Source organism: Amycolatopsis sp. 3B14, from assembly GCF_050958625.1.
Classification (GTDB): Bacteria; Actinomycetota; Actinomycetes; order Mycobacteriales; family Pseudonocardiaceae; genus Amycolatopsis_E; species Amycolatopsis_E thermoflava.
This window is the reverse complement of record NZ_JBHZEN010000002.1, coordinates 1-56,005: the sequence shown is the minus strand read 5'-3', so window position 1 is coordinate 56,005 and position 56,005 is coordinate 1. Positions and strand designations below refer to the sequence as shown.

Genomic DNA, 56,005 nt, shown 5'->3' with positions numbered 1-56,005 from the left:
TCAACACCGATCCGGCGGTCCGGCTCAACGCCACCCTCGCCCCGCGCCTGCCCAAACGGGGCCGCGCCGGGTTCTTCTGCCAGTCCGGCGCCCTGGGCACCGCGATCCTCGCCGACGCCGAAGCGCGCGGCCTCGGCCTGTCGACGTTCGTGTCCGCGGGCAACCGCGCCGACGTCTCCGGCAACGACCTGCTGCAGTACTGGGAGACCGACACCAGCACCGACCTCGTCCTGCTCTACCTCGAATCGTTCGGCAACCCGCGCAAGTTCGCCCGCCTCGCCCGGCGGCTCGGGCGCAGCAAGCCGATCGTCGCGGTCAAGTCCGGGCGGCACGCCGTCCGCCCGCAGCTGGCCGCGACCTCCGCCGAGGTCGACGAGTCGAGCGTGCAGGCGCTGTTCGAGCAGGCCGGTGTGGTGCGGGTGGAGACGCTGGCCCAGCTGTTCGACACCGCGCTCGTGTTCGCCCACCAGCCGTTGCCCGCGGGGCCGCGGATCGGGATCGTCGGCAACTCCAGCGCGATCGGCCTGCTCGCCGCCGACACGGCCCGCGCGCAGGGGCTGCGGCTCGCGTTCGACCCGGTGGACGTCGGGCCGCAGGCGGGTCCGGAGGACTTCGCCGCGGCGGTCCGGGAGGCGCTGAACAACCCGGAGACCGACGCGCTGGTCGCGGTGTTCGTGCCGCCGCTGTCGATCCCGGGCAGCACGTACGCGCGGGCGCTGCGCGAGGCGGCGCAGGAGCTGGACCAGGGCAAACCGATCGTGTCGACGTTCCTCGCCGCCGAGGGCGTGCCGGACGAACTGGCCGTGCCGGGACCGGACGGCGCCCCCGGGCGCGGGTCGATCCCGTCCTATCCCAGCCCGGAACGCGCCGTGAACGCGCTGGCGAAGGTCGTGCGGTACGCGGCGTGGCGGCAGCGGCCGCAGGGCACGCTCATCCGCCCCGACGGGCTGCACGTCGAGCAGGCCGAGCAGGTCGTGCGGGAGATCCTGGCCGGCGGCGACAAGAACGTGGTGCTCGAGGACGCCGACATCGTGCGGCTGCTCGGGTGCTACGGCATCGACGTGGTGCCGTTCCGGGTGGTGTCGAGCGCCGAGGCCGCGGTCCAGGCCGCGGAGGAGCTCGGCTACCCGGTCACGGTGAAGGCCGTGGACGAACGCCTGCGCGGACGGCCGGACCTCGCGGGCGTGCGGCTGGACCTGGCGTCGCCGGACGCGGTCCGGCGCGGGTACGAGGACCTGAGCGAGGTGTCCGGCGAGCGCGACGTCTACGTGCAGAAGATGGCGCCGAAGGGCATCTCGTGCCTGATCGGCCTGCAGGACGACCCGTCGTTCGGCAGTCTGGTGTCGTTCGGGTTGTCGGGGCTGGTGAGCACGCTGCTGGGGGACCGGGCGTACCGGGCGGTGCCGCTGACCGATGTGGACGCCGCGACGCTCATCCGCGAGCCGAAGAGCGCCCCCCTGCTGACCGGCTACCGCGGCGACGAGCCCGCGGACCTGGCGGCGCTGCAGGACATGGTGCTGCGGGTGGCGGCGCTGGCGGAGGACCACCCCGAGGTGCGGGCGCTGACGCTGGACCCGGTGATGGCCTCGCCGGAGGGCGCGTTCGTGGCCAACGCGCGCATCGTGCTCGGCCCGCCGCCGGCCCGGCCGGACACCGGGCCCCGGCGGCTGCGCCCGATCAACGCGACGTTCTGACGGAAGCGGTGACAGGCGTAGTGCGGCTTGAGATTTTCTCAGTGCCGTCGTGTCAAGGTGAGGCCGAGGACATCGGAAACAAGGATGAGTGTGCGCTCTTCACCTATCGACGTGCGGCACGAAGGCGTTGCCACGACGGATGACAGCCGCGACCAGCGGGCCCGCAAACTCGCGATCTGGCTTGCCGGGTGGGCGTTCGTCTACGGCTGCTACCGCGCCTACTACGCCTTCGGCGGCACGTTCGGCATGATCGGTGAGCCGGTTTCGAAGCCGGTTTTCCAGGCGATCAACGCTGCCGGAGCCGCCATCATCATGGCCGCGGCGGTTCTTCCGCTGATCCTCGCCAGGCCGGCCCTGCGGCGGGCGTTGCCGTTCTTCGGCTGGGCCGGCGCGGTCGGGTGCTGCATGCACGCCGTGGTCAACTGGACGTTGCGGGTGCTCAGCGTCACGGGCGTACACCCCACCGAGTTGCCGGGCAGTGTCTGGGTTTCCTATGACCGGAACGTCGCCGATCTGCAGGACCTGTTCCTGAACGAACCGTGGTTCTTCGTGGAAGGTCTGCTGTGGGGTGCGCTGGCTCTGGTGTTCGTGCGTGCGTCCCGGCGCCGCCTCTGGCTGACGACCGCTGTCGCGGCGATGGTGTTGACGTCCGCGCTGGGGATCTTGACGGGCGTCGGACTCCTGGACTCCTTCATCGTCCTCTGAGGGCACGCGTCCAGGCCGGATCGCAACACTCCGTCCCCTCCGCCGCCAGCTGCCGTTTCACGATCTTGTACGTGGATGTCCTCGGGAGTTCGTTGACGAGGCGCACGAACCGTGGCAGCTGCTTCGGCCCGAGGTCGGGTTGCGCGGCGAGGAACTCCCCGAACTCCTCGGGCGACAGCGGCCCCGACAGCACCAGCGCGGCCATCACCTGGTCGCCCACCGCCGGATCCGGCACCGCGTACACCGCCGCCTCCGCGATCGCCGGGTGCCGCAGCAGGATCCGCTCGATGGGCGCGGTGCCGAGGTTCTCGCCGTCGACCCGCAGCCAGTCCCCGAGCCGCCCGGCGAAGAAGCAGAACCCGTTCTCGTCCACGTACGCCAGGTCCCCGGTGTGGTACCGGCCGTCGCGGAGTCGCTCGGCGTCCGCCTCCGGGTTGTTGTAGTAGCCCGCGAACGCCCCCGCACCGGCGGTGTTCACCAGCTCCCCGACCACCCCGGGCGGGCACTCCGAGCCGGTCTCCGGGTCCAGCACCGCGACCCCCTCCGGCAGCGGGCCCAGCGACCCCGGCGGCGTGTCCGGCGTCCGCGCGAACCCGATCCCGCCCTCGGTCGAGCCGAACGCGTCCACCACGTGGCAGCCGAACCGGCGGCCGAACTCGGCCAGGTCCGCCTCCGCGCCCTCGTTGCCGTAGACGATCCGCAGCGGGTTGTCCGCGTCGTCCGGCAACTCGGGCGTCGCCAGCACGTAGGACAGCGGCTTGCCCACGTAGTTCGCGTAGGTGGCGCCGAACCGACGCACGTCGGGCAGGAAACCGGACGCCGAGAACCGCCGCCGCATCGCCAGGGCAGCGCCCGCGGCGAGCCCGACCGACCACCCGGCCATGATCGCGTTGGAGTGGAACATCGGCATGGACAGGTACACGCAGTCCGAACCGGACAGTCCGAACCGGGAGGCGAGCATCTGCCCGGGGAAGGCGATCTTCTCGTGCGTGCACCGCACCGCCTTCGGGTCGCCGCTGGTGCCGGAGGTGAAGATGAGCATCAGCAGGTCCGAAGGCGTTGCGCGCACCGGGGACAGCGGAGCGCCCGCGCACGAATCCAGCAACGCGGCCCACTCCGGCCCGTCCAGGTCCAGCACCGGCACGTCCACCCCGTCCAGCAGCGCCGCGTGCCGCCCCTCGGTGAGCACCAGCTGGCAGTCGGCGAGCCGGATGTCCCGCTCCAGCGCCGCGCCCCGGCGCGTCGGGTTCAGGCCGACCAGCACCGATCCCGCGAACGCGCACCCGCCGAGCAGGAACGAGAACGACGGCACGTTGTCCGCCAGCACACCCACGTGCTTCACCGGCCCGGTCAGCAGCGAACGCAACACCGCCGCGTGGTCGGCGCACTGCTGCACGTGTTCCCGCCACGTCCACGCCGAGTCCTCGAACCGCAGGCCGGGGCCGTCGTCCGCGGCGCGCGCCAGCAGCATCTCGGTGACCGTCATGACGTCGCGAGCAGCTCGCCCAGCACCCGCAGCTGCGCCGTCGCCCCGCCGAGGGCGAACTCCAGCCGCTTGGCCGCCACGAAGTACCGGTGCAACTCGTGGTCGGTGTCGATGCCGACCCCGCCGTGGATATGGACCGCGGTGTGCGCGACGCGGTGCCCGGCCTCGGCGGCCCAGTACTTCGCCGTCGCGACCTCCGGCGCTGCGGGCAGCCCCTCCGACAGGCGCCACGCGGCTTGCCACAGCGTCAGCCGCACGGCTTCGACGTCGATGTAGGCGTCCGCCAGTCGCTGCCGCACCGCCTGGAAGGCACCGATCGCGTGCCCGAACTGCTCGCGCTGGCGCGCGTACTCCGCCGTGCGGTGCAACGCGCTCTCCAGCACGCCGAGCTGCTGCGCACACAACCCGACAGTCGCGTGTTCGAGCAGGGACACCGCTGGCAACCGCGAAGCCGCGACGCCGTTCAGCTCGACCAGTCCGGCGTCGGCGTGGTCGACCACGCTCTGCGCCCGCACCCCGTCCGCCGCGACGACGAACACCGCCGTCCCCTCGGACGTGTGCGCGGGCACGACCAGCGCGTCGGCGAACGCGGCGAACGGCACCGCCGTCTGCGCCCCGGACACCCGCCAGCCCCCGCCGTCCGGTTCCGCCGTGAAGCCGCACGGCGCGCCCGCGTCCGGCAGGGCCAGCGCCAGCACCGCCTGACCACGCACCGCCGGCACGACCCACTCCTCGATCAGCTGCCCGTCCCCGGCCTCGGCGATCGCGGACGCGGCCACCACGGTCGGCAGGTACGGCACCTCGGCGACGGTCCGGCCGATCTCGGTCAGCACCGCGCACTGCCCGAGCAGCCCGAGGCCGCCGCCCCCGACCGCGGTGGGCAGCGCCGCGTCGATCACCCCGGCCCCCGCCAGCTCCTGCCACACCGCGCGGTCGAACCCGCCCTCGCCGTGCGGGCTCGCCGAAGCGCGCTCGGACAGGATGCGGCCGGCGAGCGCGGCCAGTTCGGTGACGTCCGCACTCAACGCGAAGTCCACGGGTTCCTCCTCAGCGGGTCACGGGCAGGGACAGGGCGGTCGCCGCGATCAGGTCGCGCTGGATCTCGTTCGTGCCGCCGCCGAAGGTCAGGATCAGCGCCGAGCGGTGCGCCCGTTCCAGCCGTCCGCGCAGCACAGCGCCAGGGGAGCCGGCGCGCACCACCGCGCCCGGCCCGACGACCTCCATCAGCAGCCGGTACGCCTCGATCGCCAGCTCGGTGCCGAACACCTTCGTCGCCGAGGCCTCCGCCGCGCCCAGCTCGTCCGAGCCCGCGGCCCAGGCGATCCGCCAGTTGCGCAGCTTGAGGTACTCGGCGTGGGCGTGCACGCGGGCCAGGTGCATCCGGACCCACTCGGCGTCGATGACCCGGCTGCCGTCCGGCTGCTTGGTCTCCTGCGCCCACCTCCGCACCTCGTCCAGCGCGGAGATGATCGGCGCGGCCGAGGTCAGCGCCACGCGCTCGTGGTTGAGCTGGTTGGTGATGAGCGGCCAGCCCGCGTTCTCGTCGGCGATCCGGGCGGACACCGGCACGCGCACGTCGTCGTAGTAGGTCGCGCTCGTGCCCGGTCCGGCGACGGTGCGCACCTTCGTCCAGGAGAAGCCGGGCGCGTCGGTCGGCACGACCAGGATGCTCAGCCCCTTGTGCCGTTTCGCGTCCGGGTCGGTGCGCGCGGCTAGCCACACGTAGTCGGCGTACTCGATCAGGCTCGTCCACATCTTCTGGCCGTTGACGATGTAGGAGTCGCCGTCCCGGACCGCGCGGGTGCGCAGGGACGCGAGGTCGGTGCCCGCCTCCGGCTCCGAGTAGCCGATCGAGAAGTGCAGCTCGCCGCCGGCGATGCGCGGCAGGTAGAACGCCTTCTGCTCCGGCGTGCCGAACCGCATGATCGTGGGCCCGATCGTGTTGACCGTCAGGAACGGCACCGGCACCCCGGCCACGGCCGCCTCGTCGGTGAAGACGAGCTGGTCGAGCATGGGCCTGGCCTGCCCGCCCCACTCCTCCGGCCACCCGATCGCGAGCCACCCGTCCCGGCCCAGCTCGCGCACGATCTCCTTGTAGGCCTTGCCATCCCCGTACTCGCCGCCGTCCCCGGCCAGCGCCTCGCGCCGTTCCGGGGTCATCAGCCTGGCGAAATAGTCGCGCAGTTCGTCGCGCAGCCGGTCCTGCTCGGGCGTGTAGCTGATCCGCATGCGTCACCTCCGGCCCGCCCGGTCGTTGCTGGAAGCAGACCGGTCCGTGGCGCTAGTCTAGAACACGTTCTATTTCTATCAGCTCCGCCGCCGAGGAGGAAAGCCATGGAGGTCGCCGTCGACCGGTCGCTGTGCGAGGCGAACGAGGTGTGCATCGGGTTCGCGCCCGCCGCCTTCGAGCTGGATGACGACGAGGAGTTGCGCATCGTTCACCCGTCGGTGCCCGAATCAGAAGTAGAACGTGTTTCGCAAGCGATCGCGGCTTGCCCCAAGAATGCGCTGTTCACCGTCGAGTAAACGGCAGAAACTGGGGCTTGTCCGGGACGAGAACAGATTCTAGTCTGACCGTCGTGGAAGGTATGCGGGAACCGCGGGTGGCCATCGTGACCGGCGCCGGGGCGGGACTGGGCCGGGCGGAGGCACTGGCGCTGGCCCGTTCGGGCGCCTCGGTCGTCCTCAACGACGTCACGGAGGCCGCGAAAACCGTCGTCGAGGAGATCGAAGCCGAGGGCGGGCGGGCGCTGCTCGTCACCGGGGACGTGGGCGAGCGCGCCACCGCCGACGCCCTCGTCGAAGCCGCGCTCGACCACTTCGGCGGGCTGCACGTCGTCGTCAACAACGCCGGGGTGCTGCGCGACCGGATGCTGTTCTCGATGTCCGACGAGGAGTGGGACACCGTGATCCGGGTGCACCTGCGCGGGCATTTCCTGTTGTCCCGCAACGCCACCGCGCACTGGCGCGCCCAATCCAAGGCCACCGGCGCGCCGGTGTTCGCGCGGATCGTCAACACCGCGTCCGAGGCGTTCCTCGTCGGATCCGCCGGTCAGCCCAACTACGCGGCCGCCAAGGCCGGCATCGTGGGCCTCACCGTCGCCACCGCCCGGGGCGCCGCGCGGTACGGCGTGCGGGCCAACGCCATCTGCCCGCGTGCGCGCACCGCCATGACCGCCGCGGTCTTCGGCGACGCGCCGGACGGCGGCGTCGATCCCTTGTCGGTGGACCACGTCGCCCCGTTCGTCGCGTTCCTCGCCTCGGAGCGGGCGGACCGCATCAACGGTCAGGTGTTCGTGGTGCACGGCGGCATGGTCGCGCTGCTGAAACCGCCCGCCGTCGAGCAGCGGTTCGACACCGCCGGTCCGCTGTGGACGGCCGACGAGCTGGCGGCCACCGTGGGCGCCCACTTCGACGACCGAGATCCCGACACCATGTTCGCCGCCACCGAGATCCTGGAGCTCCCATGACACTCACCGTGCAGCCGCACCGCGAATCCGTCGGCCTCAAAACCGGTCAGCTCTACCTCGACGGCCAGTGGGGCCCCGGCACCGGCGGCGACTCGTGGACCCACCGCCACCCGGCGACCGGCGAGGAGATCGGCGAGTTCGCCATCGCCACCGAGGCCGACGTCGACGCCGCGGTCGCGTCGGCGCGCGTGGCCTTCGAGTCGGGCGCCTGGTCGAACTCCCGCGCGAGCACGCGTGTCGCGGTTCTGCACCGGTACGCGGACCTGCTGCGCGAGCACGCCGAGGAGCTGCGGTCGTTGCAGGCGCTGGACAACTCGGTGCCGTTGTCGTTCAGCAGCACGATCTACGCGACCTCGGTCGGCGCCGCGGCGGACGTGTTCGACCACCACGCGGGCTGGGTCGACAAGCTCGGCGGCGAGACCCTGACGCCGTACCAGGGCGGCGACCACCTGGCGATGACCTTCCGCGAGCCGATCGGCGTGGTCGCGGCGATCCTGCCGTGGAACGCGCCGTTCCTGCTGTTCGCGCAGAAGGTCGCCCCGGCACTCGCGGCCGGGTGCACCATCGTGCTCAAACCTTCGGAATACTGCACGTTCACCGTGCTGCGCATGGTCGAGCTGCTGGTCGAGGCCGGGCTGCCGGCCGGCACGCTCAACGTCGTCACCGGCCCCGGCGACCCGGTCGGCGAAGCCCTGATCACGCACCCCGGGGTCGACAAGGTCAGCTTCACCGGCAGCCGCGCGGTCGGCAAGCACATCGTCGAGGCCTCCGCGGGCACGCTCAAGCGGGTCTCGCTCGAACTCGGCGGCAAGAGCCCGGCGCTGGTGTTCGCCGACGCGCCCAACGTCGCCCTGGCCGCCGCGACCGTCGTCGGCGCGGTCACGATGGGCCTGTCCGGCCAGGCGTGCGTCGCCAACACCCGGGCACTGGTGCACCAGGACGTCTACGACGAGTTCCTCGGCGCCGCGCAGGGCATGGCGCAGGCGATGACCTACGGCGACCCGTTCGACCCGGGGGTCATGGCCAGCCCGCTCATCAACGCCAAGCAGCTGGAACGGGTGCTCGGCTACATCGAGAAGGGCAAGGCCGAGGGCGCCCGGCTGGTCACCGGCGGCGAGCGGCTCGGCGGCGACCTGGCGAACGGCAACTTCGTCGGCCCGACCATCTTCGCCGACGTGGACAACCACGCGACGATCGCGCAGGAGGAGATCTTCGGCCCGGTGCTCGCGGTCGTCCCGTTCACCGACGAGGACGAAGCCGTGCGCCTGGCCAACGACACCGAGTACGGGCTCGGCGCGGGCCTGTTCACCGCCGACGTCCAGCGCGCGTTCCGCGTGTCCCGCAAGCTGCGCGCGGGCACGATCGGCATCAACGGTTTCCAGATCGAGCCGCACCTGCCCTTCGGCGGGTTCAAGCAGTCCGGGCTGGGACGCGAGGGCGGCAAGTCCTCGATCGAGGCCTACACCGAGCTCAAGTCGGTGTACCTGCCGCTGACCGACGAGATGATGTGATGGGACGCCTCGACGGGAAGACCGCGCTGATCACGGGCGCGGCCAGGGGACAGGGCGCGGCCGCGGCCCGGCGGTTCACGCAGGAGGGCGCGAAGGTGATGGTCGCCGACGTCGCCGACGACGACGGCAAGGCCCTCGCCGACGAGATCGGCGCGGTCTACCAGCACCTCGACGTCTCGCGCGAGGACGACTGGGCCGCCGCGGTGCAGCGCGCCGAGGACGAGTTCGGCGGCCTCACCGTGCTGGTGAACAACGCCGGAATCCTGCACTTCTCGGAGCTTGCGCACACGTCACTGGCCGATTACGAACGCGTCATCGGAATCAACCAGATCGGGGCGTTTCTCGGCATGCGCTCGGTCGTTGAACCGATGACGCGGGCCGGTGGCGGCTCGATCATCAACGTGTCCTCTGTGGAGGGTCTGGCCGGCATGCCGTTCCTCGTCGCCTACACCGCGAGCAAGTTCGCGATCCGGGGGATGACGAAGGTGGCCGCGCTGGAGCTGGGGCGCAAGGGGATCCGGGTCAATTCGGTCCATCCCGGCATGATCGACACGAAGATGGTGGCCGACGCCGCCGGCGGGGCGGAGATCGACATGGCCTGGGTCGGCAAGAAGGTCGCGCTGGGACGCGTCGGCAAGCCCGAGGAGATCGCGCAGCTCGCGGTGTTCCTGGCCAGTGACGAGAGTTCCTACTGCACGGGCGGGGAATTCGTCGCCGACGGCGGGGCGACGGCGACCCACGCACTGAACCTGCAGGGGTGATCGACTTCACGGGAATACGAAGTAAACACCGCTAACGCAAAGCGGTTTCCCGCAAGGGAGTAAGACTCAGAGCAACGAGGCTGGGGTCGCGGAGGTGTGATGGGGTCACGCACGGGAACGCTCACGATACCGGGCACCGCCGCGCTCACCCAGGTCGGCCGCCTGTCCACACTGGCCTGGGAAGTGCTGCGGGCGATCCCGCGCAGGCCCTTCCAGTTCCGCGAGTGGATCCTGCAGTGCTGGTTCTTCGCGAGCGTCACGATCCTGCCCACCGCGCTCGTCGCCGTCCCGTTCGGCGCGGTGATCGCGCTGCAGCTCGGTTCGCTGACCCAGCAGATCGGCGCGCAGTCGTTCACCGGCGCGGCCAGCGCACTGGCCATCGTGCAGCAGGCCGCCCCGCTGATCACCGCCCTCCTCGTCGCGGGCGCCGGCGGAAGCGCCGTCTGTGCCGATATCGGCGCGCGCAAGATCCGCGAAGAAATCGATGCGATGGAGGTGCTCGGGGTCAACCCGATCCAGCGCCTCATCGTGCCGCGCGTGCTCGCCGCGATGGTCGTGTCCGTGCTGCTCAACGGCCTGGTCAGCGTGGTCGGCGTGCTCGGCGGGTACTTCTTCAACGTCGTCATGCAGGGCGGCACCCCGGGCGCGTACCTGGCCAGCTTCAACGCGCTGGCGCAGCTGCCGGACCTCTACGTCAGCGAGATCAAGGCCGTGCTGTACGGGTTCGTCGCCGGGGTGGTGGCCGCCTACCGTGGGCTCAACCCGGCGGGCGGGCCGAAGGGCGTCGGCGACGCGGTGAACCAGGCCGTGGTCATCACGTTCCTGCTGCTGTTCCTCATCAACGTCGTGCTGACCGCCATCTACCTGCGGATCATTCCGCCGAAAGCGCTGTGATGACCGCCGAAACGCTGGAGAGACAGCCCGGGGTGTCCGACCGGACACTCGAGATGATCGCGCGCCCTGGCGCGGTGCTGGAGGGACTGGGCAGCCAGCTCTCCTTCTACGTCCGCGCGCTCGCCTGGGCGCCGCGCACGCTTCGCCGCTACAGCAGGGAAACGCTGCGGCTGCTGACCGAGGTCTGCTTCGGCACCGGCGGTCTCGCGGTGATCGGCGGGACACTCGGCGTGATGATCGGCATGACCCTGTTCACCGGTCTCATCGTCGGCCTGCAGGGTTACGCCGCGCTCAACCAGCTGGGCACCGCCGCGCTGACCGGGTTCATCTCGGCCTACTTCAACACCCGCGAGGTCGCACCGCTGGCCGCCGGGCTCGCGTTGTCGGCGACCGTCGGCTGCGGGTTCACCGCCCAGCTCGGCGCGATGCGCATCTCGGAGGAGATCGACGCGCTCGAGGTGATGGCGGTGCCCAGCCTGCCGTACCTGGTCACCACGCGCGTGCTGGCCGGGCTGGGCGCGGTGATCCCGCTGTACGCGGTCGGGCTGCTGTCGTCCTACCTGGCCTCGCGCCAGGTCACGGTGTGGCTCTACGGCCAGTCCGCGGGCACCTACGACCACTATTTCGGGCTGTTCCTGCCGCCCGAGGACGTGCTGTGGTCGTTCGGCAAGGTGATCGTGTTCAGCGTGCTGGTGATCCTGTCGCACTGCTACTACGGCTACACCGCCAGCGGCGGGCCCGCCGGCGTCGGCGTCGCGGTGGGGCGCGCGGTGCGGACGTCGATCGTGCTGATCTCGGTGCTGGACTTCTTCCTCAGCCTCGCGGTCTGGGGCGCGACCACGACGGTGAGGATCGCCGGATGAGACGGGCGGTTCTGCTGCGGCGGCTCTGGCACCAGGTGCTCGGCCTGGTGTTCCTCGTCGTGTGCGGGCTGTTCTTCGCCACCACGGTCGCCGCCTACAACAAGGAGTTCACCCCGGTCGCGATGGTGCGGCTGGAGACCGACCACGTCGGCAACCAGCTGCGCAAGGGCTCCGACGTCAAGATCCGCGGTGTCGTCGTCGGCGAGGTGCGCTCGATCCAGGCGATGGGCGACCACGCCGCGCTGGAACTCGCGCTGGACCCGGACCGGCTGAGCCTGATCCCGGACAACGTCTCCGCGCGGCTGCTGCCCAAAACCCTGTTCGGCGAACGCTACGTGGCCCTGCAGATCCCGCCCGATCCGTCGGAAAGGCACATCGCGGCCGGCGACGTCATCCCGCAGGACCGCAGCAGCTCGGCGATCGAGCTGGAGCAGGTGCTGAACAACGTGATGCCGCTGCTGCAGGCCGTCCAGCCGCAGAAGCTCGCCAGCACGCTCAACGCGGTCTCCACCGCGCTCGACGGCCGCGGCGAGCAGCTCGGCGCCACGCTGGTGAACTTGTCCGAGTACCTGGCCGGGCTGAACCCGTCGCTGCCGGACATCAAGGCCGACATCACCGGGCTGGCCAACGTCGCGGACACCTACGACCGGGCCGCGCCGGACTTCCTGCAGGCGCTGGCCGACCTGACCACCACCACGAAGACCCTGGTGGACAAGCAGCAGGCGCTCACCCAGGTCTGGGGGTCGGTCACGAACGCGAGTGACAACCTGGACAGCTTCCTGCGCGTCAACCAGGCCAACCTGATCAACCTCACGGTCACCTCGCAGTCCACTTTGGAGGTTCTCGCGAAGTACGCGCCGGAGTACCCGTGCCTGCTGCAGCAGCTGGCCGAAGCCGTGCCGCGCGCGTACGAGGCCTTCGGCGCGGGCACCGACAAGATGAACCACGTGACGATCCGGTTCGTCGCCGACCGCACCAAGTACGAGCCGGGCAAGGACGAACCGGAGTACCTCGACAAGCGCGGGCCGCGTTGCTACCCGATGGTGCTGCCGCCCGGGCGCTGGCCGCAGTACCCGCCGGGCGGGCCGATCCAGGACGGCTCGACCCACCCGCCCGCCGGGCCGGGCGCGAGCGTTCCGCTGCCCAGCAACGGGATCATCGACGGCGGGTCGTCCACCACCGGATCGGTCGCGAACTCGCCCGCCGAGCAGGACCTGGTCGCGGCGCTGCTGTCGCCGGCCGCGCCGCAGGACGTGCCGGGGTGGGGAACCCTGCTCGCCGGGCCGCTCTACCGCGGGGCGGAGGTGGAGGTCCAGTGAACCGGTTCGTCCCGTCGCTGATCAAGATCCTGATCTTCGCCGCCGTCACGGTGCTGCTGACCGGGATCCTCGGCTCCACCATCGCCAACACCAACTTCGGCGTCACGTCCACCTACACCGCGCGCTTCACCGACGCCTCCGGCCTGCACGAGGGCGACGACGTGCGGATCGTCGGCGTGAAGGTCGGGCAGGTGGACGAGATCACCGTCGAGCAGGACGGCGACACCAGCTACGCCGACGTGCACTTCACCGTCCAGTCGGCCTACCGCCTGCCCGGTTCGGTCACCGCGACCGTCAAGTACCGCAACCTCGTCGGGCAGCGGTACCTGTCGCTGGGCACCAACGTGCCCGGGGACGACCAGCTGGCGGCGGGCGGCATGATCCCGCCGGAACGCACGCAGCCGGCGCTGAACCTCACCGTGCTGTTCAACGGGTTCAAGCCGCTGTTCGCGGCCCTGGACCCACAACAGGTCAACCAGCTCTCCTACGAGATCATCCAGGTCTTCCAGGGCGAGGGCGGCACGATCGAGAGCCTGCTCTCGCACACCGCGTCGCTCACCCAGACCATCGCCGACCGCGACGAGGTGATCGGCCAGGTGATCGGCAACCTCAACACCGTGTTGACCACGGTGAACGACCGCGGCCCGCAGCTGTCGAACCTGATCGAGGCGACCCAGCAGCTGGTGTCCGGGCTGGCCGCGCAGCGCGGCCCGATCGGCGACGCGGTGTCTGCGCTGGGCGAGCTGACCGACGCCACCGCCGGGCTGCTCGCCGACGCGCGAGCGCCGGTCCAGCAGGACATCGCCGCGCTCGGGACGCTGTCCGGCACGCTCGCCGACTCCGGGCAGCTGATCGACGAACTGTTGCAGAAGCTGCCCGGCAACCTGGAGAAGTTCACCCGGACCCTGAGCTACGGCGGCTGGTACAACTACTACCTCTGCGGTCTGACCGGGACCATCGGCGTGACGTCGCTGAACATCACCCTGCCGCTGCTCCCGCTGCCTGCGACCGAGCTCCCGGAGAGGTGCAAGACGTCATGAAGGCGCTCAAGGACCGCAACCAGGCCGCCGTCGGCGCGGTGACGCTCGTGCTCGTCGTGCTGGTGACGCTGGTGTCCTACTTCTCCGACGAGCTGCCGCTGCTCGGCACCGGGACCACCTACCAGGCCTACTTCGCCGAGTCCGCGGGCCTCGCGGCGGACAACGAGGTGCAGGTGGCCGGCGTGAAGGTCGGCCAGGTCACCGACGTGTCGCTGGCAGGCCGGAAGGTGCTCGTCAAGTTCAAGGTGGAGAACACCCGCGTCGGCGACGAGTCGACGGCGTCCATCGAGATCAAGACGCTGCTGGGGGAGAAGTACCTCGCGCTCAAACCCAAGGGCGGCGGCGCGCAGGACCCGGACCGGCCGATCCCGGTCGAGCGCACCACCACCCCATTCCAGCTGCAGGACGCCTTCCAGCAGCTGAGCACGACGGTCGGGCAGATCGACACGAACCAGCTCGCGCAGAGCTTCGACGCGGTCGCCGACGCGCTCAAGGACACCCCGCAACCGTTGCGGGACACGCTGTCCGGCCTGTCCGCGTTGTCGCGCACGGTGTCCTCCCGTGACCAGGAGCTGGCGAACCTGCTGGCGAACACCAGCCAGGTGTCGCGGACGCTCGCCGACCGCAACGCCCAGCTCACCGCGATCATCAACGACGGCAACCTGCTGCTCGGCGAGCTGCAACGGCGCCGGGACGCGATCAAGGCGCTGCTCACCGGCACGCAGCAGCTCGCGGCCCAGCTCTCCGGACTGGTCGCCGACAACCGCGCGCAGCTGCGGCCGACGCTGGAGCGGCTCGGCGAGGTCACCACCATCCTGCAGAACAACCAGGACAACCTGAACCGCAGCCTCGAGCTGCTCGCGCCGTTCACCCGCGTCGGCGCGAACGCGACCGGCAACGGCCGCTGGTTCGAGGGCTACATCTGCGGGCTGCTGCCGCCGGTGATCAAGGCGGGCGGGCTGTCCATCAACCCCGAGGGCTGCACGCCGCCGATCTCCGCGCCGGACCAGGGATTGGGGGGCGGATGACGCTCGACAGCCGTGCCTCGCGCGGCGTGTACCGCTGGATCGCGACCGGGTGCGTGCTCGCGCTGCTGGTGACGGCCGGCTTGTACCTGGTGTTGCGGGACAGCGGCGGCACCCGGATCTCCGCGTTGTTCGACCGGACCGTCGGCCTCTACGCCGGCTCGTCCGTGCGCGTCCTCGGCGTGCCGGTCGGCGAGATCACCGGCGTCACCCCGGAGGGCGCCGTGGTGCGCGTGGACATGCGGGTCGACGACGACGTGCAGATCCCCGCCGACGCCGGCGCCGTCGTGGTCGCCCCGAGCCTCGTCAGCGACCGGTACGTGCAGCTCACCCCGGCCTACGACAGCGGGCCGGTGATGGCGTCCGGCACGCTCATCCCGCAGGACCGCACCGCGACCCCGATGGAACTGGACGACCTCTACGGCACGCTCGACAAGCTGTCGACCAGCCTCGGGCCCAACGGCGCCAACGCGAACGGCGCGTTGTCCGACCTGCTGGACACCGCCGCGGCCAACCTCGACGGCAACGGGCTGAACCTCAACAGCACCGTCACCGAGCTGGCGAACCTGTCGCGCACGCTGGACAACTCGAAGGAAGACCTGTTCGGCACCGTGCGGAACCTGCAGTCGTTCACCACCGCGCTGGCGGACAGCGACGCGCAGCTCAACGAGTTCTACCAGCGGCTCGGGAACGTGACGGGCTTCCTCGCCGAGGACTCCGACGACGTCAGCGCCGCGCTGGCCGCGCTCGGCTCCTCGCTCGGTGACGTGCAGAGCTTCGTCGCGGAGAACAAGGACCTGCTGACGTCCAACGTGGACCGGTTGGCGAGCATCACCCAGGTGCTCGTCGACCAGCGGGCCGCGCTCGCCGAGGTGCTCGACGTCGGCCCGACCGGCATGACCAACTTCATCAACTCCTACGACGCGGCGTCGGGCAGCATCGCGATCCGCTACAACGCCAACGAGTTCACCAACCCGCTGGTCACCACGCTGTGCCGGCTGATCAAGGCGTCCACGCCGGTCGGCCTGCCGACGACGGTCAGCGACGTGTGCGAGGCGATCGCCCCGGTGGTCGAGGGCATCGCGAAGGTCCCGTCGATCCCGCAGCTGCTCGCCGACATCAACAGCGGCAAGCTCCCGCCGCTGCCGTTGCTGCCGCTGGTCGACATCCCGGAGGCCGGATCATGAGGCGGCTGACCGGGGTGCTGTGCGGGGTGCTGCTGCTACTGGCGGGCTGCGGCACGGCCGGGTTCTCCGGGCTCTACAACACGCCGCTGCCGGGCGGGGCGGACCTCGGCGACCACCCGTACCGCATCACCGCGCAGTTCGCCGACGTGCTCGACCTGGTGCCGCAGGCTTCGGTGAAGGTCAACGACGTGCCGATCGGCCGGGTCGACAGCGTCGAACTGGCGCCGGACACCAGGTCCGCGATCGTGCACATGAGCCTCAACGGCGACCTGAAGATGCCGGAGAACTCGTTCGCCCAGCTGCGCCAGTCGAGCCTGCTGGGGGAGAAGTTCGTGCAGCTCGCCGAGCCTGCCGGGGAACCGGCCGCGGCGCCGCTGCGCGAGGGCTCGGTGATCCCGCTGGCGCGCACCAACCGCAACCCCGAGGTCGAGGAGGTGCTGGGCGCGCTGTCGCTGCTGCTCAACGGCGGCGGGGTGAACCAGCTGGCCGACATCACCCGCGAGCTGAACCACGCGCTCACCGGGAACGAGGCGGAGATCCGCGCGCTGCTGGCGCGGGTGGACCGGATCGCGACCGAACTGGACGGGCAGAAGGCGGAGATCATCCGGGCCATCGACGGGCTCAACCGGTTGTCCGGCACGCTCGTCGCGCAGACCGCGAACCTTACGACGGCGCTGGAAGACCTCGCGCCCGGGATGGCCGTGGTGACCCAGCAGCGAGACCAGCTGGTCGGGATGCTGCAGTCGCTCGACCGGTTGTCCGGCGTGGCCGTGGACACGATCGACGCGAGCCGGGAGTCGCTGCTGGCGGACCTGCGGGCGCTCGCGCCCACACTGTCCCAACTGGCCGAAGCGGGTACCAACCTGCCGGAGGCGCTGAAGATCCTGCCGACCTACCCGCTGCCCGACGTCGCAGGCGACGTGGTGAAGGGCGACTACGCGAACGTGACCGCGCGGCTCGACCTGAACCTGGACGCGATCTTCCAGAACATCGCCAACTCCGGGAAGTTCCCGTCGTTCCAGTTGCCGAGCGACAACGAGACCAGCACGCAGGCCGCGGCGCCGCCCCTGCCGATCCCGCAGCCCACGGCGCCGCAGGCGCAGACCCAGCCGCAGCCGGTGACCGGTCTGCTGCCCGGGCTGAGCGACCTGCTCGGCAACCTGCTGGGAGGGACGCCGTGATCACCCGCAAGCACCGGATCCAGCTGATCGCGTTCCTGCTGATCGCGCTCACGTCGGTCGGGTACGCGGGCGGCCGGTACGCCGGGCTGGACCGGCTGTTCGGCACCAGCGGCTACCTGGTCACGGCGAACCTGACCGAGTCGGGCGGGATCTTCGAGGGCGCCGAGGTGACCTACCGGGGCGTCGCGGTCGGCCGGGTGTCCAAGCTGCACCTGACCGACGAGGGAGTCGCGGTCGACCTGGACATCACCTCCGACGAGCAGATCCCGGCCGACACCGAAGCCGTGGTCGCGACCCGGTCGGCGGTCGGGGAGCAGTACGTCGACCTGCGGCCCAAGCACCAGGACGGGCCCTACCTCGCGAACGGGTCGGTGATCACCAGCGACCGCACGGCGATCCCGCTCTCGCCGGACACCGTGCTGGCCAACCTGGACCGTCTGGTGTCCAGTGTGGACACCCAGTCGCTGAAGACCGTGGTGGACGAGACCTACGACGCGTTCGCGGGCAGCGGCCACGACCTGCAGCAGCTGCTCGACACCGCGAACTCGTTCACCACGGCGGCGACGGAGAACCTGCCGCAGACCACACGGCTGCTGGCCGACGGCCGGGTCGTGCTGGACACCCAGCAGCGGCAGGCCGACACGATCACCTCGATGGCCACCGGCCTGCGCACGATCGCCGAGCAGCTCAAGGGCGCCGACCCGGACCTGCGGAAGGTCATCGACACCACGCCCGGCCTGGCGCGGGACCTGGACACGATCCTCGCGACGTCCGGCACCGACCTCGGCGTGCTGATCGCGAACCTGCTCACCACCGCGCAGATCACCTCGGTGCGCACCGACGCGATCGAGGAGCTGCTGGTCGCCTACCCGGTGATCTCGGCGTTCACCCGGTCCGTCTGGTCCAACGGCGAAGGCCACCTCGGGCTGGTGCTGAACTTCTTCGACCCGCACTCGTGCACCAAGGGCTACGAGACGACGCAGCAGCGCCCGGCGAACGACACCCGCGAACTGCCCGCCAACCGGCAGGCCTACTGCGCCGAGCCGCCGGGCAGCGCGACCGGGGTGCGTGGCGCGCAGAACGCGCCGTACGCGGGCAAGCCGGTCAACCCGGCGAAACCGTCCGACCCCGCGCCGTCTCCGACGCAGTCCACGTCGGCCCGGATGCCCGGCGTGCTGGGGCTGGTGAGCGGGACGGCGAGCTCGCTGGGGCAGCTGCTGGGACTGCCGGGATGACCCGGGTGCTGGGCGCGCTGGCCGCAGTGGCGGTGCTGGCCGCGGCGTGGTTCGGGTGGAGCTGGTGGAGCGCGGCGCACGACGACGGGCTGGTCCGCGCCAGGGACCGGGACGCGGTGAGCACCGCCGCGGGTGACGCGCTGGTCGCGTTGAACACGATCGACTACCGCGAGGCCGGTGCCGCGCTGGACCGGTGGATCGCGGTGACGAGCGGCCAGCTGGGCTCGTCGCTGAGCGGGGACCGGCAGGGGCAGGTGGACCGGGCCACCGCGGCGAAGCTCGTCGCGACGGCGTCGCTGCGGCAGATCGCCGTGACGGAGGTGGACGGGGACACGGCGCGGGTGATCGCGGTGCTGGACGTGTCGATCGCGTCCGATGGTGGTGAGCCGAAGCCGGGCCGCAGCCACCTGACCGCGGACGTGGCGCGGGCGGACGGGACCTGGAAGATCACGTCCGTGCAGGGGGCCTCGTGACTTCCCGCGTGGCGACGTGGGTTTCGGTGCTCACGGCGGTGATCGTGCTGGCGGGCGGGTTCGCCGGGTGGGCCGCGGTGCAGGCCGGGCAGTGGCGCACGTCGAACGCCGCGCTGGCCGACCCGGCGGCGACGGCAGAGGCGTCAGAGCAGATCAGCGCGGCCCTGAAGGCGGTGTTCTCCTACGACTACGGCAACCTGGCGCGCACCGAGCGGGCGGCCGCGTCGGTCCTGGTGGACGACGCGGTGACCCAGTACCGCGACACCTTCGCCGCGGCGCAGGAGCAGGCGGTGTCGCAGAAACTGATCCGCACGACGACGGTGGCCTCGCTCGGGTTGCAGGACCTCCACGGCGACACCGCGCGGGCACTGGCGTTCCTGGAGCAGCAGACCCTGAACACGACGACCGGACAGCAGACGTCGTCGTCGGCGGCGGTGTCGGTGGTGGCGCGCAAGGTGGACGGCGCCTGGAAGCTCGCGGCGCTCACGCCACTGTGATCACAGGCGCAGCAGCGCGTACTGCGTCGTCCGGCCCGGTTGTGTGTAGGTGCGAACCAGGTCGGCAAGCTGGTGCACCAGCAGCAGCCCGCGCCCGCCCAGCGCGCCCGGCGGCTGGGGGCGCCGCCCGGCCAGCGGGTCCGCCAGGAAACCGTCGTCGTGCACCGCACAGCACAGGTGACCGTCCGCGGGCCACAGCTCGACCCGGCACGAGCCGCCCGCGTGCCGCAGGCTGTTGGTCGCCAGCTCGGTGACGATCAGCTCCAGATCGGGCACCCGGGCCTCGCTCAGCCCGAACACCCGCGCCTGCGCCGCCGCCCAATGGCGGGCCTCGCGGACGCCCCAGTCGCCGGTCACCGCGAATTCCACCGGGGCCGCGGCCGGCACCGGCTGGTTGTAGCGCGCCACCACGTCGTCCGGCGCGTACTCCACGCTCGCGTACCGCCGCGACGCCTCCCACACCTCCGGGTGCGTCTCACGGGCGTCGGCGACCACGGACGGCTCCAGCGCCGCCGTGTCGTAGGGGCACACGATCGTCACGTCCCGGCCGTCGAACGCGTGGTTGATCAGCGCCTCGTGCTGCGCGCACGCCGGGTACTCGGTGGCCGAGCGGCCTGCCCAGATCGGCTCGCCGATGATGCGTACGTGCCGGTCCGGGTGCGCGTCGGCGAACCTGCGCAGCACCGTCGGGATGATCCGGCCCGGGTTGCGGCCCGCCTCGGTCATGTCCAGCCACAGCACATCGTCCGAGCCGACCGCGGGCCGCAGCACGGACAGCCGGTCGCCGGGCACGGCGACCGCGACCGGTTCCCGCCGCGCCAGGCCGTCCGTGACGAAGGGCACGAGGGCGTCCAGGTACTCGTCGTCGGAGCCGTAGAACAGCGCGGGGTGCACGAACGCGGTCACGCGGCCCCCTCCACCCGCACCGTCGACAGCCCCAGCACTTCGACCAGGCGGGACACGGCCGGCGAGGGATCACGCAACACCAGTGTCGCACCACGGTTCGCCGCGTGCTCCGCCAGCCGCGTCAGGCTGCGGTGGTCGGCGAACCGCAGACCGCTGACGTCGAGCACCAGGTTGCCGTCCACCGTCGGGGGATCCGCCCGCCGCAGCGCCTCGACGAGCAGCTCCTCGGTCGACAGGTCGAGCTCCCCGGCGAGCGCGGCCGACGCCGACGCCGAGCCGAACAGCCGGAACCCGGGGTCGGCGTTCGTCGCCGGATGCATGGACGCCACCCTCGCCACCACCTCGTCACCCACTCGGCCGCGGTCGTATCCGCACATCGCGGAGAACGGCCGCGCGGCCGCGTACCGGTCCACCGCGTGCTCGTAGCGCGCGAGCGCGTCGAGCTGCCCCGGCGTGGTCACGAGCGGCGTCCAGTCCGCCGCGACCCGCAGCCCGGTGTAGCCCGCCGCCAGCGCGGCCTCGGTCGCCAGTGCGTAGTTGCGTGCCTGCGCGTCCGGATCGACCACGGCGCCCGCCGGGCACGCCTCGTCGAGCGAGACCGTCCGCGCCGCGCCGGTGCGAAACGCGTCGTCCAGCCCGTCGAGCGCCGGGTCGCCGGGCGCGACGTACCAGACCTGCCTGCCGCGGGCGAGCCCGTCGCGCAGGAACTCCCGCGCGCGGGCCCGGAAATCCGCCGTGGACTCGAAGGCCCAGCACCGGTGATCGTGAAGCACCGACACAGCGTAGTGGTCTCGTTACTTTTCGTACAGCCCTTCGATGAAGGTCGCGTAGTTCTTCGTCACCACGTTGCGCTTGAGCTTCAGGCTCGGCGTGATCTCGCCGCCCGCCTCGGTGAAGTCGTTGCCCAGGATGACGAACTTCTTGATCGACTCGGCGTGCGAGACCTGCTTGTTCGCCTCGTCGACCGCGCCCTGCACGGCCGCGACGAGGTCCGGGTCCTGCGCCAGGTCGGCGACCGTGGCGTCGGCCGGCTTGCCGTTCTGCGCCTTCCAGGCCGGGAAGAACTCCTCGTCGATCGTGACCAGCGCGGCGATGAACGGGCGCTGGTCGCCGACCACCATGGCCTGGGAGATCAGCGGGTGGGCGCGCATGGTGTCCTCGAGCCCGGACGGGGCGACGTTCTTGCCGCCCGCCGTCACGATGATCTCCTTCTTGCGCCCGGTGATCTTCAGGAAGCCGTCCGAGTCGAGCTCGCCGAGGTCGCCGGTGTGGAACCAGCCGTCCTCCAGCGCCTCCTTGGTGGCGGTCTCGTTGTTGAAGTACGCGCCGAACACGACGTCGCCCTTGAGCAGGACCTCGCCGTCGTCGGCGATGCGCACGGAGGTGCCCGCCACCGGGCGGCCCACGGTGCCGACGCGGAACGCGTCCTGGGTGTTCACGTTCGCCGCTGCCGAGGTCTCGGTCAGGCCGTAGCCCTCGAACACCGGCACGCCGATGCCGCGGAAGAAGTGCGCCAGCCGGGCGCCCAGCGGCGCGCCACCGGAGACCGCGGCGATGCAGCGGCCGCCGAGCGCGGCCCGCAGCTTGCCGTAGACCAGCTTGTCGAACAGCAGGTGCTGCGCCTTCAGGCCCAGCCCGGCGCCGCCGGTGTCCTGCGCCTCGCTGTAGGACACGGCGACCTGCTCGGCCCGGTCGAAGATCTTGCCCTTGCCCTCGGAGTGCGCCTTCTGCTTCGCGCCGTTGTAGACCTTCTCGAACACGCGCGGCACGGCCACCACGAACGTCGGCCGGAAGGTGCCCAGGTCGGCGACCAGGTTCTTGACGTCCGGGGTGTGGCCGAGCGTCACGCGCGCGGTGACGGCGGTGACGGCGATCGCGCGGGCCAGCACGTGCGCCAGCGGCAGGAAGCACAGCAGCGAGTTGCCCTGCTCCATCAGCTGCGGGAAGGCGTTGATGTCGGCGCGGATCTCGGCCAGCAGGTTGCGGTGGGTCAGCTCGACGCCCTTGGGGCGGCCGGTGGTGCCCGAGGTGTAGACGATGGTGGCCAGGTCGCCGGCCTGAACGATGCGGCGCCGCTCGTGCACGGTGTCGTCGGCCACGTCGGCGCCCAGCGTGGTCAGCTCGTCCACCGCGGGGCGGGCCGCCTCGATCTGCCAGGTGTACTGCAGGGCGGGCAGCCGGTCGCGGACCTCGTCGACGGCGGCCAGGTGCTCGCTCGTCTCCACGAAGACGCCCTTGGCGCCGGAGTCGGACAGGATCCAGGCGACCTGCTCGGGCGAGGACGTGTCGTAGATCGGCACGGTGACGGCACCCGCGGCCCAGATGGCGAAGTCGATCAGCGTCCACTCGTACCGTGTCTTGGACATCAGGCCGACCCGGTCGCCCCGCTCGATCCCGGCCTCGACCAGGCCCTTCGCGACGCCGATGACCTGCGCGGCGAACTCGCGGGCCGTGACGTCCAGCCACGAGCCGTCCACCTGGCGCCGGAAGCTGATCGCGTCGGGGAACCGCTCGGCGTTCGCCCACACGATGTCGGCGAGGTTCTCGTCATCGGCAACCGGCTGCACTGCCGGGGCGCTGTACTCGCGCACGGTGGACCTCCGTGGTTCAAGGGTGTTACTCGCCAGTCACAACTTAGCGTCGGTGACACCTTACGACCAAGGGGTCGGACCGCCGGTAACACGGGCATGACATTCTGCTGGGCGTGAGCACGCTCAACGGTGCGCCGCCCAGCATCGACATCGTCGACGAGACCTTCATCGCGGTGCCGCCCGGCACCGTGGCGGCGGTGTTCGCCGACCCGGCCGCGTGGCGGCGGTACTGGCCCGACCTGGTGCTCGAGGTCTACACCGACCGCGGCGAGGAGGGCCTGCGCTGGACCGTCCGTGGCGCGCTGGTCGGCACGATGGAGGTCTGGCTCGAGCGCACGCTGGACGGCACGCTGCTGCATTACTTCCTGCGCGCGAGCCCGGCCGGGGAAATGAGCCCCCGGCAGCTGCGCCGCGAGTTCGACCGGCGGGCGCGCGCGGCCAAGGCCGTGGCGCTGGGCCTGAAGGAGGTCCTGGAGGACGGGCGCGAGCCCGGGATTCCCCCGAGGACTTCTTAGCATCGCTAAACTGGGGAATCATGCGCGTTCATGTCGTCTCGGACGTCCACGGGAACACGGAAGCCCTGGCCAGGGCCGGTGACGGGGCGGACGCGCTGATCGTCCTCGGGGACCTGCTCGACTTCGTCGACTACCACCAGCACGACCAGGGCATCCTCGGCACGCTGTTCGGTCCGGAGAAGGTCGCCACCTTCGCCCGGCTCCGCCGCGAGGGCACCCGCGAGGAGTCGATCGCCTTCTCGAAGTCCCTGTGGTCGAGCCTGGACGACCCGGCCGCCGCCGTCGAGGAGGCCGTGCGCGAGCAGTACGCGGCGATGTTCGCGGCGATGACCGCGCCGACCTACGCGATCGCGGGCAACGTCGACTCGCCGGACCTGTGGCCCGAGTTCGCCGGGGACGACGTGCGGTTGGTCGAGGGTGAGGTCGTCGAGATCGGCGGCCTGCGGTTCGGCTTCGCGGGCGGCGTGGTGCTGCCGGCGGGGGCCACGATCCGCCGGTCCAACCCGGTGTGGCGGCCCTACCTGCGCACGCAGGAGGAGTTCGACGAGGCGGTGGGCAAGCTCACCGACATCGACGTGCTGTGCACCCACCAGCCGCCCGCGCTGCCGGAGCTGACCTACGACGTGGTCGCCCGGCGGCACGAGCTGGGCTCGTCGGCCCTGCGCGGCCTGGTCTACGCGGAGCAGCCGCGGTGGTCGCTGTTCGGCCACGTGCACCAGCCGCTGTCGGCCCGGCTGCGGGTGGGCCGCACCGAGTGCCGCAACGTCGGCCACTTCAAGGTCACCGGGCGCCCGTACGTCCTGCGGTGGTGACGCGGGCCAGGCGGTAACCTCTCCGCCATGGCCGACCAGTCCACGCAGTCCATCGAGGTCGACGCGCCGCCGGAGAAGGTCATGGCGGTGATCGCGGACTTCGCGTCGTACCCGGAATGGGCCAAGCAGGTCCGGGAGACCGAGGTGCTCGCGACCGACGACGCGGGCCGTCCCAAGCAGGTCAAGCTGACCCTGGACGCCGGCCCGATCAAGGACGTCTACACACTGGAGTACGACTGGGCCGCCGACGGCCGGTCGGTCAGCTGGCACCTGGTGCGCGGGCAGATGCAGAAGGCGCAGGACGGCCGCTACGAGCTGGAGGCGGTCGGGAACCGCACGCGGGTCACCTACACGCTGTCGGTCGAGCTGGTGCTGCCGATGATCGGGCTGCTGCGCCGCAAGGCGGAGAAGATGGTCATGGACACCGCGCTCAAGGAGCTCAAGCGCCGCGTGGAGGACCTCGCCTGAGGGCGGGACGGCCCATGACCCGGCTGCTGCTGTTCACCGGCAAGGGAGGCGTCGGCAAGACGACGCTCGCCGCGGCGACGGCGGCGGGCCTGGCCGCCCGCGGGTACAAGACGCTGGTCGTGTCCACCGATCCGGCGCACTCGCTGGCGGACGCGTTCGGCAAGCGGCTCGGCCGCGAACCGTCCGACGTGGACACCCGGCTGCACGGCGCGCAGGTCGACTCGCGTGGCCTCGTCGACGACATCTGGCAGGACCTGCGCGGCAGGCTCAAGGGCGCGCTCGCGGGCGCCGGGGTGGACGCGCTGGACGCCGAGGAGCTGAGCGTCCTGCCCGGCGTGGACGAGCTGCTCGCGCTCACCGAGGTGCAGCGGCTGGCCGAGGCCGGCCGGTGGGACGTGGTGGTGGTCGACTGCGGGCCGACCGCGGAAACGCTGCGGCTGCTCGCGCTTCCCGAGGCCGTGGCCGGGTACCTGGACAAGGTGTTCGGCTGGCAGCTCACGCTCACCGGCTCCCGTGGCCTGGCCCGGTCGGTGCGCGACCTCGCGGCGCACGTCTCGGCGCTGCGCGACCTGCTGACCGATCCGGCCGTCACCACGGTGCGGCTGGTGCTGACGCCGGAGCGGGTCGTGGTCGCCGAGGCGCGCCGCACGCTGAGCTCGCTGGCGCTGCGCGGGATCAGGGTCGACGGGCTGATCGTGAACCGCCTGATGCCCGCGCCCGGCGTGTGGCGCGGGGCGGCGGCGAACTGGATGCGCACCCGCCGCCGCCAGCAGGACGAGGTGCTGAGCGAGCTGACCTGGGAGCTGGCCAGGGTGGAGCACCGCGCCGCCGAGCCGGTCGGGCTGCCCGCGCTGCGGGAGATCGCCACCGAGCTGTACGGCGAGCGGGATCCGCTGGAGGGCAAGGGGTCCACCTCCGCGCCCCTGCTGCATGTGACCGAAGTGGACGGTGGGTACCGGCTGCGGCTGGCGCTGCCGCTGGACCGCGGGGCCGAGCTGGACCTGGCGCGCGTGGACGACGACCTGGCCGTCACGGTCGACGGGTTCCGCCGCCTGGTGGCGCTGCCGGAGTCGTTGCGCCCGTGCCGGATCACCGGCGCCGAGTCCGATGCGGACGGTCTCGTCGTCTCGCTCACCAAGCCGGGGGAGGACCGATGACGACCGAAGGCGTGAGCGCGGCGAGCCTGGCCGAGGAGATCCGGCTGCTCGTCGAGATGGTCGTCGAACGCGCGGCGCCCTGGCTGGACGGCGTGGTCGCCGCCGGGCACGGCACGGCCGAGAAGCCCGAGGACGGCGGCGACTGCGGCTGGTGCCCGCTGTGCGCCGTGGTCGCCGTGGTGCGCGGCGAGAAGCCCGAGTTCGTCGCCCGCGTCCTGGAGCAGGCGGCGCAGATCATCGCGTTGCTGCGGGCCGTGCTGGCCGACCGGTGGGAGCCGCAGGAGGGCGTGCACATGCCCGGGTTCCAGCCGCCGCCGCGGCCGCAGCCGGACTCCGGCCGGGTGCAGCGCATCCCGGTGCAGTGGCGGGAGGGCTAGTGCACGCGATCGGCCTGGACGTCGGTGGCACGAGCGTCCGTGCCGGTGTGGTGGACGAGCACGGCTCGATCCTGGACACCGCGCGGGCGGGCACGCCGGCCGCCGAGGACGCGCTCGAAGACGCCATCACCGGGGTGATCGACGAGCTGCGCAACCGGCACGACGACATCGCCGGGGTGGGCCTGGCGGTCGCCGGGTTCGTCGCCAACGACCGGCGCACCGTGATGTTCGCGCCGCACCTGGCCTGGCGGCACGCGCCGGTGGCGGACCGCATCGCCAAGCGCGTCGGCCTGCCGGTGACGCTGGAGCACGACGCGAACGCCGCCGCGGTCGGCGAGCACCGCTTCGGCGCCGCGCGCGGGGCCGGGGTCGCGGCGCTGGTCGCGATCGGCACCGGGATCGGCGCGGGGCTGCTGCTGGACGGTGAGCTGTACCGCGGCGCGAACGGCGTCGCGCCGGAGCTCGGGCACCTGACGGTGGTGCCGGACGGGCGGGCGTGCCCCTGCGGCAAGTACGGCTGCTGGGAGCGCTACTGCAGCGGCACGGCGCTGGCCGCGACCGCGATCGAGCTGCTGGCCAGGTACCCGGGCACGGCCACGGTCCTGTCCAGGGACATCGGGCTGGACCCGGGCGCGCTGACCGGTCGCCGGGTGGCCGGGGCGGCGCGCGACGGCGACCCGATCGCGCAGCGGGCGGTGGCCGAGCTGGCGAAGTGGCTCGGCGAGGGGCTGGCGCTGGTCGCGGACGTGTTCGACCCGGAGATCGTGGTGATCGCGGGCGGCGTGTCGGAGTCGGCGCCGCTGTTCCTCGACGAGGCCCGCGAGCACTATGCGGCCGCGATCACCGGCGGCAGGCACCGGCCGCTCGCGCGCATCCGCACCGCGCAGCTGGGCGACGACGCCGCGCTGGTGGGGGCCGCCGCGCTGGCGCTCGAAGCCACGGCGGTATGACAAGCTGGAACGATGACCCCTGATGACGGCGACGGCTTCGTGTACTGCGAGCGCGGCCACCGGCATTGGGGCCTCTTCGGCGCCGCGGGCCTGCTGCTGACCGATCCCGAGCGGGGTGTGCTGCTGCAGCACCGGGCCTGGTGGACGCACCACGGCGAGACGTGGGCGCTGCCCGGCGGCGCGCTCCGCGGGCACGAGTCCGCGCGGGAGGCCGCGACGCGTGAGGCGGAGGAGGAGGCCGCGGTGCCGTCCGCCGCGGTGCGGCCCACCGCGGAGTCGGTGGTCGACCACGGCGGCTGGAGCTACACGACGGTCCTGGCGAACACCCGGCACCCGGTGCGGGAGCGGGTGGTCAACGAGGAGAGCGCCGAGCTGCGGTGGGTGCCGCCGGACGAGGTCGGCTCGTTCCCGCTGCACGCCGACTTCGCGGCGGCCTGGCCGGCGCTGCACGCCCAGCTGGGTCGTGAGCTGGTGCTGGTCGTCGACGCGGCCAACGTGGTCGGCTCCCGGCCGGACGGCTGGTGGCGGGACCGGGCCGGGGCGGCGGAGCGGCTGCGGGACCGGTTGTCCGGGCTGGCGCGCGACGGGGTGCGCAGCGCGGACGTCGGGCTCGGCGGGGCGGACTGGTCGTGGTGGCCGCGGGTGCAGATGGTGGTCGAAGGCCAGGCGCGGGACGTGCCCCCGGCCGACGAGGTCGAGGTGATCGCCGCGGTCCGCGACGGCGACTCCCAGATCGTGGAAAGCGTCCGCAAAACGCGCGACGCTCGCCCCGACGACCACGTGGTGGTGGTGACGGCCGACCGCGAGCTCCGAGCACGGGTGACGGCGGAGGGCGCGCGCGTCCTGGGGCCGGCGACGCTGCTGAACCTGGTGGACGGCTAGAACCGGCCTGAACCGGGGCCGGGTTCATGCCTCGCATGAAATAAGACCGATCGATCGGTTTTCTAGTGTACGGTCGACCCATGCACAGCGATCGGCGGCGGGAGCGGGGTCAGCGCACGCGGGAGACGGTGCTCGACGCGGCGGTGGCGCTGGCGTCGGTGCACGGGCTGGAAGGTCTCACGTTCGGGCGGCTCGCCGAGCACCTCGGCATCAGCAAGTCCGGACTGTTCGCGCACTGGAAGGACAAGGAACACCTGCAGCTGGACGCCATCGACCAGGCACGCAGGCAGTGGACCGATCGCGTCATGGCGCCCGCCCTGCGCACGCTACCCGGCATCCGGCGGGTGTTCGCGCTGCACGAGGCGCGGATGGCCTTCTACGCCGGCGGTGTGCTGCCCGGCAGGTGCTTCTTCCTCGCCGCGCAAACGGAATTCGACGACCGGCCCGGCGCCGTCCAGGCCAAAACAGCGCAGGCGCTGCACGACTGGCTCGCCTTCATCCGCTCGCTCGTCGACGAGGCGATCGCCCTGGGCGAGCTGACCGAGGACGCCGACCCGGACCAGCTTGCCTACGAGATCGACGCGCTCGGTGAGTCGGCCGTGATCCACTCGCGCCTCGTCGGGCACGAGATCACCTACGCCCGCGCCCGCCGCGCCGTCCTGGCGCGGCTGCGGACCCTCGCCACCGATCCCGCCATCCTGCCGGAGGACTGAACCATGCTGCGCACCTCGTGGACACCCGGACCCGCCGCCGCGAGCGGGCCCGTGCTCGTCAGCGTCACCGACTTCACCTCCGATCGGTTGCGCGACCTGCCGGGGATCTACCGCGCGGGCAGGCAGCTGTCCCGCCTGTGGCCGACCCTCGACGGCGCGGTCGGGCACTGGCTCTGGGCCGAACCGTCGCGGCGCAGAACCGGCTCGGTCTCCCTGTGGCGCGGCGAGGGCGCGATGCGCGGCTTCGTCGGCCTCCCCGTGCACCGGCAGATCATGCGGACCTACCGCGGGCGCGGCCGGACCCGCTCCACCACGTGGACCGCGACCGATCCGGACCCGCGCGAGGTGTGGCGCCGGGCGTCGGAGTTCCTCCGCCTGCCCCGCTGACCGCTCAGGTCAGCGCTTCCGTCAGCTGGTCCACGCCGGCGGCCATCAGCTCGGCGAGGTCGGCGCGCGGGTCGCGCAGCCACTGCTCGTACGCGGCCAGCGCGATGCCCAGCGCGGTGTAGGCCACGGTCTGCGGAGCGAGCGCCGAGGCGGCCACCCCGAGCCGTCCCGCGACGAACTCCGCGATCACCTGCCGCCAGTCCGCGTAGCGCAGCGTCGAGTGCGCCTGCAGTGCCGGCGTGGTCAGGATCAGCTCCATCCGCTGCCGGTGCCACACCGCCTCGGACGGGTCGACCCGGTTGAAGTCCACCAGCGCCTCCCGCAGCACGCCGGGCAGCGGGCGGTCCGGCGGGTAGGACGCGAGGCGCTTGCGCATCTTGTCCAGCTGGCCGTCGAAGTCGCCCCAGGCGATGTCGTTCTTCGACGGGAAGTAGCGGAAGAACGTGCGCCGCCCGATGCCGGCTGCCTTCGCGATGTCGTCGATCGTCGTGCGGTCGAACCCGCGGCTGGCGAACAGTTCGAACGCCACGTGCTCGACTTCGGCGCGCGACGTGATCGGCTTGCGTCCCGCCCGGGGCGCCGGATCCGCCTTTTCGGTCATCCCTCTTCCATTCGGCACTCGGTGCCATTATTGTCCGAGAAGCGCGGCCGCACCGGAGCGGCCCATCGCCGAAGGGAGCATCCCATGTCCGAGGCCAAGAACGTCGCCCCCGCCGTGGAAGACTCGCTCGTCGAGGAGGACCTGCTCGTGGAAGAGGTCTCCATCGACGGCATGTGCGGCGTCTACTGACCGTGTTCGATCCGGACCAGGCCTACCGGTGCTCCCCGCGCGTCGCGTTGCGACCGGAACCGTTCGGGGCGCTCGCCTACGACTTCGGCACCCGGAGGCTTTCGTTCCTGAAGACGAAGATCCTGGTCGAGGTGGTGCGCACGCTCGGGGACCAGCCCGACGTGCACACCACCCTCGACGCCGCCGGCGTCCCCGGCGACCAGCGCCCGGCCTACCTGAAGGCGCTGGCCGGACTCGCCGAGAACGGCACGATCGAACCGCGCTGAACCACTGAGAAGGGCGTGCGATGAAGCTCGTCGAACACTTCAAGCAGGGGCTGAACTCGCCCATCTGCCTGACCTGGGAACTGACCTACGCCTGCAACCTCTCGTGCGTGCACTGCCTGTCCTCGTCGGGCCGCCGTGACCCGCGGGAGCTGAGCACCGCGGAGTGCAAGGCCGTCATCGACGAGCTGCAGCGCATGCAGGTCTTCTACGTCAACATCGGCGGTGGCGAGCCCACCGTCCGCGCCGACTTCTGGGAGCTCGTCGAGTACGCGGTGGACCACCAGGTGGGCGTCAAGTTCTCCACCAACGGCGTCAAGCTCACCCCGGAGCGGGCGCGGTGGCTCGCCGCCACCGACTACGTGGACGTGCAGATCTCCTTGGACGGTGCCACCGCCGAGGTCAACGACTACGTCCGCGGCCCGGGTTCCTACGACACCGCGATGCGGGCGATGCGGAACCTGAAGGACGCCGGGTTCCGCGACTTCAAGCTCTCCGTCGTGATGACCCGGCACAACGTCGGTCAGCTCGACGAGTTCAAGGCCATCGCCGACACCTACGGCGCCCAGCTGCGCATCACGCGGCTGCGCCCGTCCGGCCGCGGCGCGGACACCTGGGACGAGCTGCACCCGACCGCCGAACAGCAGCTGCAGCTCTACGACTGGCTGATCGCCAACGGCGAGAAGGTCCTCACCGGCGACTCGTTCTTCCACCTCAACGCGCTCGGTTCGGACCCGCTGCCTGGCCTGAACCTGTGCGGGGCGGGGCGCGTGGTGTGCCTGATCGACCCGGTCGGCGACGTCTACGCCTGCCCGTTCGCTATCCACGAGGAGTTCCTCGCGGGCAACGTCCGCGACGAGGGCGGGTTCGCCGGCGTGTGGAACACCTCCGAGCTGTTCGAGCGCCTGCGCGGCCCGCAGACCGGCGGCGCGTGCACGTCCTGTTCGGCCTACGACGCCTGCCAGGGCGGGTGCATGGCGGCGAAGTTCTTCACCGGCCTCCCGCTGGACGGTCCAGATCCGGAATGTGTGAAGGGGCACGGGGAACTGGCGCTGGCCGGGGTCAGCGGGGCGCCGCGGTCGCACATCGACCACTCGCACCGCAAGACCCGCCAGAGCCGCAAGACCAGCAAGGTGCCCGTCAGCATCGGGTTCGGCCCGCCCGAGGGCAGCGCCCGGCCGGACCGGGCCTGCGACACCAGCCCGCTCGCGGGGTTCCAGCCAGGACGATGAGCAGGCTCGCCGGCCCCGTCCGGGTCGGCGGCGGCACCGCCCCGAGCCGGGTCCTTTTCGGTCCGCACGAAACGAACCTGGCTCGGGGGCGGGCGCTCGCCGACCGGCACGTCGCCTACTACCGGCGGCGGGCCGAGGGCGGCGCCGGGATCGTCGTCACCGAGACGGCGAGCGTGCACCCCTCCGACTGGCCGTACGAGCGCGCGCCGCTGGCCGCCGAATGCGGCCCGGGGTGGGCGTCCGTCGTGGACGCGTGCCGTCCACACGGGACGCTTGTGGTCGCCTCGCTCGGGCACGCCGGCGGGCAGGGGAGTTCGGCCTACCACCAGTCCGCGCTGTGGGCCCCGTCGCGGGTGCCCGATCCGGTGAGCCGTGAACTGCCGATGGAGATGGACGGCCCGGAGATCGCGGAGCTGATCGCCGGGTTCCGCGCCGCCGCCGCGCTCGCCGTCGAGTCCGGTGTGGATGGTGTGGAGATCGACGCCGGGCAGTATTCCCTGCTGCGGCAGTTCTGTTCCGGGCTGACCAACCGCCGCACGGACGCCTACGGCGATCGGGGACTGCTGCTGCGCGAGGTGGTCGCCGCCGTCCGGGAGGCGATCGGCAACCGCATCCTCGGACTGCGGCTCGCGTGCGACGAAGGCGCGCCGTGGGGCGGGATCACCCCGGAGACCGCGCCCGTGCCGGGCGGGATCGACTACCTGGTGCCGGTGCGGGGATCGGCGTTCGCCGACTCCCGGCCCGACGCGCGCACCGAACCGGGCTTCAACGTCGACCTGTGCCGGGCGTTTTCCGGGCGCGCCTTGACGGTGCTGCAGGGCAGTGTGGTGGATCCCGCGCTCGCCGAGCGGGCGCTGGACTTCGCCGGGCTGGTCGAGATGACCCGCGCGCAGATCGCCGATCCGGACCTGGTGCGCCATGTGCGGGCCGGGACGCGACCGCGGCCGTGTGTGCTGTGCAACCAGAAGTGCCGGGTGCGGGATCCGCGGAACCCGGTCGTCAGCTGCATCGGCGAGCCACGCAGCGGGCACGAGACCGAGGATCCGCTGCCGCGCCCGGGTTCCGGGGAGGTGCTGGTGGCCGGCGGCGGGCCGGCCGGGCTGGAAGCCGCGCGGGTGCTCGCCCTGCGGGGTTTCGACGTCGAGCTGACCGAGCGCGACGACCGGCTCGGCGGGATGGCGCGTGTCGCGGCGCGGCTTCCCGGGCGGGACCGGCTGGCGCGGCTCGTGGACTGGCTGGAGGGCGAGGTCCGGCGGCTGGGCGTGCGGATTTCGACCGGCGTCGAGACCGTCGCGGCGGACGGGCGGCCGGTGGTCGTGGCGACCGGTAGCAGGCCTGGTCCGCGGGACTACTCCGTCGAGGGCGGCCGGGTGCTCGACGTGACCGCGGTGCTGGGTGGCGCGGAGCTGCCGGACGGGCCGGTCGTGGTGCACGACCCGCTCGGCGACTGGACCGGCGCGGCTGTCGCCGAGTTGCTGGCCGATGGGTGCGCCGTGACGATCGTCAGCCCGGACCCGGTGATCGCGACCCAGGTCCGGGACGTCGCGGCGGTGAACGCGCGCCTGCAGCGGGCCGGGGTGGAGCTGGCGAAGCGCTCGCGCCTGCGGGTGGCGCGGCGGGACCACGTGGTGGTGGAGGACGTGCTCACCGGGGAGTGCCGGGAGCTGCCGTGCGCCGCCGTGGTCCACTGTGGACATCGGCTGCCGGAGGCCGTGCTGCCCGGGGTCGCGGTCGGTGACGCCGTGGCGCCCCGGACGATCCACGAAGCCGTTCTGGACGGCCGACGCGCGGCGGTGGCGTTGTGAGCCTGCTGTTCGAACCGTTGCGGCTGGGACCGGTCGAGGTGCGCAACCGGATCGTGTTCGCCGCGCACCTGACCAACTACGCCACCGGCAACCTGCCCACCGAGCAGCACGCCGCCTACTACGCCGCGCGGGCCGCGGGCGGCGCCGGGCTGATCATCTCCGAGGAACACGTCGTGCACCCCTCGGACTGGCCCTACGAGAAGGTGATCCACGGGTACCGGCCGGAGGTCGTGCCCGGCTACCGCCGCATCACCGGCGCCGTGCACGCGCACGGGGTGCCGATCTTCGCGCAGCTCAACCACAACGGCGGGCAGGCGTCGTCGATGTACTCGCGGCGGGCGGTGTGGGCGCCGTCCCCGGTGCCGGACCCGCTGTTCCGCGAGGTGCCCAAGGTGATGACCGTCGCGGAGATCGCCGAGGTGGTCGCCGGGTACGGGCGGGTCGCGCGGCACTGCGCCGAAGGCGGCTTCGACGGCGTGGAGATCCAGTGCTCGCAGTCGTCGCTGTTGCGCGGGTTCCTGGCGCCCGCGGCGAACCTGCGGACCGACGACTACGGTGGTCCGCTGCCCAACCGCGCGCGGTTCCTGCGGGAGGTCGTCGCGGAGGTACGGGCTGCGATCGGGCCGGACCGTGCGCTGGGGGTGCGGCTCTCCGGCGACGACCTGGTCGAGGGCGGCATCACACCGGCCGAGGCGGCCGAGGTGGCGCGGCTGATCTCGCCGGACATCGACTACCTGAACACCTCGATCGGAGTCGCGACCTCGACGCTGTACATGGTCGAACCGTCGATGGCGGTGCCGCGGGGGTACGCGTTGCCGGTGTCCGAAGCGTTGCGGCGCGCCGTGTCGGTGCCGGTGGTGGGCATCGGGCGGATCAAGTCGCCGGAGGAGGCCGAGCGGGCGCTGGCCGAGGGGCGGTGCGACCTCGTCGGCGTGGTGCGCGGGCAGATCGCCGACCCGTCGTTCGCGGCGAAGGCGCGGGCCGGGCGGGAGGTGCGGACCTGCCTGTCCTGCAACCAGGAGTGCGTCGGGCGGATGGGTCTCAACCGGTGGCTCGGGTGCGTGGAGAACCCGCGCGCCGGGCGGGAGGCGGTGCCGCTGCCGCCGCCCGGGCCGCGCCCCAAGCGGGTGCTGGTCGTCGGCGCCGGCCCAGCCGGGCTTCAGGCGGCGGCGACGGCGGGCGGGCGGGGGCACCGGGTGACGGTGTTCGAGCGCGGCGAGGTGGGCGGGCAGATCGCGCTGGCCGCGACCGCACCGGGCCGGGGCGAGCTGGGTGACCTGGTGCGCAACCTGCTGACCGAGTGCCGTGACGCTGGTGTCGACTTGACGACAGGTGTTGCGGTGACGGCTTCGTTCCTGCTGGACGAGGCGCCGGATGCCGTGGTGCTGGCGACGGGCGCCCGGCCGGTGCTGCCGGGATGGGCGGTCCCGCCGCGGGTGGTGCACGCGCGGGAGGTGCTGGACGGTGTCTCGCCGTCCGGCGCGGTGGTGGTGATCGACGAGGTGGGTTTCCACCCGGCGACGTCGGTGGCGGAGCTGCTGGCGCGGCGGGGCTGCCGGGTGACGTTGTCGACGCCCGGGATGGTCGTCGGGCAGGACCTGGGGCTGACGCTGGACCGGGAGCTGTTCGGGCGGCGGGCGCACGCGCTCGGGATCGCGGAGCGGACGGACGAGATGGTGCTCGGCGCCGCGGCGACGGAGGATGGGGGCGTGGCGTTGCGGATGTTGAAGCACACGACCGGCGAGACCACCGAGGTCCGCTGCGACTGGGTGGTGTGCGCGACGCACCAGGAGCCGGAGGACGCGTTGTGGCACGCGCTGCGGGAAGCGCCGTTCCCGGTCCTGCGCGCGGGGGATTGCGTGACGCCGCGGCGCGCGCACGCCGCGGTGGTGGAGGGCCATCGAGCGGGGGTGTCGTTGTGAGTGGTGTGACTGGGCGCGGGGCCGCCGGGCGGGCGCTCGGAACTGTGCCGCAAGCGGCACTCCAGCAGGCCCCGGCTGCCCGGGTGGCCGCCCGCGGCCGGGTTGTCACCGGGTGGGTGGTGTTGTCGTGAGCGGGCAGCTGGCAGGCTCCGCTCGTGGAGATGATCACGTGACCCCGCGCGTCGCCGTGGTGACGGGGGCCGGGCGGGGGATCGGGGCGGCCGTCGTGCACCGGCTCGCGGGAGAGGGCTGGCGCGTCGTCGCCGTGGACGTCGCCGAGGACGACCCGGGGCTGGGTTACCCGCTGGCGCGGCGGGAGCAGCTCGCCGAGGTCGCCGCGAAGTGGCCGGGCCAGGTGCTCGACTTCGTCGCCGACGTGCGGGACCAACGGGCCGTCGACGAGGCTGTCGCCGTCGCCGAGCGCGAGTTCGGCGGGCTCGACGCCGCTGTCGCCGCAGCTGCGGTCATGGCAGGTGGGCGGCCGCTCTGGGAGACCACCGATTCCGAGTGGGAATCGTTGTTCGGCGCCGGGGTGGACGGCGTCTTCCACCTCGCCCGCGCCGCGGTGCCCGCCCTGCTGCGCCGCCCGCAGCCGCGCACCGGACGGTTCGTCGCCCTCGCCTCGGCCGCCGCGCACACCGGGCTCTGGCGCCTGGCCGGCTACAACGCCGCCAAGCACGCGGTCGTCGGGCTCATCCGCGGCCTCGCCACGGACCTGCGCGGCACCGGCGTCACCGCGACGGCCGTCTCACCCGGCTCCACCCGGACGCCGATGCTGCAGGCCACCGCCGCGCTCTACGACCTGGACGACGTCGAGGAGTTCGCCCAGCACCAGCTCGCCGAGCGGCTGCTCGAACCCGAGGAGGTGGCGGCCGCGGTCTGCTGGCTGTGCGGCCCGGACGCGAGCGCCGTCACCGGCACCGTCGTCCACGCGGACGGGGGGTTCACGGCATGACGGTGCTGCGCCTGGATCCCTCCACCAAGGCCGTCGCCGGCGGGCGCGTCCTCGTCGGCGGGTCGCCCCTGCGGATCATCAAGCTGTCCGCCACCGGGGCGCGCCTGTTCGCCCAGTGGGCAAGCGGTACACCCGTCGGAGACAAGCCGCACCAACGGCGGCTGGCCGAGAAGCTCACCCTCGCCGGGATGGTCCACCCCACCTACCCCGAGGCGAAGCTGACGCCGCAGGACGTCACCGTCGTGGTCCCGGTCCGCGACCACGCCGACCGCCTCGCCGGGCTCCTGCCGCGCCTGGCCGACGTGCGCGAGACGCTCGTCGTCGACGACGGGTCGGCGGCGCCGGTGCCGCACGCGGTCGACCGGCATCCCGTCGCGCGTGGACCGGCGGCGGCCCGCAACACCGGGTGGCGCAAGGTGACCACCGAGCTGGTCGCCTTCCTCGACGCCGACACCCGCCCCGAGCCGGGCTGGCTCGGGCCGTTGCTGGCGCAGTTCGAGGACCCGGCGGTGGTGGCCGTCGCGCCACGGGTGCGCAGCGCGCCCGGCGACGGCACGCTGTCCCGGTACGAACGGCTGCGGTCCTCTTTGGACATGGGTGCCACCCCGGCGCAGGTCCGCCCACGCGGCCGCATCACCTACCTGCCCACCGCCGCGCTCGTCGTGCGGACCTCGGCGCTGCAGGCGATCCACGGCTTCGACGAGGACCTGCGGTTCGGCGAGGACGTCGACCTGATCTGGCGCCTCGTCGACGCCGGCGGATCCGTGCGTTACGAGCCGGAGTCCGAAGTGGTGCACGAGCCGCGCACGACGTGGCGCGCCTGGCTCAAGCAGCGCCACGACTACGGCACGTCCGCCGCCCCGCTCGCGAAACGCCACGGGCGGCAGGCTCTCGCGCCGGTCCGGGTGTCCGGCTGGACCGCGCTGGCCTGGCTGGCGCTGGCCGCCGGGCGACCGAAAACCGCTGTGGCGATCGCGCTCGGCACCGCGGCCCTGTTGCCGCGCAAACTGAAACCCCTTGACGTGCCGGCGAAGGAGGCGCTCGGCATCGCGCTGCGCGGGCACGTCGCGGCGGGCCGGTTCCTGGCCGACGCGCTCACCGGCGCGTGGGGCCCGGTCGCGGTCCCGTTGCTTGCGCTGTCCCGGCGGGGTCGTCGCGTGCTGGCGCTGGCCTACGCCCGCCACCTCACCGACTGGGCCCGCACCCGGCCGGAGATCGATCCGCTGCGCTGGCTGCTGGCCCGCGCCGCGGACGATTTCGCTTACGGCACCGGGGTTTGGCGCGGTTGCCTGCGCGAGGAGGAACCGGGACCGTTGATCCCGGATCTGTCGAACTGGCCCACCCGTCGCCCACCACCATCCTCAACGGAGCCGCTGCGCGGCACCGCCTCGATCCGGAAACGGCTGTGAACCTCGCCGACGTCGCGTGGCCCGAACTCGGCGAGCGCCGCCTGCTGGCCGTGCCGCTGGGCGCCACCGAGCAGCACGGTCCGCACCTGCCGTACACGGTGGACACCGAAATCGCCGTCGAGTTGTGCCGTCGCCTCGCCGAGGCCCGTCCGGAGGTGGTCGTCGCGCCCCCGCTGCCCTACGGCTCGAGCGGGGAGCACGCCGGTTTTCCCGGCACGCTGTCGATCGGTCAGGAAGTCACGGAACTCCTCGTGGTCGAGCTGGTGCGCTCCGCCGACACGTTCGCCGGGGTGCTGCTGGTGTGCGCGCACGGTGGCAACGCGGCCCCGTTGCGCCGGGCGGTGGCGAAACTGCGTTACGAGGGCCGGAACGTGCGCGCGTGGTGCCCGGACGGTCCGGCCGACGACACGCACGCCGGACGGCTGGAGACCTCGGTGATGCTCGCGTTGCGGCCGGAAGCCGTGCGCGTGAACCGGTTCGAATCCGGCGAGACGCGGCCGTTGCCGGAGCTGATCGGCCGGTTGCGGGACGAAGGTGTGCGCGGGGTGAGCCCGAACGGGGTGCTGGGTGACCCCGCGGGGGCGACCGCGGAAGCGGGGCGCGCCACCCTCAGTCGATGGGCGGACGGTCTACTTGAAGCTGCCGCGGCGGTGGCCAAAGATGGCATCATGTAGCAGTCGGTGCATGAGACCCCTGTCACAAAGAGGTGATCGGTGTGAAGACCAAGGCCGCTGTCCTCCACTCCGCGGGCAAGCCGTTCGAGATCGAGGAACTCGAGCTCGACGGCCCACGCGAAGGTGAGGTCCTGATCAAGTACACGGCCGCCGGGCTGTGCCACTCGGACCTGCACCTGATCGACAACGACCTCGTGCCGCGGTTCCCGATCGTGGGCGGGCACGAGGGCGCCGGCATCATCGAAGACGTCGGGCCGGGCGTTACCAAGGTCAAGCCGGGTGACCACGTGGTGTGCTCGTTCATCCCGAACTGCGGCACGTGCCGCTACTGCGCCACCGGCCGGTCGAACCTGTGCGACATGGGTGCCACGATTCTCGACGGCGGCATGCCGGACGGCAGTTTCCGCTTCCACCGCGGCGGCACCGACTACGGCGCGATGTGCATGCTCGGCACGTTCTCCGAGCGCGCCACGATCTCCCAGCACTCCGTGGTGAAGGTGGACGACTGGCTGCCGCTGGAGACCGCCGTGCTGGTGGGCTGCGGTGTGCCGACCGGCTGGGCGACGGCCAACTACGCGGGCGGCGTGCGCGCGGGCGACACGTGCGTCGTGTACGGCATCGGCGGGATCGGCATCAACGCGGTCCAGGGCGCGGCGCACGCGGGTGCGGCGAACGTGATCGCGGTCGACCCGGTCGCGTTCAAGCGCGAAAAGGCGCTGGAACTGGGCGCCACGCACGCGTTCGCCTCGGCCGACGAGGCGGCGGCGAAGGTGGCGGAGCTGACCTGGGGCCAGATGGCCGACCAGGCGCTGATCACCGTCGGCACGGTGGACGAGCAGGTCGTGACCGACGCGTTCAACGTGATCGGCAAGGGCGGCACGGTCGTCATCACCGGGCTGGCCAACCCGGAGAAGCTGACGGTGCACCTGTCCGGCGGCGTGATGACCCTGTTCGAGAAGACGGTCAAGGGCACGCTGTTCGGATCGGCCAACCCGCAGTACGACATCGTCCGGCTGCTGCGCCTCTACCAGGCGGGGCACGTGAAGCTCGACGAGCTGGTGACGAAGCGCTACTCGCTCGAAGAGGTCAACGAGGGCTACCAGGATCTGCGCGACGGCAAGAACATCCGTGGCGTGATCATGCACTCGGCGGACTGAGGTTAGGTGCGGACGAGGGCGGGGGCCTTGGGCCTCCGCCCTCGTTTTGTTTGGGGTGGAGGTGTGTGACGGGGGCCGGGTGTGTGGAGGGCCGTTCGCGGGGGTGCGGGGGGACGGTGGTGCTCGGGCTCGGCTCCGGCGAGCGGGCCACTCGTGCTCGGGCGAGGGGATCAATCGTGCTTTCGTGAGGGGCCACTTGTGGCCGGGCGAGCGGGCCACTCGTGCTCGGGCGAGGGGCTCAGTCGTGCTCGGCCGAGGAGGTCAGTCGTGCCGGCGCGAGGGGCCAGGCGGTACCTGTGCGAGGTGGCCGGCAGTGCCCTCGCGATTGGGCGGGTCGTGCCAGCGTGAGAGGGGTCGGTCTCAGAGCGGGAGGGCCGGTCATGTCCACGCGAGTGTGCAAGTCGTGCCCTCGGGAGCGGGCCGGTCGTGCCCGCGCGTAGGCGCACAGTCCCGCCCCCGCGACGTGGTCAGTCGCACCCGCGCGAGTGGGCCGGTCGTGCCCGTGGGTAGGCGCACAGTCCCGCCCGCGCGAGGTGGTCAGTCGTGCCCGCGCGAGGCACACAGTCCCGCCCCCCGCGACGTGGTCAGTCGCACCCGCGCGAGTGGGCCAGTCGTGCCCGCGCGTAGGCGCACAGTCCCGCCCGCGCGAGGTGGTCAGTCGTGCCCGCGCGAAGCGCCCAGTCGTACCCCCACGAGGGCCCCTCGTCCGGCGCACCCGCCTCCCCCGCCGCAACGCAGACGCCCACCGCCCACCCGAACCATTGATCGACCGTCGCGATCAGTGGGCCGTCCGGCGCAACCGGATACGACGTTCGGCTGTGTTCGCGTCACAGTTGTGTGGCACGAGACTGTCACCCGGTCACAGAGATGCCCCGGCGCGGCTACGGACCGTTGACCACCGTCGAACCCGATTCCTATCGTGACCGCGATCAACGTGGATCTCGGAAGGACACTCTCGATGGCGCATCAACGGCGATCGCCCGCGTCCGGGGACGGGGCTCCGTCCCTGGAACGGCGCCGGTTCCTCGGCTACCTCCTCGCGGCGCCCACCCTCGCCGTCGCGGCGAAGCTCGGCGGTGATCTGGCCTCCCCGGCCCCGGCCGAAGCCGCGATCCCCACCCTCCCCGGGGCCGCCGACATCCTGGACCTCGGCGACGCCCTGACCCTCGCGGCGATGCCGACCTCCAACCTCATCGCGATCCAGCTCAACCGCGACGACACGGTCTCCTTCGCGGTGCCGCGCGCCGAGGTCGGACAGGGCATCACCACCACCATCGCGATGCTCATCGCCGAGGAGATGGACCTGCCGCTGAGCAAGGTGGGCGTCAACCTCGCCGACGCCCGCCCCGAACTGGTCTTCAACCAGCTCACCGGCGGCTCCAACTCGGTGCGCTCGCTCTACACCCCGGTCCGCACCGCGGCCGCTATCGCGCGCGCCCGCCTCCTGGCCACCGCCGCCGAGCAGTGGAAGGTCGACGCCGCCACGCTCACCACCCGCGACGGCGTCATCCGCTCCGCTACCGGCCGCACGGCGACCTACGGCTCGCTCGCCGAAGCCGCCGCCAGCGCCCGCACCGAGGAAACCAGCGCGACGCTGAAGAAGACCTCCGAGTTCCGCATCATCGGCAAACCCACCGGCCGCATCGACGCGCTCGAGGCGGTCACCGGGCGCAAGCAGTTCACCATGGACCTCCAGGTCCCGAACGCCAAGCCGACCATGGTCTGCCGCCCGCCGACGATCAACGGCACCGTCAAGGCCGTGCACAACCTCGCCGAGGTGAAGGCGATGCCGGGCGTCACCGACGTCGCCACCGTCTCCACCGGCGTCGCCGTGCGGGCCGAGACCTTCGGGCAGTGCATCGACGCCATCCGGGCGCTCAAGGTGGACTGGGGACCGGGCACAGTGGACGGTGAGACCGACGCCTCGGTCGAGCGGAAACTGCGCGCCGCCGCGCTCCCGATGACCGTGCCGCCGGTGCTGACCCAGTCGATCGACGCCGAGTTCGTGTTCGCCTTCGCCAGCAACAGCGCGCTGGAAACCAACTGCGCCATCGCCGACGTCCGCGCCGACCGCGCCGAGATCTGGTCCGGCCTCAAATCGCCGATCACCACGCAAGAACAGATCGCGCTGAAGCTCGGCCTGCCCATCCCGGCGGTCAAGGTGCACGTCGTCACCGGCGGCGGTTCCTTCGGCCGCAAGCTGTTCGGCGACGCCGCGATCGAAGCCGCGGAGATCTCCAAGAAGATGGGCAAGCCCGTCAAGCTCATGTGGCACCGCGCCGACGACGCCCGCCACGGCCGCACGCACCCGATGTGCATCTCCCGCGTCCGGGTCAACCACGCGCTCGGCAACGTCGTCAGCTACGAGCAGCGGCACACCAGCGTCACCACCGACTTCGGCCACGGCCTCGGCGAGATCCTCACCGCGGTCGCCGCGAAACTCCCGGTCGGCGACATCGGGTTCTCCCAGACGGTGTTCATGCTGTCCACGTCGATGCCGTACAACTTCGGCGCGGCCACGCAGCTGCTCAACGAGGTGCCGCTGAAGTTCCACACCTCCAGCATGCGCAACGTCTACTCGCCGAACGTGGTCTGCGCGCGCGAGCTGATCGTCGACCAGCTGGCCGCGAAGATGGGCCAGGACCCGCTGACCTTCCGCCGGAACTTCCTCAAGGACGACCGCATCCGCAAGGTCCTCGACAAGGCCGCCGAGGTCGGCAACTGGGGCCGGAAGATGCCCGCCGGCACGGCACAGGGCATCGCGCTGCACCACGAGTACAAGAGCGTCAGCGCGGTCCTGATGGAGATCGACTGCCGCCCCGAGACGGTCAACCGCAAGATCCGCAACGGGGTCGCGGGCCCACGCGTCACCAAGGCCGTCGCGGTCGTGGACGCCGGCCTGCCGATCAACCCGAAGGGCCTGGAGGCGCAGACGATCGGCTGCGTCAACGACGGCATCGCGATGGCGCTCACCTCCAGCCTGCACATCGACAACGGCCTGCCGCTGGAAGCGAGCTGGGACAACTACTTCTACACCCGGCAGTGGAACACGCCGCCGGAGATGGAGGTCGTGGTCATGCCCGCGACCACCGGTGAGCCCGGTGGCGCCGGGGAGCTCGCCGTCGCCAGCTCGTTCGCCGCGGCCGCCTGCGCCTACGGCCGCGCGGTGGGGAAGATGCCGACCCGCTTCCCGATCAACCACGGCACGCTGAGCTTCGAGCCGAAGCCGAAGGTGCCGCCGGTGCCCGAATCGCCGGTCGACGGCCTGGCCTACACGTTCTGAGGAGCCTTCGTTGTCCCAACACACTTTCCTGGTCAACGGCACGCGGGTCACGGTCGACGCCGACGACAAGGTCCGGTTGCTCTGGGTGCTGCGCGACCTGCTCGGCATCACCGGTCCGAAGTACGGCTGCGGCATCAACGTGTGCAAGGCGTGCACGAGCCACATCAACGGCAAGGCGTTCAACCCGTGCTCGGTGCCGGTGTCGGCGATCGGCCCGGACGACGAGATCACCACGATCGAAGGCCTGGCCGACCCGGCCACCGGTGAGCTGCACCCGATGCAGCAGGCCTGGATCGACCGGGACGTCGCCCAGTGCGGCTACTGCCAGCCCGGCCAGATCATGGCGGCCATCGCCAAGGTCAAGCAGGCCCGCGCCGAAGGACGGGAGATCAGCGACTCCGACTTCGAGGAGATCCGCAACATCTGCCGCTGCGGCACCTACTCCCGCATCCGCGAGGCGGTGAAGAGCGCGGCCAGCCAGATGTGAACCGCACTTGCGGCACCACTGCCCCGCAATCCGCCGCGATTGCGGGGCTGTGTCATGCCAATGCGCAACCTTGGACACTTTCGTGTTAGATGTCCACTCGCGAGCCCTCGACGGGGAGGACGGACATCTCATGAGGTACACGGGCGCCGAACCCGCGGTGGCAGGCCTGGCCGGCCGGGCACTGACGCGGTTGCCGGAGATGACCAAGGCGACCTACGAGCAGATCGTCGAGGAGATGGCCGTCTACCGCGAGGAGCGGTTCGTCTCGCACGCCGACCTGTTCGCCTCGTGCCGGGACAACCTGCAGTTCCTCGTCCGCGCCCTGGCCGAGCCCGGCGCGCCCGACCTGTCCAAGGCGCGGGCGACCGGGCGCGAGCGCGCGCTGGCGGGCGCGCCGTTGCCGGAGATGCTGCGCGCGTTCCGGATCGGGTTCACCGAGGTGTGGCAGTGCTTCGTCGAGCTGACCGCGCCCGCGCAGGACGTCGCGACCCTGGTCTCGGCGACCACCGCCATCTGGGACCTGATGGACGACTACATCGAGGAGCTCACCTCGACCTACCGCGCGACGGTCGCCGAGATCAGCCGCACCAGGCAGAACCGCAGGCTGGCACTCGTCGAGGCCCTGTTCACCGGCGGCAGCACGACCGAGGGCACGCTGTGGGACATCGCCCGGATGCTCGACCTGCCGCTCGAGGGCTCGTTCGTCGTCGTCGCCGCGGAAACCCCCGGGCTGGGCCAGGAGGCGCTGCCGCTGATCGAGGTCCGGCTGCGGGAGCGGCACCACGCGTCCGCGTGGCGGCTCACGCCGGAGCTGCAGATCGGGGTCGTGTCGGTGCGCGATCCCGACCAGGTGCTGGAGCTGCTGCGGGAGAACCCGCGCGGCCGGGTCGGGATGAGCCCCGTGTTCACCGGCCTCGGCGACACCGCCCGCGCCCTGCACCTCGCCCGGGTCGCGCTGTCCAGCCTGCCCGCGGGGACGAAGGACGTGGCGCGGTTCCACGAGTCGCCGCTGGCCGGGCTGGTGGCGAGCGACCCGGAGGCATCGGCGCAGCTGGCCGGCCAGGTGCTGCGGCCGCTCCTCGAGCTGCCCGGCGAGGAGGGCAACGTGCTGCTGCTGACGCTGCGCGCGTGGTTCGACTGCGGCGGGTCGACCAAGCAGATCGCCGAGCGGGTCTACTGCCACCCGAACACGGTGCGGCACCGGTTGAAGCGGATCACGGACGTGTTGGGCAGGTCATTGAGCGACCCGTCCGACATCGCGGAACTCGGCACGGCCCTGCGCGCACTCGCCATGTTCGGCGACTCAGCCCGCAGAGCCGTGCGGAGCTAGTCCAGCTTCTTGCCGGTCGCCTTGGTGAACGCCTTGGCGCCGGCGCGGTCGACCGCCGCCTTGACGCCGCCGAAGATCGCTCCCTGCAGCACCGCCGCGAGGAGCACCTCCTTGGTGGAGTAGTCGGACGACGTGGCCTCCGGCGCGTCGTCCTCGCCGGTCGCCGCCTTCCAGGCCTGCTTGAACAGCATCCCGGCAAGCACCCCGCCGAGCGCGCTCACGGCCAGGCTCAGCGGTTTGTACAGCAGTTTCATCCCGTCACCTCTCCACAGTGGACCCGGCTCCACCCGTCCGGGTACCCGGAGTTCCGCTCCGTGACACTTGCACGTTGTGCAGGCGCGGCCAGGGGCGTACTTTGGCGCGATACTGCGCCGGGAGGGTGGCTGGTGGTAAGGGGCAAGGTCGTCCGCTTCGACGACATGCGCGGGTACGGGTTCGTGGCGCCGGAGGGGGGTGGCGAGGACGTCTTCATGCACGTCAACGACCTCGACGTGGACAAACGCCTGATCGCCCCCGGCGTGGTCGTGGAGTTCACCGTCGAGGACGGCGAGCGCGGGCTCAAGGCGTCGGGCATCCGGCTGGTGCGCCAGGCCGGCGACGACGACGGCGAGGACCCGTACGTGACCCGCGACTTCCGCGGCGAGCTGACGGAGGCGCTGCTCACCGGCGTCCCGACGCTCACCGCCGAGGAGGTCCTCCGGGTCCGCCGCGTCGTCCTCGAACTCGTCCACGACCACGGCTGGCTCGGCGGATAGATGTTTTCCCGCCCGTCGTGCGGGCACACGAACGGGCATGAAGGCTGTTACCTGGCACGGCAAGCGTGACGTCCGAGTCGACGAGGTCCCGGACCCACGGATCGAGGAGCCAACGGACGCGATCGTCCGCATCACCTCGACCGGCATCTGCGGCTCCGACCTGCACCTGTACGAGGTGCTCGGGCCGTTCATGGGCGAGGGCGACATCCTCGGCCACGAGCCGATGGGCATCGTCGAGGAGGTCGGTTCCGGCGTCACGAACATCAAGCCGGGCGACCGCGTCGTGGTGCCGTTCAACATCTCCTGCGGCCACTGCTTCATGTGCGACCAGGGCCTGCAGTCGCAGTGCGAGACCACCCAGGTGACCCGGAAGGGCAAGGGCGGCGCGCTGTTCGGCTACACCAAGCTCTACGGGCAGGTGCCCGGCGGTCAGGCCGAGTACCTGCGCGTGCCGCAGGCCCACTACGGGCCGGTCAAGGTGCCCGAGGGCCCCTCCGACGAGCGGTTCGTCTACCTCTCCGACGTCGTGCCCACCGCCTGGCAGGCCGTCGAATACGCGGGGATCCCCGACGGCGGCAGCGTGGTGGTGTTCGGGCTCGGCCCGATCGGGCAGATGTCCTGCCGCATCGCCGCGCACCGCGGCGCGGGCAAGGTGATCGGCGTCGACCTGGTGCCGGAGCGGCTGGCGCTGGCCGAGCGGTACGGCTTCACCACCGTGGACGCCAAGGCGGTGAAGGACGTGCCGGGCGTGGTGCGGGAGATGACCGGCGGCCGCGGCGCGGACTCGGTGATCGACGCGGTCGGCATGGAGGCCCACGGCGCGCCGCTGGGCAAGCTCACCCACCAGATGGTGGGGCTGCTGCCGGACCAGATCGCCGCGCCCCTGATGGAGAAGGGCGGCGTGGACCGGCTCGCGGTGCTGCACCAGGCCATCGCCGCGGTGCGCCGCGGCGGCACGATCTCGCTGTCCGGCGTCTACGGCGGCATGCTCGACCCGATGCCGATGATGGACCTGTTCGACAAGCAGATCCAGCTGCGGATGGGCCAGGCGAACGTGCGGCGGTGGACCGACGACGTGCTGCCGCTGGTGAGCGACGACGCCGACCCGCTCGGCGTCGAGGACCTCGCCACCCACAAGCTGCCGCTCGAGGACGCGCCGCGCGCCTACCGGATGTTCCAGCAGAAGCAGGACGGGGCGATCAAGATCCTCTTGCAGCCTTCGGCGTGACGAACGCGGCACGCGAGGATTTCCGGACAGCGGAGCGTAGCCCCGGATGATCACCCGGCTATGATCTGGCTCCCTGGGATTGTCCAGCAGCGTGGCACCCGTGTTCGAAGCAACTCCACTGCAGGAGCCGTACACGCATGTCCACGCCCCGGAAGCCGGACCCCCTGTCCGACCTCCCCGCAGGCCAGAGCGCCGATCAGGTCGGGATGTACCACTGGGACATCCGGGCCGCGAAGTGGACCTGGTCCTCGGAGATCCACCTGATGTACGGCTACCAGCCCGGATCGGTCGAACCGGGCCTGGACCTGGTCACCAAGCACGGCCACCCGACCGACCGGCGGCAGCTGGCCGAGGTGTTCGACGAGGCCCGCCGCACCGGTCAGCCGTTCAGCGCGCAGCAGCGCATCCTCGCCGCGGACGAGAGCACCCGCGCGGTGGTCGTGGTCGGCGACGTCGAGGAGGAGGACGGCGAGGTCGTCGGCGTGCACGGGTACTACGTCGACCTGACCACGTCCCGGATCCGCGAGGCCGAGCAGTTGTCCGAGCTGGCGGGCGAGGCGGCCGGGCTGCAGCGCGCGATGGCCTCGCGCGCCACGATCGAGCAGGCCAAGGGCATGATCATGCTCGCCTACGGCCACGACTCGGCAGGCGCGTTCGAGCTGCTCATCCGCGTGTCGCAGCAGAGCAACGTCAAGCTCCGCGACCTGGCCGACCGGCTCGTCGAGGCCGTGCACGCGTCCGGCCAGCCGCCTGCGCAGGCGCGTGCCCACCTTGAAACGATTCTGGCGCGATTGTCGGCGGCGGAGGACGTGTAACCGGCGAGTCTCGAGGTACCCGGAACGTGACACGGGTGAAAGGAGACATGCCGCAATGAGCACGATCACCGAGTCCGTTGACGTGAACGTCGACGTCCGCACCGCCTACAACCAGTGGACCCAGTTCGAGTCCTTCCCTGAGTTCATGGAGGGCGTCGAGGAGATCCGCCAGCTCGACGACACGCACACGCACTGGGTGACCAAGATCGGTGGCGCGAAGCGCGAGTTCGACGCGACGATCACCGAGCAGCACCCCGACGAGCGGGTCGCCTGGCGGTCCGACTCCGGCCCGAGCCACGCCGGCGTCATCACGTTCCACCGGATCGACGACCGGAAGACGCGGGTGACCGCGCAGATGGACATCGACCCCGAGGGCTTCGTCGAGCAGGCCGCCGACAAGCTCGGCATCCTGGACCGTCGCGTGCATGGCGACATGGAGCGCTTCAAGGCGTTCATCGAGAAGCGCGGCGGTCAGGAGACCGGCGCGTGGCGGGGTGACGTGGACCGTCCCGGCCGCTGATGGCTACCAAGACGCAGCGGACCGCCGCCGAGTTCGTGCCGGACAGCCGATCGCTGGACCGGCTCCGCTCGGCGGCGCTCGGCTGTCAGGGATGCGACCTGTACCGCGACGCCACCCAGACGGTGTTCGGCGACGGGCCCGCGCCGGCGAAGGTCATGATGCTCGGCGAGCAGCCGGGGGACCGCGAGGACGTCGCGGGGGAGCCGTTCGTCGGGCCGGCGGGCCGGTTGCTGGACCGGGCGCTGGAGGAGGCCGGGGTCGACCGGTCGCAGGTGTACGTGACCAACGCGGTCAAGCACTTCAAGTTCGTGCGGGCCGAGCGGGGGAAGCAGCGGATCCACAAGAAACCCTCGCGCGGGGAGATCGTGGCGTGCCGTCCCTGGCTGGTGGCCGAACTTGAGGCCGTGCAGCCCTCGGTGGTGGTCCTGCTGGGGGCGACCGCGGCGTCGTCGCTGATGGGGCCGTCGTTCCGGGTCACGGCGCATCGTGGGGAGTTGTTGCCCGCGCCCGAGGAGTTTTCCGGGCGGCCGGAGCGGGTGCTGGCTACCGTGCATCCGTCGTCGGTGCTGCGGGCTCCGGATCGGGATGAGGCGTTCGCGGCGTTGGTGAAGGATTTGCGGGCTGTGCCTGACGTGATGTGACGGCTTGCGGTGGCTGGGGGTCGCCTCGCTTCGCATCGGCGTGGATTCGACTGGGCGGGCCCTTCGTTTTTGAGCGTCTTAGGGATGGCGGGGACGAAGGGGCAGGGAGGGGTTTAAGGGTCTTGGTGGCGCTTGGGTGCCTTGGGTTGCGTTTCGGGTGCCTTGGGTTGCGTTTCGGGACTGAGGGGAAGGCCCCTCGCCTGTTGGTGAGGGGCCTCCTGGCGTGCGTGGTCAGGTGTTGCGCTTGCTCAGGCCGTCGCGGATCTTGTCGATCAGACCGGCCCCGGGGTCGAGGATCAGGTTCATCGGGGGGCGGTCCGGCGCGGCCGGGTGGGGGCGGGTCGGCGCCATCTTCTTCGCCTTCGCCACCTTGTCACCCAGGTCGCGCAGCTCGTCCGGCGAGCAGGCGGACTGCAGCTTCGGCAGCAGGTCCTTCTCCTCGTCCTCGATGTGGTGCCGGATGTCGTCCATCAACTGGCGCATCAGCTCGTCGAACCGGGGGTCGGTCGCGGGCACGTCCTCAAGCTGCTTCATGACCTCCTCGGCTTCCGCGTGCTCCTCCAGCTCGTGGTCGGCCAGCTCGTCGCCGTTCTCCAGGTGCTTGCGCGCCGCCGGGTACATGAACTGCTCCTCGGCGACCGAGTGGCGCACCAGCTCGGCGATCACGTGGTCGGCCAGGTCCCGGCGGTGCTCGGGGGTGCCCGCGCCGGCCTCCAGCTCCGTGAAGACACGTTCGATGTGGCGGTGATCGGAGATGATCAACGCGATCAGATCGGGTTTCTCTGCGGCAGTCATGCGATTGCGGTACCCGTACGGGTGGAACCTAACCTCACGGATGACCGGTCAGGCGCAACGAGAAGTTGTCGAACGTGGCGGGCAGCGGGCGGCCGGGCCCGGGCTTGGGGGAGGAGTCCACTGTGTAGTCCCGGTCGCCGATCATCGTGGCCAGGACCGTCGCGGTCGTGAACAGCACCAGGTTCTTCGCCGGGCACTCACCCGGCCCCGCGCTGAACGGCACCAGCGACGGCTCCTCCTGCACCCGCCCGTCCAGCCAGATCTCCGGCACGAAGCTGTGCGCGTAGGGCAACCGCGAATCGTCCCGGTGGAACAGCGGGGCGAACACCAGCAGGCCGGTCCCGGCCGGCACCCGGTGGCCGTGCCAGTCCAGCTCCTTCGTCGTGTCCCGCAGGATCGCCGGCGTCGTCGGCCACAACCGGACCGTGTCCAGCACGCACGCGCGCAGGTAACCCAGCTCGGCGCCGGACGCGAGGTCCTGCCGCGCCTGCTGCCGCTGGGCGGGATGCGTGGCCAGCAGCGCCAGCGTGCGGAAGGTGACCATGCCGGCGGCGTCGAACGCGAACAGCCAGTGCCCGATCTGGCTGGCCACTTCGTCGTCGGCCGCGAGCCCGCCGGCCAGGCTGTCCTCCGGCGCACGGGCCAGCAGCGCGCGCACCCGGCCGAGGAACTCCTCCCGCAGCCGGCGGCGCCGCGGCAGCAGGTACGACCAGTTCGCCGACAACCGCAACCGCTCCAGCAGGTCCGTCGTCGTCTGGTCATCACGGGCGTGGTCGCCGAACACCACCCGGCGCACCATCCGCCACCACACCGGCGCGAACGTGTCCCAGTCGAGCGGGCCCGGACCCAGCGCGGCGAACTCGTCGGCGACCTTCGCCCGCACCGACGGCGCCAGGTGGTGCGTGGGGCGGCTCGTCTCCAGCGCGCGCTCGGTCCACTCCCGGCGGTGGTCGCGCTCCGGCCCCTCGGAGATCAGCACACCGTGCGGCTGGAACTGCGACAGCGCCTTCTTCTTCTCCAGGTTCGCCGGGGTGAACGGCTCCGGCGAGTCCGCCAGCACCCGACCGACGTCGTCGGGGGAGAGCACCAGCGCGAACGACCGGCCGGGCACCGCCAGGCGCAGCAGGCCGTCGCCGTGGCGGGCCCGCAGCTTCTGCAGCGTCTGCACGGCGGAGGCGTCGGCCTGCATCTTCTCCAGCAGGGTCATGACCCGCGGCCGCCGCTTGATCACCCCGCCGGCGAGCGTGGGCGCGACGACCCCGGCGAACACCTTCGCCGTCTCCGCCACCGAGGCCGTCGGCAGGCCGCTCATCGGGTCACCAGCTCCGCGATCCGGTCCAGCGCGTGCTTCGCCTCCGGGATGTTCGCGATCATCCACGCGTGGAACATGCCGCCGTACTCCCAGTACTCCAGCGGCACGCCCTGCTCCTTCGCCTTGTGGTAGAGGTTGCGCGCGTCGGCCAGCAGCACGTCCCGGGTGCCGATGAAGCAGCTCAGCGAGCCCAGCCCGCGCAGGTCGCCGTTGATGGGGCTGACCAGCTCGTTCGACGGGTCCAGGCCGCCGGCGTAGAGCCGCCCGGCCTCCCGCAGGCCGGTGACGCCCAGGTACGGGTCGTGCCGGTCGTACTCGGGCAGCGCCGGATCGGTCATCGTGATGTCCAGCCACGGCGACAGCATCACAACTTCCTTGGGTTGTGGCCGGCCCTCGTCGCGCAGCGCCCGCGCCAGCACCAGCGACAACCCGCCGCCCGCCGAGTCGCCCATCAGGACCTGGTCCCGCGGGTCCACGTCGCCCAGCACCTCCTTGTAGGTGGCGTGGATCATCGACAGCGTGTCGTCGTAGTGGCTGCCCGGCGCCAGCGGGTACAGCGGCGCGGTGACGGCGCAACCGGTCCTGGCGATCAGCCGGGCGAAGAACTTCCAGTGGTCGCCCTGGATCTGGTGCACGTACGCGCCGCCGTGGAAGTACAGGACGTGCCGGCTGGTGGCGTTCGCCCGCGGGCGCAACGTGTACACCGGGTGGCCGTGCACCTCGGCGCGGTCGACGTCGACCTGCTTGCGCACCGCGGGGGGCGGCAGCGCGTTCTCCCGCTGCTGCCGCGGCCCCATGCTCTTGTGCAGCGCGTCCACGTCGGTGAACGTGCGTTTGCGTCCGGTCAGGAGCATCTCGGCGATCAGCAGTTTCGCGTGCAGGCTCGTCTTCCCGATCACCGGTTCCGGTTACCCCTGCTCCTCCTGCGCGAAACTAGACCAGGTCGCGGGGGAACCTGCGGTGCCAGTTGCGGGAGAACACCCGGTTCGCGCCCTCGTAGCCGTCCAGCGTGGCGTGCAGCACGAACTCCTCGGGCGTGCACGACAACACGGTGTGCGTCTCGGTGCGCGCTTCCCAGTCGCCGCGCGCGAAGGTCATGCTCCACTTCGTCTCCCCTCGCACCGACGCGAAGTCGTCGGCCACCGAGCTGTACCGCTCGTAGGCGCGCCGGGAGATCTCCAGGTCGATGTCGTCCAGGCGCACCGTGCCGGAGTCCTTCACGATCTCCAGCGCCGAGCGGTAGTCCACCAGGTCACGGGACACCGTCCAGCGCTGCTCGCCCGGCTGCAGCACGGTCGTGGTCATCGGCGGCGACCCCTCGGGTTCGCCGAACACCGGCCCGGTCACCTCGTCCGATTCGCGGATCGGCCGCACCGGCAATGTCAGCGAGCTGCCCGGGGTGTGGACGGTGAGCCGCGCGGGTTCCGGGGCGGGCCACGCCAGCGGCCAGTACGAAGTGGACAGTGAGAGCCGGATCCGGTGTCCGGGCGGGAAGGCCTGCGCGACACCGTTGAGTTCCAGCTCCACCTGGTAGCGCTTGCCCGGCTCCAGCGGCCGCGGGTCGTGGTTGCTGTCGCGGTGGGTCAGGTTCAGCAGCCCGTAGGTGATGCGGGTGGCCCGGCCGTCGGGGTGCACGTCGGACAGCCGCGCCGCGACCATCGCGACCGGTTTGTCCACCGACAGCTCCAGCCGCACCTTCGGCGCGCCGAGCACCTCGCACGTCTCGGTGAGCTCGTCGCCGTCGAACACCAGCGAGCCGCCGTCCTCCTCGCGCTGGTCGTAGGGCAGGTCCGGCGGGGCGTTGTAGGAGGCCCACTTGCCGGCGAACTGCCCCACCGACAGCGGCGACTCGACGTGCAGCGCGGACTGCGGCACGTCCTCGTCCGGGCGGGCGATCCGGTGCTGTGCCAAGGGGTAGGTGCGCCAGTCGATGTGCGGTGACGGCCACTGCGGCTCACCGACCCAGCGGCCGGGGCGCTCCTCGTAGGACGTCGACGGCGGCACGCTGTCCTGCATCCAGGTCAGCAGCATCGGCCCGTCCATCGCGCCGTTGTCGCGGTCCTTGAGCCAGTGGTCCCACCACTTCACGACCTCCTGCAGGTACCCGATGGCCGGGCCGGGCTGGCCGAGGTGCGGGTACTTGTGCGACCACGGGCCGATCAGGCCCTTGCGCGGCACGGACAGGTTGGCCAGCAGGCGGGTCACGGCGTTGGAGTAGCCGTCCGCCCATCCGCTGGAGGCGAGCACCGGCACCTGCACGTCACTGTAGTTCTCGCACACCGAGGCGTGGCACCAGTACTCGTCGCGGTGCTGGTGTTCCAGCCAGGTGTCCACCCACGGGCCGACGCCCTCGGCGCGTTCCAGCCACATGTCCCGCCAGCGTTCGCCGACCAGCGCCGGGTCGGGCGGCAGGGTGCTGTAGGCGAACATCGTCCCGGCCTCGCCGAGGTTGTCCGACAGCATGCAGCCGCCCATGTAGTGGAAGTCGTCGGAGTAGCGGTCGTCGGTGAACGACGAGATGACGATGGCGCGCAGGCTGGCCGGTTTCCGCGCCGCCACCTGGAGCGCGGCGAACCCGCCCCAGGAGATGCCCATCATGCCGGTGCGGCCGTCGCACCACGGCTGATCGGCGATCCACGCCAGTACGTCCTCGGCGTCCTGCTGCTCCTGTTCGAGGTACTCGTCGGCCAGGACGCCCTCCGACTCACCCGTGCCCCGCAGGTCCACGCGCACGCAGGCGTACCCGTGGCCGGCGAGGTACGGGTGGTGGACGGAGTCCCGGACCGCGGTCAGGTCCCGCTTGCGGTACGGGATGTACTCGAGGATCCCGGGAACCGGTTCGTCGTCGGCCGACACCGGCCGCCAGATCTTCGCGGCCAGTCTCGTGCCGTCCGACACCGGTATCCAGACGTGCTCTTCCTGAGTGATCTCGTACGGCAGGGAGCGGACCTCCCGCATATCCGATCAAACCTCCTCGAACTCGAACTTCAGCGAGTCGATCGTGCGCTGGTACTTGTCCTTCAGCTCGGCTTCGCTGTCCGCGCCGACGTAGACGAAGGCGAGTTCGTAGCTGTAGCTGTCCTGGGCGTCCATTTCGGACAGGCGCTGGCCCTCGGCAGGCACGATGTCCACCTCGACGCCGGGGATGTCCCGCTGCAGCTGCTGGACCTCCTCCTCGGTGGGGATCCGCTTGACGACGCCGTCTTCGAAGCGGCGGTGGTACCACTTGGCCGCGATCTTGTACTTGCCCTTGTCGTGCGGCATGTTCGGGCGGCGGCCGAGGCCGAGCTCGATCATGTTGTAGTGGTCGGGCACGCCGTCGACGTCCTCGAAGATCTCCGCGTGCGACTGCGAGTGCCGCGGGTTGATCTCCAGCAGCTTCACGTCGCCGGTGTCCGGCTGGCAGAAGAACTCGATGGAGAACGTCGAGTTGTTGAGACCGATCTGCTCGATGACTTTCTTGGAGACGTCGAGCATCTTCTCCACGACCGGCTCGGGCAGCTGCGAGGGGTACTGGTGGCGCAGGAACGACGAGCTGTCCGGGTAGTTCAGCGAGTCCAGCGCGCCGTAGACGACGACTTCGCCGTCGTGGACGTAGCCCTCGGTGGCGGCCTGCTGCCCGGTCATCTCTTCTTCGGCGAGCGCGGCGAGCGCCCCGGCGTCGGCGATCTCCGGCGGGATGTCGATGCCGGTCACCTGGTCCAGGATGTACTGGAACGGTTTGCCGACGCGCCCGATGCCGGCACGGATCTCCTCGACGGCCTCGGCGAAGTCGTCCTCGTCCTTGACGTGGAAGGCCAGTTCGGAGGAGAACGACTTGACCGGTTTGAGCCACATCGGGAACGACAGACCTTCCGGCGGTTTCGGGTCGCCGTCGAGGTCGACCAGCGCGAACTTGGGGATCGCGTCGGTGGCCTTCTGCTGTTCGAGGCGGCTCCAGTACTTGTGCTCGCACTTGAGCACGCCTTCGAGGTTCGGGGTGGGCAGACCGAAGCGGCGGCCGAGGATCGGGACCATCGTGGTCACCGGGAAGTCCCAGTAGCCCACGATGGCGCCGATCTCGCCGTCGAAGGCCTTCAGGTCGGCCACGGCTCTGTCGATCAGGTCGGCGATGGGGATCTCGCCCTCCTGCACGTCCGCCTGCGTGAGGAGCTGGTGGTAGCGGTAGTTCTCCGCCCCCGGCACGCGTCGCAGGGTACGCAGGTTCGCGTCGTCGAGTCCCAGCACGAAGATGTTGGTTTCGCTCACCAGGAGTTGATCCCCGTTGTCGGGATCCGGTAAACACCGGCGGGTGACGGGGTAACCTCGGCCACGTGCCCGATCTCAGCGAGTATCGGCGGAAACGCGATCCGAAGCGGACGCCGGAACCGATGCCCGACCGGGTGGTGCCGCGGGGTGACGACGACGTGTTCGTGATCCAGGAGCACCACGCCCGACGGCTGCACTGGGACGTGCGTTTCGAGCGCGACGGGGTCCTGGTGTCGTGGGCGGTGCCGAAGGGGCTGCCGCAGCGCCCTGGACCGCCCCGGCTGGCGGTGCACACCGAGGACCACCCGTTGGAGTACGCGACTTTCGAGGGCGAGATCCCGAAGGGCGAGTACGGCGGCGGGAAGATGTCGATCTGGGACAGTGGCACGTACGAGGTGCTGCACTGGAACGACCACAAGGTCGAGGTCGACATGCACGGTTCCCGGGTGCGGGGCCGGTTCTTGTTCGTGAACAGTCATAAGGCGGATTCGCGGGACTGGCTGGTACGGCGGATCGATCAGGGCAGCGGCGAGGAGCTGCCGGAGTTCGTGAAGCCGATGCAGGCGCGGGCGGGTTCGCTGCCACCGGACGAGGACGGCTGGGCGTACGAGTTCCGCTGGCAGGGGGAGCGGGTGCAGGTCCGGGTGGAGGGCGGCAGGATCACGGTGCGTGACCGGACGGGCGAGGACGTCACCGTGTTGTTCCCGGAGTTGCGCACGCTGGGCGAGTCGCTGGGGGCGACGGAGGTCCTGCTGGACGGTGAGCTGATCGTGCTGGAGGAGGGCAGGCCCAGCCGGAAGGCGCTCAAGACGAGGGTTACGGCCGAGCCCCGATCGGTGAAACGACTGGTCGACCGCTCCCCGGTGCTGTTCCTGCCGTTCGACGTGCTGCACGTGGATGGGAAGTCACTGCTGGACCAACCGTACCGGAAGCGCCGGGCGAGGCTGCGGAAGCTGAAGCTGGCCGGCGAGTACTGGCGAACGCCGGAGTCATATGACGGCGGTGGGGCGGACGTCCTGGCGGCCAGCCTGGCGAACGGCCTGGGCGGCGTGACCGCGAAGCGCCTGGATTCGGTTTACGAGGCCGGAAAACGGAGTGAGGCGTGGCGAACCATCGCCAAGTAGCAACGACCAAACCGCCGCCCGGCAACACGACGAGACCAACCACCCCACCACGCAACCGCAAGCCGGCAACGCAACAGCACCGATCACCCAACCCTGCAACCGCAAGCCGGCAACGCAACAGCACCGACCACCCACCCCGCAACCGCAAGCCGGCAACGAAA

Annotated in this window: 56 protein-coding genes (1 of these 56 cut by a window edge); 43 read left to right on the top strand and 13 right to left on the bottom strand. The window is 71.4% G+C overall.

Annotation, left to right across the window (positions count from 1 at the left end):
- Both ACCP09_RS00780 and ACCP09_RS00775 read left to right on the top strand, forming a co-directional pair.
- Nucleotides 1-1,694, top strand: the 3' portion of a protein-coding gene (locus ACCP09_RS00780) for a bifunctional GNAT family N-acetyltransferase/acetate--CoA ligase family protein (RefSeq protein ID WP_051363145.1). The gene continues 934 nt to the left of window position 1, outside the view; 1,694 of the gene's 2,628 nt are visible here — the last part of the coding sequence; its start codon lies off the left edge, out of view; the stop codon is at nt 1,692-1,694.
- A 90-nt stretch (nt 1,695-1,784) separates the two neighbouring features.
- Nucleotides 1,785-2,399: a hypothetical protein gene (locus tag ACCP09_RS00775; protein WP_433742498.1), complete on the top strand. Its 615-nt coding sequence runs from the start codon at nt 1,785-1,787 to the stop codon at nt 2,397-2,399.
- Here ACCP09_RS00775 and ACCP09_RS00770 read toward each other — a convergent pair.
- The 3 genes from ACCP09_RS00770 to ACCP09_RS00760 are packed head-to-tail and all read right to left on the bottom strand — an operon-like array spanning nt 2,386 to nt 6,114.
- Nucleotides 2,386-3,885, bottom strand: coding sequence for a long-chain-fatty-acid--CoA ligase (locus tag ACCP09_RS00770; protein ID WP_433742496.1), 1,500 nt, complete (start codon nt 3,883-3,885; stop codon nt 2,386-2,388). The two genes, ACCP09_RS00775 and ACCP09_RS00770, sit on opposite strands and share 14 nt — an antisense overlap.
- On the bottom strand, nt 3,882-4,922 hold the full coding sequence (locus tag ACCP09_RS00765; RefSeq protein WP_433742494.1) for an acyl-CoA dehydrogenase family protein: 1,041 nt from the start codon (nt 4,920-4,922) through the stop codon (nt 3,882-3,884). The genes ACCP09_RS00770 and ACCP09_RS00765 overlap by 4 nt, the downstream gene beginning before the upstream one ends.
- Before the next feature lie 10 nt (nt 4,923-4,932).
- On the bottom strand, nt 4,933-6,114 hold the full coding sequence (locus ACCP09_RS00760) for an acyl-CoA dehydrogenase family protein (RefSeq protein WP_378363994.1): 1,182 nt from the start codon (nt 6,112-6,114) through the stop codon (nt 4,933-4,935).
- A 105-nt stretch (nt 6,115-6,219) separates the two neighbouring features.
- On the opposite strand from ACCP09_RS00760, the gene ACCP09_RS00755 reads away from it, so the two are divergent.
- From ACCP09_RS00755 to ACCP09_RS00690, 14 genes are all read left to right on the top strand, one after another.
- Nucleotides 6,220-6,411 carry a ferredoxin gene (locus ACCP09_RS00755; protein WP_433742491.1) on the top strand — a complete coding sequence of 64 codons (192 nt, stop codon included), beginning with the start codon at nt 6,220-6,222 and terminating at the stop codon, nt 6,409-6,411.
- Nucleotides 6,412-6,473: 62 nt separating this feature from the next.
- Nucleotides 6,474-7,355: a 3-oxoacyl-ACP reductase gene (locus ACCP09_RS00750; RefSeq protein ID WP_433742594.1), complete on the top strand. Its 882-nt coding sequence runs from the start codon at nt 6,474-6,476 to the stop codon at nt 7,353-7,355.
- Nucleotides 7,352-8,866 carry an aldehyde dehydrogenase family protein gene (locus ACCP09_RS00745; protein WP_433742489.1) on the top strand — a complete coding sequence of 505 codons (1,515 nt, stop codon included), beginning with the start codon at nt 7,352-7,354 and terminating at the stop codon, nt 8,864-8,866. Before ACCP09_RS00750 ends, ACCP09_RS00745 begins: the two co-directional genes overlap by 4 nt.
- Nucleotides 8,866-9,627 carry a glucose 1-dehydrogenase gene (locus ACCP09_RS00740; protein ID WP_364143486.1) on the top strand — a complete coding sequence of 254 codons (762 nt, stop codon included), beginning with the start codon at nt 8,866-8,868 and terminating at the stop codon, nt 9,625-9,627. The genes ACCP09_RS00745 and ACCP09_RS00740 overlap by 1 nt, the downstream gene beginning before the upstream one ends.
- 99 nt (nt 9,628-9,726) lie before the next feature.
- Complete coding sequence (locus ACCP09_RS00735) at nt 9,727-10,521, top strand: MlaE family ABC transporter permease (RefSeq protein WP_017983886.1); 795 nt, start codon at nt 9,727-9,729, stop codon at nt 10,519-10,521.
- Entirely contained in the window at nt 10,521-11,384 is an 864-nt protein-coding gene (locus ACCP09_RS00730) for an MlaE family ABC transporter permease (RefSeq protein WP_027934932.1), read from the top strand. The genes ACCP09_RS00735 and ACCP09_RS00730 overlap by 1 nt, the downstream gene beginning before the upstream one ends.
- A complete protein-coding gene (locus tag ACCP09_RS00725) occupies nt 11,381-12,703 on the top strand; it encodes an MCE family protein (RefSeq protein ID WP_027934933.1) in 1,323 nt (440 codons plus the stop codon). The genes ACCP09_RS00730 and ACCP09_RS00725 overlap by 4 nt, the downstream gene beginning before the upstream one ends.
- Nucleotides 12,700-13,743 carry an MCE family protein gene (locus ACCP09_RS00720; protein WP_431905703.1) on the top strand — a complete coding sequence of 348 codons (1,044 nt, stop codon included), beginning with the start codon at nt 12,700-12,702 and terminating at the stop codon, nt 13,741-13,743. Before ACCP09_RS00725 ends, ACCP09_RS00720 begins: the two co-directional genes overlap by 4 nt.
- Entirely contained in the window at nt 13,740-14,771 is a 1,032-nt protein-coding gene (locus tag ACCP09_RS00715; protein ID WP_433742486.1) for an MCE family protein, read from the top strand. The genes ACCP09_RS00720 and ACCP09_RS00715 overlap by 4 nt, the downstream gene beginning before the upstream one ends.
- On the top strand, nt 14,768-15,955 hold the full coding sequence (locus tag ACCP09_RS00710; protein ID WP_378334008.1) for an MCE family protein: 1,188 nt from the start codon (nt 14,768-14,770) through the stop codon (nt 15,953-15,955). The genes ACCP09_RS00715 and ACCP09_RS00710 overlap by 4 nt, the downstream gene beginning before the upstream one ends.
- Nucleotides 15,952-17,136: an MCE family protein gene (locus tag ACCP09_RS00705; RefSeq protein ID WP_433742484.1), complete on the top strand. Its 1,185-nt coding sequence runs from the start codon at nt 15,952-15,954 to the stop codon at nt 17,134-17,136. Before ACCP09_RS00710 ends, ACCP09_RS00705 begins: the two co-directional genes overlap by 4 nt.
- Nucleotides 17,133-18,371, top strand: coding sequence for an MCE family protein (locus tag ACCP09_RS00700; RefSeq protein ID WP_123685466.1), 1,239 nt, complete (start codon nt 17,133-17,135; stop codon nt 18,369-18,371). The genes ACCP09_RS00705 and ACCP09_RS00700 overlap by 4 nt, the downstream gene beginning before the upstream one ends.
- The gene (locus ACCP09_RS00695) at nt 18,368-18,844 is read left to right on the top strand and encodes a nuclear transport factor 2 family protein (RefSeq protein WP_433742482.1); all 477 of its coding nucleotides are present in this window, start codon (nt 18,368-18,370) and stop codon (nt 18,842-18,844) included. The genes ACCP09_RS00700 and ACCP09_RS00695 overlap by 4 nt, the downstream gene beginning before the upstream one ends.
- Nucleotides 18,841-19,341, top strand: a complete 501-nt coding sequence (locus ACCP09_RS00690) for a hypothetical protein (protein WP_378334011.1) — start codon at nt 18,841-18,843, stop codon at nt 19,339-19,341. The genes ACCP09_RS00695 and ACCP09_RS00690 overlap by 4 nt, the downstream gene beginning before the upstream one ends.
- Here ACCP09_RS00690 and ACCP09_RS00685 read toward each other — a convergent pair whose 3' ends face one another.
- The 3 genes from ACCP09_RS00685 to ACCP09_RS00675 are packed head-to-tail and all read right to left on the bottom strand — an operon-like array spanning nt 19,342 to nt 22,838.
- Entirely contained in the window at nt 19,342-20,247 is a 906-nt protein-coding gene (locus tag ACCP09_RS00685; protein ID WP_433742480.1) for an anti-sigma factor RsbA family regulatory protein, read from the bottom strand.
- Nucleotides 20,244-21,020, bottom strand: coding sequence for an MEDS domain-containing protein (locus ACCP09_RS00680; RefSeq protein WP_433742478.1), 777 nt, complete (start codon nt 21,018-21,020; stop codon nt 20,244-20,246). The genes ACCP09_RS00685 and ACCP09_RS00680 overlap by 4 nt, the downstream gene beginning before the upstream one ends.
- A 21-nt stretch (nt 21,021-21,041) precedes the next feature.
- Nucleotides 21,042-22,838 carry an AMP-dependent synthetase/ligase gene (locus ACCP09_RS00675; protein WP_431905715.1) on the bottom strand — a complete coding sequence of 599 codons (1,797 nt, stop codon included), beginning with the start codon at nt 22,836-22,838 and terminating at the stop codon, nt 21,042-21,044.
- A 113-nt stretch (nt 22,839-22,951) separates the two neighbouring features.
- On the opposite strand from ACCP09_RS00675, the gene ACCP09_RS00670 reads away from it, so the two are divergent.
- The 9 genes from ACCP09_RS00670 to ACCP09_RS00630 all read left to right on the top strand — a co-directional run bounded on the left by ACCP09_RS00670 (nt 22,952) and on the right by ACCP09_RS00630 (nt 29,099).
- Nucleotides 22,952-23,353 carry a polyketide cyclase / dehydrase and lipid transport gene (locus ACCP09_RS00670; RefSeq protein WP_123685470.1) on the top strand — a complete coding sequence of 134 codons (402 nt, stop codon included), beginning with the start codon at nt 22,952-22,954 and terminating at the stop codon, nt 23,351-23,353.
- Between the two features lie 20 nt (nt 23,354-23,373).
- Complete coding sequence (locus ACCP09_RS00665) at nt 23,374-24,165, top strand: metallophosphoesterase family protein (protein ID WP_123685471.1); 792 nt, start codon at nt 23,374-23,376, stop codon at nt 24,163-24,165.
- Between the two features lie 27 nt (nt 24,166-24,192).
- The gene (locus tag ACCP09_RS00660) at nt 24,193-24,633 is read left to right on the top strand and encodes an SRPBCC family protein (RefSeq protein WP_017983871.1); all 441 of its coding nucleotides are present in this window, start codon (nt 24,193-24,195) and stop codon (nt 24,631-24,633) included.
- A gap of 14 nt (nt 24,634-24,647) precedes the next feature.
- Entirely contained in the window at nt 24,648-25,790 is a 1,143-nt protein-coding gene (locus ACCP09_RS00655; RefSeq protein WP_123685472.1) for an ArsA family ATPase, read from the top strand.
- Nucleotides 25,787-26,167 carry a hypothetical protein gene (locus tag ACCP09_RS00650; protein ID WP_378334016.1) on the top strand — a complete coding sequence of 127 codons (381 nt, stop codon included), beginning with the start codon at nt 25,787-25,789 and terminating at the stop codon, nt 26,165-26,167. Before ACCP09_RS00655 ends, ACCP09_RS00650 begins: the two co-directional genes overlap by 4 nt.
- 14 nt (nt 26,168-26,181) lie before the next feature.
- Nucleotides 26,182-27,117 (top strand): ROK family protein, encoded by a 936-nt coding sequence (locus ACCP09_RS00645; protein WP_433742592.1) that lies wholly within the window; start codon nt 26,182-26,184, stop codon nt 27,115-27,117.
- 12 nt (nt 27,118-27,129) lie between these two features.
- Entirely contained in the window at nt 27,130-27,999 is an 870-nt protein-coding gene (locus ACCP09_RS00640; protein WP_433742474.1) for an NUDIX domain-containing protein, read from the top strand.
- Between the two features lie 80 nt (nt 28,000-28,079).
- Entirely contained in the window at nt 28,080-28,712 is a 633-nt protein-coding gene (locus ACCP09_RS00635) for a TetR/AcrR family transcriptional regulator (protein ID WP_433742472.1), read from the top strand.
- A gap of 3 nt (nt 28,713-28,715) precedes the next feature.
- Nucleotides 28,716-29,099, top strand: a complete 384-nt coding sequence (locus tag ACCP09_RS00630) for a hypothetical protein (RefSeq protein WP_433742470.1) — start codon at nt 28,716-28,718, stop codon at nt 29,097-29,099.
- Nucleotides 29,100-29,103: 4 nt separating this feature from the next.
- On the opposite strand, the gene mftR is transcribed toward ACCP09_RS00630, so the two are convergent.
- Nucleotides 29,104-29,700, bottom strand: coding sequence for a mycofactocin system transcriptional regulator (mftR, locus tag ACCP09_RS00625; RefSeq protein ID WP_027934951.1), 597 nt, complete (start codon nt 29,698-29,700; stop codon nt 29,104-29,106).
- An 84-nt stretch (nt 29,701-29,784) separates the two neighbouring features.
- Here mftR and mftA point away from each other — a divergent pair, with 84 nt between their 5' ends.
- From mftA to ACCP09_RS00565, 12 genes are all read left to right on the top strand, one after another.
- Nucleotides 29,785-29,889, top strand: coding sequence for a mycofactocin precursor MftA (mftA, locus tag ACCP09_RS00620; RefSeq protein WP_017983865.1), 105 nt, complete (start codon nt 29,785-29,787; stop codon nt 29,887-29,889).
- The gene (mftB, locus tag ACCP09_RS00615; protein WP_017983864.1) at nt 29,874-30,155 is read left to right on the top strand and encodes a mycofactocin biosynthesis chaperone MftB; all 282 of its coding nucleotides are present in this window, start codon (nt 29,874-29,876) and stop codon (nt 30,153-30,155) included. Before mftA ends, mftB begins: the two co-directional genes overlap by 16 nt.
- A gap of 20 nt (nt 30,156-30,175) precedes the next feature.
- The gene (gene mftC / locus ACCP09_RS00610) at nt 30,176-31,384 is read left to right on the top strand and encodes a mycofactocin radical SAM maturase (RefSeq protein WP_027934952.1); all 1,209 of its coding nucleotides are present in this window, start codon (nt 30,176-30,178) and stop codon (nt 31,382-31,384) included.
- A complete protein-coding gene (locus tag ACCP09_RS00605) occupies nt 31,381-33,189 on the top strand; it encodes a mycofactocin system FadH/OYE family oxidoreductase 1 (RefSeq protein WP_433742466.1) in 1,809 nt (602 codons plus the stop codon). Before mftC ends, ACCP09_RS00605 begins: the two co-directional genes overlap by 4 nt.
- Nucleotides 33,186-35,111, top strand: coding sequence for a mycofactocin system FadH/OYE family oxidoreductase 2 (locus ACCP09_RS00600; RefSeq protein ID WP_433742464.1), 1,926 nt, complete (start codon nt 33,186-33,188; stop codon nt 35,109-35,111). Before ACCP09_RS00605 ends, ACCP09_RS00600 begins: the two co-directional genes overlap by 4 nt.
- Before the next feature lie 169 nt (nt 35,112-35,280).
- Nucleotides 35,281-36,066 (top strand): mycofactocin-coupled SDR family oxidoreductase, encoded by a 786-nt coding sequence (locus ACCP09_RS00595; protein ID WP_027934955.1) that lies wholly within the window; start codon nt 35,281-35,283, stop codon nt 36,064-36,066.
- Nucleotides 36,063-37,475 carry a mycofactocin biosynthesis glycosyltransferase MftF gene (mftF, locus tag ACCP09_RS00590; RefSeq protein ID WP_433742462.1) on the top strand — a complete coding sequence of 471 codons (1,413 nt, stop codon included), beginning with the start codon at nt 36,063-36,065 and terminating at the stop codon, nt 37,473-37,475. Before ACCP09_RS00595 ends, mftF begins: the two co-directional genes overlap by 4 nt.
- Entirely contained in the window at nt 37,472-38,149 is a 678-nt protein-coding gene (gene mftE / locus ACCP09_RS00585; protein WP_433742460.1) for a mycofactocin biosynthesis peptidyl-dipeptidase MftE, read from the top strand. The genes mftF and mftE overlap by 4 nt, the downstream gene beginning before the upstream one ends.
- A 41-nt stretch (nt 38,150-38,190) precedes the next feature.
- Nucleotides 38,191-39,306 carry an NDMA-dependent alcohol dehydrogenase gene (locus tag ACCP09_RS00580; protein WP_027934958.1) on the top strand — a complete coding sequence of 372 codons (1,116 nt, stop codon included), beginning with the start codon at nt 38,191-38,193 and terminating at the stop codon, nt 39,304-39,306.
- A 958-nt stretch (nt 39,307-40,264) separates the two neighbouring features.
- Nucleotides 40,265-42,589, top strand: a complete 2,325-nt coding sequence (locus ACCP09_RS00575) for a molybdopterin cofactor-binding domain-containing protein (RefSeq protein ID WP_027934959.1) — start codon at nt 40,265-40,267, stop codon at nt 42,587-42,589.
- Between the two features lie 10 nt (nt 42,590-42,599).
- Nucleotides 42,600-43,076, top strand: coding sequence for a (2Fe-2S)-binding protein (locus ACCP09_RS00570; RefSeq protein ID WP_020421029.1), 477 nt, complete (start codon nt 42,600-42,602; stop codon nt 43,074-43,076).
- A gap of 130 nt (nt 43,077-43,206) precedes the next feature.
- Complete coding sequence (locus tag ACCP09_RS00565; protein ID WP_027934961.1) at nt 43,207-44,406, top strand: PucR family transcriptional regulator; 1,200 nt, start codon at nt 43,207-43,209, stop codon at nt 44,404-44,406.
- On the opposite strand, the gene ACCP09_RS00560 is transcribed toward ACCP09_RS00565, so the two are convergent.
- Nucleotides 44,403-44,660, bottom strand: coding sequence for a DUF4235 domain-containing protein (locus ACCP09_RS00560; protein ID WP_027934962.1), 258 nt, complete (start codon nt 44,658-44,660; stop codon nt 44,403-44,405). The genes ACCP09_RS00565 and ACCP09_RS00560 overlap by 4 nt on opposite strands.
- 132 nt (nt 44,661-44,792) lie before the next feature.
- Here ACCP09_RS00560 and ACCP09_RS00555 point away from each other — a divergent pair, with 132 nt between their 5' ends.
- The 5 genes from ACCP09_RS00555 (at nt 44,793) to ACCP09_RS00535 (ending at nt 48,365) form a co-directional block, all read left to right on the top strand.
- A complete protein-coding gene (locus ACCP09_RS00555) occupies nt 44,793-45,161 on the top strand; it encodes a cold-shock protein (protein ID WP_020421026.1) in 369 nt (122 codons plus the stop codon).
- 37 nt (nt 45,162-45,198) lie between these two features.
- A complete protein-coding gene (locus ACCP09_RS00550; protein ID WP_027934963.1) occupies nt 45,199-46,389 on the top strand; it encodes a zinc-dependent alcohol dehydrogenase in 1,191 nt (396 codons plus the stop codon).
- Between the two features lie 137 nt (nt 46,390-46,526).
- Complete coding sequence (locus ACCP09_RS00545; RefSeq protein ID WP_123685480.1) at nt 46,527-47,204, top strand: PAS and ANTAR domain-containing protein; 678 nt, start codon at nt 46,527-46,529, stop codon at nt 47,202-47,204.
- Nucleotides 47,205-47,259: 55 nt separating this feature from the next.
- Nucleotides 47,260-47,724: an SRPBCC family protein gene (locus tag ACCP09_RS00540; RefSeq protein ID WP_027934965.1), complete on the top strand. Its 465-nt coding sequence runs from the start codon at nt 47,260-47,262 to the stop codon at nt 47,722-47,724.
- A complete protein-coding gene (locus tag ACCP09_RS00535) occupies nt 47,724-48,365 on the top strand; it encodes a UdgX family uracil-DNA binding protein (protein ID WP_123685481.1) in 642 nt (213 codons plus the stop codon). The genes ACCP09_RS00540 and ACCP09_RS00535 overlap by 1 nt, the downstream gene beginning before the upstream one ends.
- A gap of 231 nt (nt 48,366-48,596) precedes the next feature.
- Here the strand turns inward: ACCP09_RS00535 and ACCP09_RS00530 are convergent, their stop codons facing one another.
- The 5 genes from ACCP09_RS00530 to ACCP09_RS00510 are packed head-to-tail and all read right to left on the bottom strand — an operon-like array spanning nt 48,597 to nt 54,720.
- Entirely contained in the window at nt 48,597-49,160 is a 564-nt protein-coding gene (locus ACCP09_RS00530; RefSeq protein ID WP_123685482.1) for a hemerythrin domain-containing protein, read from the bottom strand.
- Nucleotides 49,161-49,194: 34 nt separating this feature from the next.
- Nucleotides 49,195-50,472 (bottom strand): cytochrome P450, encoded by a 1,278-nt coding sequence (locus ACCP09_RS00525; protein ID WP_433742453.1) that lies wholly within the window; start codon nt 50,470-50,472, stop codon nt 49,195-49,197.
- Nucleotides 50,469-51,371: an alpha/beta hydrolase gene (locus tag ACCP09_RS00520; RefSeq protein WP_433742451.1), complete on the bottom strand. Its 903-nt coding sequence runs from the start codon at nt 51,369-51,371 to the stop codon at nt 50,469-50,471. The genes ACCP09_RS00525 and ACCP09_RS00520 overlap by 4 nt, the downstream gene beginning before the upstream one ends.
- Nucleotides 51,372-51,405: 34 nt before the next feature.
- Nucleotides 51,406-53,430: a CocE/NonD family hydrolase gene (locus ACCP09_RS00515; RefSeq protein WP_433742449.1), complete on the bottom strand. Its 2,025-nt coding sequence runs from the start codon at nt 53,428-53,430 to the stop codon at nt 51,406-51,408.
- Between the two features lie 6 nt (nt 53,431-53,436).
- Nucleotides 53,437-54,720 carry an ATP-grasp domain-containing protein gene (locus ACCP09_RS00510; RefSeq protein WP_433742447.1) on the bottom strand — a complete coding sequence of 428 codons (1,284 nt, stop codon included), beginning with the start codon at nt 54,718-54,720 and terminating at the stop codon, nt 53,437-53,439.
- A 65-nt stretch (nt 54,721-54,785) separates the two neighbouring features.
- Here ACCP09_RS00510 and ACCP09_RS00505 point away from each other — a divergent pair, with 65 nt between their 5' ends.
- A complete protein-coding gene (locus ACCP09_RS00505; protein ID WP_433742445.1) occupies nt 54,786-55,844 on the top strand; it encodes a DNA polymerase ligase N-terminal domain-containing protein in 1,059 nt (352 codons plus the stop codon).
- Nucleotides 55,845-56,005: the final 161 nt, after the last annotated feature.

Bases quoted from the DNA above. Each gene is read 5' to 3' on its own strand.
- ACCP09_RS00770 (WP_433742496.1), bottom strand. From the start codon at position 3,885: ATGACGGTCACCGAGATGCTGCTGGCGCGCGCCGCGGACGACGGCCCC.
- ACCP09_RS00760 (WP_378363994.1), bottom strand. From the start codon at position 6,114: ATGCGGATCAGCTACACGCCCGAGCAGGACCGGCTGCGCGACGAACTG.
- ACCP09_RS00755 (WP_433742491.1), top strand. From the start codon at position 6,220: ATGGAGGTCGCCGTCGACCGGTCGCTGTGCGAGGCGAACGAGGTGTGC.
- ACCP09_RS00750 (WP_433742594.1), top strand. From the start codon at position 6,474: ATGCGGGAACCGCGGGTGGCCATCGTGACCGGCGCCGGGGCGGGACTG.
- ACCP09_RS00745 (WP_433742489.1), top strand. From the start codon at position 7,352: ATGACACTCACCGTGCAGCCGCACCGCGAATCCGTCGGCCTCAAAACC.
- ACCP09_RS00740 (WP_364143486.1), top strand. From the start codon at position 8,866: ATGGGACGCCTCGACGGGAAGACCGCGCTGATCACGGGCGCGGCCAGG.
- ACCP09_RS00735 (WP_017983886.1), top strand. From the start codon at position 9,727: ATGGGGTCACGCACGGGAACGCTCACGATACCGGGCACCGCCGCGCTC.
- ACCP09_RS00730 (WP_027934932.1), top strand. From the start codon at position 10,521: ATGACCGCCGAAACGCTGGAGAGACAGCCCGGGGTGTCCGACCGGACA.
- ACCP09_RS00725 (WP_027934933.1), top strand. From the start codon at position 11,381: ATGAGACGGGCGGTTCTGCTGCGGCGGCTCTGGCACCAGGTGCTCGGC.
- ACCP09_RS00715 (WP_433742486.1), top strand. From the start codon at position 13,740: ATGAAGGCGCTCAAGGACCGCAACCAGGCCGCCGTCGGCGCGGTGACG.
- ACCP09_RS00710 (WP_378334008.1), top strand. From the start codon at position 14,768: ATGACGCTCGACAGCCGTGCCTCGCGCGGCGTGTACCGCTGGATCGCG.
- ACCP09_RS00705 (WP_433742484.1), top strand. From the start codon at position 15,952: ATGAGGCGGCTGACCGGGGTGCTGTGCGGGGTGCTGCTGCTACTGGCG.
- ACCP09_RS00695 (WP_433742482.1), top strand. From the start codon at position 18,368: ATGACCCGGGTGCTGGGCGCGCTGGCCGCAGTGGCGGTGCTGGCCGCG.
- ACCP09_RS00665 (WP_123685471.1), top strand. From the start codon at position 23,374: ATGCGCGTTCATGTCGTCTCGGACGTCCACGGGAACACGGAAGCCCTG.
- ACCP09_RS00660 (WP_017983871.1), top strand. From the start codon at position 24,193: ATGGCCGACCAGTCCACGCAGTCCATCGAGGTCGACGCGCCGCCGGAG.
- ACCP09_RS00655 (WP_123685472.1), top strand. From the start codon at position 24,648: ATGACCCGGCTGCTGCTGTTCACCGGCAAGGGAGGCGTCGGCAAGACG.
- ACCP09_RS00650 (WP_378334016.1), top strand. From the start codon at position 25,787: ATGACGACCGAAGGCGTGAGCGCGGCGAGCCTGGCCGAGGAGATCCGG.
- ACCP09_RS00640 (WP_433742474.1), top strand. From the start codon at position 27,130: ATGACCCCTGATGACGGCGACGGCTTCGTGTACTGCGAGCGCGGCCAC.
- ACCP09_RS00635 (WP_433742472.1), top strand. From the start codon at position 28,080: ATGCACAGCGATCGGCGGCGGGAGCGGGGTCAGCGCACGCGGGAGACG.
- ACCP09_RS00630 (WP_433742470.1), top strand. From the start codon at position 28,716: ATGCTGCGCACCTCGTGGACACCCGGACCCGCCGCCGCGAGCGGGCCC.
- mftR (WP_027934951.1), bottom strand. From the start codon at position 29,700: ATGACCGAAAAGGCGGATCCGGCGCCCCGGGCGGGACGCAAGCCGATC.
- mftA (WP_017983865.1), top strand. From the start codon at position 29,785: ATGTCCGAGGCCAAGAACGTCGCCCCCGCCGTGGAAGACTCGCTCGTC.
- mftC (WP_027934952.1), top strand. From the start codon at position 30,176: ATGAAGCTCGTCGAACACTTCAAGCAGGGGCTGAACTCGCCCATCTGC.
- ACCP09_RS00605 (WP_433742466.1), top strand. From the start codon at position 31,381: ATGAGCAGGCTCGCCGGCCCCGTCCGGGTCGGCGGCGGCACCGCCCCG.
- mftF (WP_433742462.1), top strand. From the start codon at position 36,063: ATGACGGTGCTGCGCCTGGATCCCTCCACCAAGGCCGTCGCCGGCGGG.
- ACCP09_RS00575 (WP_027934959.1), top strand. From the start codon at position 40,265: ATGGCGCATCAACGGCGATCGCCCGCGTCCGGGGACGGGGCTCCGTCC.
- ACCP09_RS00565 (WP_027934961.1), top strand. From the start codon at position 43,207: ATGAGGTACACGGGCGCCGAACCCGCGGTGGCAGGCCTGGCCGGCCGG.
- ACCP09_RS00560 (WP_027934962.1), bottom strand. From the start codon at position 44,660: ATGAAACTGCTGTACAAACCGCTGAGCCTGGCCGTGAGCGCGCTCGGC.
- ACCP09_RS00550 (WP_027934963.1), top strand. From the start codon at position 45,199: ATGAAGGCTGTTACCTGGCACGGCAAGCGTGACGTCCGAGTCGACGAG.
- ACCP09_RS00545 (WP_123685480.1), top strand. From the start codon at position 46,527: ATGTCCACGCCCCGGAAGCCGGACCCCCTGTCCGACCTCCCCGCAGGC.
- ACCP09_RS00540 (WP_027934965.1), top strand. From the start codon at position 47,260: ATGAGCACGATCACCGAGTCCGTTGACGTGAACGTCGACGTCCGCACC.
- ACCP09_RS00535 (WP_123685481.1), top strand. From the start codon at position 47,724: ATGGCTACCAAGACGCAGCGGACCGCCGCCGAGTTCGTGCCGGACAGC.
- ACCP09_RS00530 (WP_123685482.1), bottom strand. From the start codon at position 49,160: ATGACTGCCGCAGAGAAACCCGATCTGATCGCGTTGATCATCTCCGAT.
- ACCP09_RS00525 (WP_433742453.1), bottom strand. From the start codon at position 50,472: ATGAGCGGCCTGCCGACGGCCTCGGTGGCGGAGACGGCGAAGGTGTTC.
- ACCP09_RS00515 (WP_433742449.1), bottom strand. From the start codon at position 53,430: ATGCGGGAGGTCCGCTCCCTGCCGTACGAGATCACTCAGGAAGAGCAC.